This window comes from Paenibacillus sp. 32352 (genome assembly GCF_002042965.1).
Taxonomy (GTDB): domain Bacteria; phylum Bacillota; class Bacilli; order Paenibacillales; family NBRC-103111; genus Paenibacillus_S; species Paenibacillus_S vulneris.
Map to the genome: position 1 here is coordinate 519,045 of NZ_MZNT01000001.1, position 57,671 is coordinate 576,715.

The window sequence follows — 57,671 nt, forward strand, 5'->3', positions numbered from 1 at the left end:
CAAAATTACTTTTCTTGGAGCAGGCAGTACCGTATTTGCTAAAAACGTGCTTGGGGATTGCATGCTGACCCCATCGCTGCAGGGCTTTGAGCTCGCGTTGTTCGATATCGATCTGGAACGGTTAAAGGATTCGGAGAACATGCTGAACAACCTTAAGGCAACGACCGGCAGCACGTGTGTGGTGAAAGCGTATACGGACCGTAAAGAAGCTCTTCGCGGCGCCAAGTACGTCGTCAACGCCATTCAAGTCGGCGGATACGATCCGTGCACGATTACCGATTTTGAAATTCCGAAGAAATACGGCTTACGCCAGACGATTGCCGACACCGTCGGGATCGGCGGCATTTTCCGCAATCTGCGGACCATTCCGGTCATGCTTGATTTTGCCAAGGATATTCAAGAGGTATGTCCGGATGCCTGGTTCCTGAACTATACGAACCCGATGGCGGTTCTTACCAACGCTATGATTACGTACGGCGGGGTAAAGACCGTAGGCTTGTGTCACAGCGTTCAGGGATGCGTATCGCATCTGTTCAAAAACCTGGAGATGGATTCGACAGGCGTTCATTGGAAAATTGCGGGCATCAATCATATGGCATGGCTGTTGGAAGTCACGAAGGACGGTGTCGATCTGTATCCGGAAATCAAACGCCGCGCCCGCGAGAAGCAGAAGGAAACACACAAGGATATGGTTCGCTATGAGCTGATGTTCCGCTTTGGCTACTATGTGACGGAATCGTCCGAGCATAACGCCGAGTACCATCCGTATTTCATTAAACGCAATTATCCTGAGCTGATTGAGCGGTTCAACATTCCATTGGATGAGTATCCCCGCCGCTGCATTCGTCAAATCGATAAGTGGAAGACGATGCGTGACGAGATTGTCAATAACAAAAGCCTGGAGCATAAGCGCTCCAAAGAGTACGCCTCCTATATCTTCGATGCGATGGAAACGAACGTGCCGTTCAAAATCGGCGGCAACGTGATGAACACCGGCTTAATTACGAACCTGCCGAAAGAAGCCTGCGTCGAGGTTTCCTGCCTTGTGGATGCCGACGGCGTAACACCGACCTATGTAGGCGATCTTCCGCCGCAGCTGGCAGCGTTGAACCGTACGAACATCAACACGCAGCTGCTGACATTGGAAGCGGCGATAACCGGCAAGAAGGAGCATATTTATCATGCAGCTATGCTCGATCCTCATACGGCGGCGGAGCTGTCCATTGACGACATTGTCGCTATGTGCGACGATTTGATCGAGGCTCACGGTAACTGGCTTCCCAAGTTTGTCTAAATGAACCGATTGAACTCCCTTTTCAGCGCAATGCTGGAGGGAGTTTTTTTGCGTCCGAAGTGCGGTATTATCGGGCCATGCCTCTATTAGTATCAAGTCTGATGCAGCGGGTTTCTACATATATTTGCAGAAGATCATGTAGAGGAGGAGGCTATTATGTCCATTGTTTATGTGGCCAACTCACTGGATAACACGGTAGCTGTCGTCAGCACGGAATTCAATACCGTCACGGCATTTATTCCGGTTGATGTCAATCCGCAAATTCCAGTCGTTGCGCCTCATCTCGGTCCGCCTTCGGTCTATGTCACAAACGCAGGCTCGGGGACCGTTTCTGTTATTGACGTGAACGTGCAATTCGCATTTCAATCCATTCTGGTAGGCAGTAACCCTTCCGGGATTGCCATTTCTCCCGATGAGCAGACGGTGTATGCCCTGAATCGCGGAAATCCTTCGATTTCGGTCATCGGGACGTCGTCAAACTCTGTGATCGACACCATTCCTTTAAGCGGTTCGCCTAATCAGGGGGCTTTTGCGAACAACGGCAGCCGGGCTTACATTACGCTGGATAACGGCTTTGTAGCGGTCATCGATACGGCTTCGAATTCGGTCCTGACGTTGATTCCTGTGGGCAGTGCGCCGAACGGAGTTGCCGTCACGCCGGACAGCTCACGGGTGTATGTGGCAAATTCGGGGGACGGGACTGTTACGGTGATCGATGCGGTAACCGATACCGTGATCACAACGATTCCGGCCGGAACGACGCCTTTGTTTGCAGCGGTTTCTCCTGACGGCACGACGATCTATGTGACGGATGCCGGAGGTTCGAATGTTATTGTGATCGACACCTTCACCAATACGGTATCGGGATTCATCCCGCTCTCCGGGCCAACGGCGGGTGTGGTATTCGACCCTTTTCAAAGCCTGGCCTATGTGGTCGAGCCCAACAATCGCTTATTGACGGTTATCGATACCATAGGCCGATTCCCGATCCAAAGCATTCCCGTAGGGAATGGGCCTTACGGAGTCGCAGTTCTGCCGGATTTTTTTGTGACCTCCACCATTGAAATTATAAAAATCGATCGAAGCACCGGAAGACTGCTTTCAGACGCGATATTCGGAATCTTTAACGAACAGGGTCAAATCCTGCTTGAAGTGGTTACGGATTTCGAAGGAAGAGCGAAGCTTCAATTGCCGTCAGGAAGATATATCGTTAGGGAAATTGCGCCTCCGCCCGGTTTTTTTCCGGAATTTCATGAGCATTTTGTTGAATTGTTTCCGGGAAGCGTTACTTTCCTGGAGTTTTTCAATATACCGGAGATATCGGAGAACTTTATACAGAAGATCGATGCAGAAACGCAAACCCCCATACCGAACGTTCAATTCGACGTATTTGATAGTGCAGGCAATCTTGTTCAAAGCGTCATTACGGATGCCAACGGCATTGCCGTCATCCTGGTTCCCCCGGGAGAATATACCCTTAAGGAAATAACCCCTCCGGGCTTTGAACCAAACGAGCCATTGGTGCTGTTTCTGGAAGGCTATTCGTTCACTACGATTCCGAATCGCAGATCGCTAACGCCGAGCGTGCAAATAACCAAGCAAGTCGATAGGATTGAAGCGCTGCCGGGTGACGTGATTCATTATTCCATTACGGTAACGAATAATGGAGATGCTTTTTTACATAATGTGGTCATCACCGATGGGCTGCTTAGGATTCAGGAGCATATTGCGGAGCTTCCTCCAGGTGAGTCCGTCGTATTCCAAGTTCCTTTTGTCGTACCGCCGCTGCAGGGCGGAGAGACTCTTATCAACCTATCTGCCGTTACGACGGACGAAGGGGTGTCGGCGGAAGCCGAGGCTGTTGTGATTATTACCGCATTGCCCTCGATACAAATAGTGAAACTGCCGGATCGGGCGGCGGCGACGCCTTCTACGCCCATCGTGTATACCGTCGAAGTCACCAATACCGGCAATGTGCCGTTAACGAACGTTACTTTGCAGGATAATCTGGTTCCGATCTCCGAACCGCCTTTTACTTTGGGGATTGGCGAGACGAGAACGATCCAGTATGTACTGACGTTTGATCCGAGCTTTGTGCATAACGGCGTTATCGAGAATACGGTAACAGCTTCGACGAATGAAACTCCGCCTATCTCTGACAGCTCTACCGTGATCGTGCTGCCGGAGCCGGGAAGTCTCGGAATCAGGAAGAACGTATCCCCGGACATTGCAAGGCCGGGAGATGTGGTCGTGTACACCATTGAAGTGTTCAATAGCGGGCCTACGACATTAACTAACGTTGTCTTGACGGATGCAACGCTCCAGCTTCATCTATCTATTGGAGATATGAAGGCAGGAGATGCTTTCTTACTGGATATTCCAGTTTCGATTGACATCGCTCAGGCGGGTCAGACGATTGTCAATACTGCCGTTGCGGAATCGCTAACAAGCGGAGAACGGCTAACCGCAATGGATGCAGCCACCTTGACTATTGTTGCGGAGCCTTCAATAGGCTTTACGAAGACGGTCAATCATTCTCATATCCAGCAGGGAGGTACAGTCCTCTATACAATAAGCGTCGTCAACACCGGGCTCATTCCGTTAACGAATGTAAGGATTACCGATCCTGCGTTATCATTCCAAACCATTGTGCCGCTGCTGCAGCCGAACGAAGTACGAACCTTCGATATTTCGTTTACCGTCCCGCTGACCGTCCCGGCCGGTACCGTTATAACCAATACGGCTGTTGTTGTATCCGATCAAACGGAGCCGCTGGAGGCAGAGGCCACCATTTCCGTTCTTCCTACGTTCGGTGTCGAAATTTTCAAATCGGTGGAACCATCCAGCGCTTCCCCCGGCGAAGTGGTGTCTTATACGATCGTTGTCAGAAATACGGGCGGGGCCGATCTGACGAACCTGGTCATTATCGACCCTGATATCGGCTTGAACGAATCCATTGCCAAGCTTGTTCCCGGCGAAGCGGTCGACTTTAGAGCCTTCTTTACCATACCGGAGAACACGCCTGCCGGCGTTCAAATCCGCAACACGGCTACGGTAACTACGGCGGAAACGGAGCCAGCATCTGATGAGACGGCGGTCGTCGTCCTTGCTGCGCCTCTATTGACGATTGATAAGACGTCCGATATTGATCTTGTCCTCCCGGGAGGAACGATTCAGTATACGATTACCGTGCACAATGGCGGAAATATCCCGCTCACGAATATCACCATCGACGATCCGATTATCGGCTTCCATACGACCCTTCCGCTCCTTGCGGTTGGCGGGACTCAATCCTTCACCGTCCCATTTACGATTCCAGCCGGATCTCCTTCCCAGACCGTGCTGGTGAATACGGCTGTCGCCGTTTCCGATCAAACGCCGCCACAAGAAGCCACAGCAAGAGTGGCGATCGATCCTCCTGTTGGATTGACCATTGCCAAAACAGCGGATCGTACCCTTGCCGCACCGGGAGATGCCATTCAATATACCATTACTATCGTGAATGGAACCGGGGTGACCTTGACAGGCGTTACGGTGTCCGATCCGCTGATCGGTCTGGAGGTGCGGTTCGATGAGCTGGGATCTGGTGAAACACGGGTCCTCACCGGCACCTTCATCGTTCCTGCGACGGAGCTTGCGGGCAGCAGCATCGTCAATACAACGACCGTTATATCCGACCAAACGGAGACTCTGGAAGCCAGCGCCACGGTTACCGTGCTTGCCGACCCGCGGATCGATATTGATAAAACAACGAATGTGGCGAGCGCCTTCCCAGGGGAAACGGTCATCTACTCCGTGACGGTGACCAATGTCGGAAATACTCCGCTGACCGGGGTTCATATCACTGATACGCTGATCGGGCTCGATGCCACTCTGCCCTTTCTGGCTGTCGGAGCGACCGAAGTTATCAAGCAGCCCTTTACCATACCTTTAGATGCTCCTGCAGGAGCCGTTTTCGTAAATACGGTCACCGCCGAAACGGATCAGCTTGCCGCGGATCAGACCTCCGCTTCCGTCATTGTGGAACCGGGCTTTAGTCTATCGTTGGAGAAGAGCGTCGATAAACCTTCCGCCGTTCCCGGCGAGATCGTTCACTATACCGTCATGCTTCGCAACCAATCAAACGCCGATATCACGAATGTACGGTTTGTAGATTCGTTACTGGGAATATCCGAATGGGTCACGAGCATCCCGGCCGGCGCCTTCGTTGAACTGGTCATTGGCTTTGTGATTCCGTCTACGGCAGCAGCAGGCTCCATCATTCGTAACACGGTCACTGCGCTGTCGGATCAAACGCCGCCGCAGCAAGCGTCTGCATCGGTTACAGTTGGTGCGGCTCCCAAGCTGGGGCTAAGTAAAATCGCCGTACCGAACGAGGCTCGGCCGGGGCAAACCGTCACCTTCCTCATCCGAATCGCAAATGAAGGCAATGTTAGACTATCTCCAGTGACGATAGTGGACCCGCTGCTCGGTCTGAACAATCGGATTGATACATTACCGGAGAATGTCCGGGTTTTGGCTCAAGCCTCTGGAATTATTACCTCGCTGTTCACCATACCCGATACGGCTGCGGCAGGTTCTTTAATTACGAATACCGTCATAGCCCAGTCCGGGCAGACCGATCCGGTTGCCGCTTCGGCTTCGGTCACGGTACTGGAATCGCTGCTTCGTGTTACGAAGCATGCCAATGTGAGGGAAGTCACGGTAGGAGACAGTATAGAATACACCATAACCGTTCGGAACGTCGGCCCTATTGAAGCCAGGCAGATAAGGGTGTCGGATCTTTTACAGAGCGGCAGCACATTCATACGAGGGAGTGTCAAAGTCAACGGAACGATTCAGCCGGAGTTAACTCCTGAAGGGGGAATTCCACTTGGCACGTTACAGCCAGGGGATGAAGCCGTCGTCCAATTCCGGGTGGAAGCCGCTCATGCCAACAGGCATCTTGCAAACGACGCGGTAGCAGAATATGAATATACCGCAGAATCGGGGGCCGTGTTTAGGGCAGCAGCCCGATCTAACCGAACGGAAGTCGTTGTCGTGGAAGAGGAAGAATAGCTGACGACAAGCAAAAACGGAACAAAAATCAAGGTCATTTCGTTCCGTTTTTGGCTTTTTGCTTTTTTATCATGCGTCTTCCTTTGGTCATACCGGTTTTCTTATGGCGTAAAGATGACTTTGTCTTAGATGAGCTTCGCTTGTGAATGACAGGGGGCTGGGTATCGTTTAAAGAGGGGGCCTTCTCCAGGAGCTGGCCTGCATCAAGCTGTTGCCCGGATTCCGGCCGTTCCCGGCGGCGATTTGTTATTTGGATAGGCTCCTCCAGACTCCTCATAGCCATATCTTCGATTTCATCCACGGTAAGCGGCTGCTTTACCACTAGAAAATGGTACATAATTTCGTCGACGACGTTCGGTTGAATATGCCTTACAATTGTGCGTTCCTCCTCGTCGTACATGTTGGTCTTGAAGGGCATGGAATAGAAGAACTCCATCCTCAAGAGCTGAAAATCGTAGTTGGGAGGCTCCCGATCCATATCATGCGATGGGAATGCATAGGGGGTTATCAGCTCTCTCAAATAGGTTTCCCTTAGAAGGCGGCCGGTGAAATAGAAAGGACTGTATTCATTGAACCAGCTTTTGTAATGCGGATTAGCCGCATGAAAGTAGGTGTGCGCATAAGGAGCGACGATGCATACAATAGCTTTGTGCTTACATATCCGGTATATTTCCTTCATAGTATCCAGCAGAGGATCTATGTAGGGGAGCGAATGAACCGCAAATAAGCAATCCGCCGAGTCGTCCGGCAGAGGAATGCCCTGCAGGATATCACATACAATATCGACACCGGGTCCATCCTTCTTGTCAATTCCGATAAATCCGGGATTCTTCTGCGTCCCGCATCCAAGATCAATTTTCATTAGCAGCACCTTCCCGCTATGAACAATCCGATATGTTACATTATGTGGCTCGTCAGCCATCTGCTCTACACGATTGACATGCCCCTCCAGCCTAAATGCTGCTGTACAAGCTCATCTCATCCGGACAGCTTATCTGATATCATCGAAATTTCATTGTCACAAGTAGGTGTATTTGGTAAAATATACACGAACAAAAATTCGCATTGCTGTCTTTGCATAACTTTCGGGACAAGCAGTTGCCGATTGAATGTGTGATCATTTTACTTAAAGGGGACATCGATGATGATGAACAGCTCAAGGATAGGTGCTTTTGCAGTAATCTTTTGCCTCGTATGGACGACTTTGGCTTGTTCAAACCCTAACCCTACCTCTACCGCAGGGGAGAAGCCGATGCCGTCAGGCGAAGCATCCAGCCATACTCCTGCTACCCAGCCGACCCCGTCCGCAGGCTCGCAAGCCCCAGTCGCAGGGTCCTCCTCAGCGGCTGATGCCAAGGCAGAACCCGGCCCGACGGCTGCGCCGTCTGTTACTGCATCGCCTGAGCCGGTTAAGGAAGCCGCTGCTCCCAAACCGGAAACGGCTGTGTCGGCGACCTACCAATCGGGCACGGGAACCAAGTCTGCATCGGCTAACGATAAGAAGGCTCTTTCATGGTACTACATGAAGAAACCGAAGGGACAGGTTCCTTCATTTCCGAATGAAACGAAATCTTTTACCAAAGATATGAAAGCACTCTGGGTCGGCACAGGAAAAAAAGTATATTTGACGATCGACACGGGAGGTCCGATGGGAGATACGGAGCTGCTGCTCAAATCGTTGAAGGATAACGATGCGAAAGCTAACTTTTTCATTGCGGGCTATAACGTGAAGAAGGATCCAGATTTTGTTCGTCAGCTTGTAGCGGACGGGCACCTTGTCGCCAACCATACGATGACGCATACGGATATGAATAAGCAGACGGATGCACAGGTAAAAAAGGAAATACAGGATTACGAGAAGCTGTATAAAAAAGTAACCGGACAAGACATTCAGCCTTACTTCCGGTTTCCTTACGGGAGCTACAATATGCATTTGTTGAGCCTGGTTTCCGAGATGGGATATACTTCGGTATTCTGGTCTACGGCCATGAGGGATTGGGAGCCGAGGAAGAACGGGGCGGACGATCCTTACAACGATATCATGAATAATTTGCATGACGGCAACATTATTCTGATGCATCAAGGCTCGGAGGAGAATATTCAGGCTCTGGACCGCATAATTAAAGGCGTGCGTGAGGCAGGCTATGAATTTGCCCTTTTAAGCGATATACCGGCGTCAGCCAAATGATAGCTTTTCTTCAGCTTCGCATGATGGATGGGCCCGGTTTCCTTCTGGTATGATGAATTGGCGCTGGTCTCGCTTTGTTTGCTGGTACCTTTCTTCTTCTACCATCATACTCTATTAGAGGCATGCAGCGTATTATCAATTCACAGTCAAAGGAAGCGAACACTAGTGCAGCAAGCGATAGCCATTCTGGATTCCGGGGTAGGCGGGCTGACCGTAGTGAAGGAAGTCATGCGTCAGCTCCCGCAAGAGAAGATCATTTATTTTGGCGACACCGCTCGGGCACCGTACGGACCCAGAGCTCCACATGAAGTGGTTCAATATACGCATCAAATTGTTGATTATTTATTGCAGTTTCAGCCGAAAATGGTAGTTATCGCCTGCAATACCGCAACTGCTGTCGCATTAGACGAGATTCGCGCACGTTTGTCTATTCCTGTGGTCGGCGTTATCCACCCGGGCGCACGCGCTGCAATCAAGACAACGCGTAACGGTGTGATCGGCGTTATCGGAACGGAAGGGACTATCAAAAGCAACGCATATGAGTATGCTCTGCGCCAAATCTCGCCGTACGTTCGGGTGGTCAGTGAGCCTTGTCCCAAGCTCGCCTCATTGGTAGAATCGGGGCAGTTTTACACGGAGCATACCCGTTCGGTCGTAGAACAGTCGCTTCAGCGTCTGAAGAGCGAGCCGATGGATTGCCTGATCCTTGGCTGTACGCATTACCCGTTCTTATCCGATGCGATCTCGGATGTGATGGGACCCAATGTAACGCTGATCAGCTCGGCGGACGAGACAGCCAGAGAAATTAGCACCATCCTGTACCACAAAGGAATGCTGGCGACCTCCAATTCGATTCCGATTCATCAATTTTTGTGCAGCGGGGATCCTGTGCTGTTTAAGCAGATTGCACAATCTTGGCTGAATGAGCAGATTCGTGTATCTCCTGTTGTATGGCAAGTCCCGCATATCATTTGATTCCGAACAGGCAGGCTGGGAATGTCCCGGCTTGTCTGTCTTATTTTTATGGATAAAACGAGGGGGGATATGTCGCAGGGTGTTATCATCGGCAGCCTTTGCATGGCATACATATGTATTTGATATAGCTTCAGATGATAGCCAAGGGGGCGGACTATGAAGAGGTGTATCGTAGATACGAGCCAAGTATACGGCTATGAAGAGCTTTTGGCAGATATCGCGGAGCTTGAGCAGCGTTATTCCTTTCTTGAAGCGGGTCATGCAGGAAGAAGTGTTCTCGGCAAAAGCATACCCGTGCTTCGGATCGGAACGGGAGATTGTCCTATTCATGTCAATGCATCCTTTCATGCCAATGAATGGATTACGTCGCTATTGGCAATGAAATTCGTTGAAGATCTGGCCCAAGCGTGCGCAAATAAGGAGAGCCTGTATGGAATGGATGTTGATCAGCTGCTTGGGCAGACGACGCTTTGGGTCGTTCCTATGGTAAATCCCGACGGGGTTGAGCTAGTACACGGACGAATGGCTCCGGAGTCCCCGATATATGCCCAATTGCTGGATTGGAACCATGGCTCTGCAGATTTCTCCGGCTGGAAGGCGAATGCCAGGGGCGTCGATCTTAATGACCAGTTTCCTGCAGGCTGGGGGGAGGAAAAGGAACGCAGAGGGGTGACGGCGCCAGGACCCAGGGATTACGGAGGTGATCAGCCGCTCAGTGAGCCAGAAGCTTGTGCTATCGCAGAGCTTACGCGAAGCCGTGATTTTCGGATGGTTCTTGCGCTGCATACTCAAGGGGAAGAAATTTATTGGAATTATCGTGACTTGGAACCGCCTGAGTCGGAGGAGATGGCCTGCAGGCTCTCCCTCGTGAGCGGCTATATTCCTATTAAGCTAACGGATAGCGACGCAGGATATAAAGATTGGTTCATCCAGGAATTTCGGCGGCCGGGCTTTACGATCGAAGCGGGGCTTGGCGTAAATCCGTTGCCTCTTTCCCAGTTTCCCGCCATGTATGTGGCCGTTGCCCGAATGATTCTGGAAGCCATGGCCATGGGGAGTAGGGTGTAGGCCGTCCAACGGACGATTTGTTTGTTGAAAACCTGTTTTGCGTGAAGTTTGCTCCATATGGAGGTGGGGTATGCCTCGGAGGAGTTTACGTCCGCCTTTGAAACCCGTGAAAATTCCGCTAAATCTAATCCTATTCGCGGGTTTCAACAGCGGCTGGAGGGGTATACCCCACCGGAGTATACTGGCAATAGTTCAAGCCCTGCAGGCTTTTCAATAACATCGCCGTCCGATGGACGGCTTTTTGTTTTTAAAGAAAAGTTCGTTATACTATAGGGAAGTCGCACTTACAGGAGGAAGTACAGATGTGGAAACGACTGTTATCATTCAAATATTGGGGACATGTGTTTCGCCGCATAGGGCCGATCCTTACCTCTCCTAGAGTGCCCTTATCCGAAAAGCTGCTGTTTGCCGTCCCGGTTATCGTCTATTGGGTCATGCCCGACTTGATGCCATATCTGCCCATTGACGATATCGCGGTCACATTGTTTTTAATGAACCTGTTCACCGGCCGTGTGGAACGTAAATATTTATCCACGAAATAAGAAAGACCCGAATGGATGTTCGGGTCTTACTAGATAGTATAAAATTTATAAATTTCGGGGCTCCCCGCAAAGTACCTGAATCAGCTTCGAAGCCAATGCCCCACTTTGTGGGGTTATTTTGTCTAGACTGGGTACCGCACCGGATTATTCTCCCTCGGGCCAACGAATCCAGCGCTGCAGGTATCCCTGTTCGTAGAGCGCTTTGATCGTGATGATCAAAACCGGGGATAAGAGAAGCCCGGCGACTCCGAATAAGGATAGCGAAATAATCATGAAGGACAGCATGGTGAAGGCCGATACTCCGAGAGAGTCCCCCGTAATTTTGGGCTCCATAATTTGACGCACCAGGATGACAACCCCAAGCAGCGCGGTCAGCCATATGGCTAGCACGGTTTGTCCTACGACAAATAAGTAGATGATCCATGGAATGAACAACGTCGAAACGCCGAGCAGCGGAAGCACATCGAATATAGCTGACAGTAAGGCGATGGAAAAGGAGTTTTTCACCCCCAAAACAAGCAGGGCGACAAAAATGACGATGAAGGTCAGACTGATCAGCTTGGCCTGGGCTTTTATGTACCCGATAATGCCCTTCAATACATTTTCGCGCAAAAAGGTGAAGGCCGACTTGAACGTTTTGGGCGTCTTCTCCTTTGCGAGTTTTTTCCATGACTCTATCTCGATACTTAAAAAATAGGCCAAAATGATAGCAATAACAAAATTGACGACAAAGGTCGAAAAGCTGGTCAGCATGTTGAAGGTTCCGGTCAAGAACTGGCCGGCCAGCATGGTCAATTTTTGCGTAATTTGTGTGGAGTACTCCGTTATTTTTTGGGCTATATCATCAGGTAATGATGGCATGGTTTCAAGACGGCTCTGGAGAAGCTCTGTCTTAAGAATCAGCTGCTTTTGCAGGATCGATGAGTATTCCGGCAGCTTTTCTTTTAAATTCATGATTTGGCTTGTAAAAATGACGCCGACTCCCGTTAACGCACCCAGGATAACAAGAATGAACACGATCGTTGAAATAGCCGAGGCTATGCTCTTGCTTACCCCTTTCCTATTAAGAAAGCGGGCAAACGGCTCGATAATCAGAAAGATGATAAAGGCGAGGAAAATCGGTGTGGCTATGCCATACAAATAGCTGAACAGCAGCATAAACAAATATACTGTGAGCAGCAGTAAGGCAATATCAAAAACAGTTTTCCAATATTTCTTGTAAAACGCTATCATTCTACACCTCGTCAGCAGGGGATGTTAGGACCATTTGGCGGCCCACAGCTTCATTTCTTTCAGTATTTGATGAAGATCCTGCCCTTTGGGTGTTAGCGTGTATTCTACGGTGACGGGCACAGTCGGATAAGCGGTACGTTCAAGAACCCCTTGCTCCTCCAGATGGCGGAGTGTTTCGGTTAACGATTTGGGACTGATGGCCTTTATTTTCTTTTGCAGCTCGCCGAAGCGCTTGGTTCCGCCGAACAATTCCCGCAGGACTAGAAAGGACCATTTTCCCCCGATCGCATCTAACGTTTTTTCAATAGAGCATTCGATATGGGTAGGCTGCTTCGGGATGTAATTGTTCTTCTGAATGACCTGGTTCTTCTCCGTTTCTGGCATGGACATGGCCAACCATCCTTTCCCTTTATAGTTGATTACACCGGGGTAAGTTACTAGTTAATTGGTAATTATGTAATCAAAGAATCGCTACTATATTAATAGTAAAGAACAAAGAAAAAAATAGCAAGCCAGGCCTGCCATCTAAGGTACAGCTTCTTCCTAAGATTTTATTGGAAAAGATGGTTTGCGATTTATTCCTCCATTCGACGGCTTATCCATGTTTATTTTGATTTGTTTTGCCAGCCCAAATGACATAGCCCATCCCTACGTACGCCAGCCCCCAGAAGAAGGCGAAATATTTGTTGTCCTCCATAGGGAGCGCAATGGACATTAGCATAAGCACCAGCAGTAACGAAATCCAGCGTGGAAATACACGGGCACGATACGTAAGCACCGTAAATACAATTGTCCCCCCTGTGAAACCGATAAGTGCTATGGTTCTTGTAAGGTTAAACAACATTCCTTCCGGGTTTATTGCCGGATTGCCGAAAATCATGGAGGCCCATAGCATACACGTTGTCAGGATATTGCCTACGGTGATAGCAAGAACCGTAATAAATCCGGTAATTCCCGTCTCTTTTGCCTGAACCATATAGGTAACCATTGTACCGATAGACATCAGGATGCAGGCGACAAGCCCGAAAGCGAGCCCCTGCATGCTTTCCGACCCCCAGATCAAGGAGCTTGGCGTCATTCCCATACGTGTAATGCCAGCGAATAAACATATCATGCCTAACCATCGAACCATTTGCTTCTCATACATATCCGATGCATCCTCCCCAAAATTCATTCGTCATCATTTTCTTACATTATTGATTGTAGGAAAAAAAGCATCATGTGGAATAGAGGAGCGCATCACATTATGATAGGAAGGTAAATCGGGATTTTTCGGGACATTCAGGAAGTCTTTCGGGAAATTAAAACATCTTCATATTCAAGGTATAGGAGGGCCGCTATAATAGAGGTAGATTTTAACTATGGGAGCGGAGGGAAGTCCATGCCGCAGACGCAGCATTCAATCACAGGGACTGGCAGCACCCCGGTCAATTGGCTTCATAGGAAAGGAACCCTTCTCAGTCTCCAGCTGTTAGCGGGAATGTTCAGTCTTATTACAGTGGTACTATACACAGCACAGATCTCCACCTATTATCATTGGCTTGCCTCTACATGTATCGAGAATGGCTGCGGTACCTGGGTGCCGGCGATGCCTATCGAAGCCGAAGGACAGCTGCGCCTGTCGCTCGAGATGTATGCACTTATCTTTGTGCTAATTGATGTTATTTTTACATTTGTCTTTTATGCCGCGGCATTTCTTATCTATTGGAAAGGGTTTCGCGAGCCAATGGCTGTGCTCACTTCACTTGCCATGGTTTCGTTCGGCACCTCGTTTCCGTCGTTGACCTCGGTTGCTTCCCAGGATACCGTTTTTTTGCACGGATGGTTTTTACTTGTAGCTACCGTGGGATGGATCGGTTTATCGCTTTTGTTCCTTGTATTTCCGAATGGAGAATTTGTGCCCGGATGGACGTATGTTGTTATACTCCTCATTAGCGCGGTGGACGTAAGCAATTTGTTTTACGGCGGAAGCATTTGGAACGCCCTTGGTATTCCGCCTTTTTGGCAGTTTCTATGGTATGCTTCCTCGACGCTTATACTCATCTATTCTCAAGTGTACCGTTTTCGCAAAGTATCATCACCATCCCAGCGGCAGCAAACCAAATGGGTCGTATATGGGCTAGCCATCGGCATTGCGGGCTTTGTCGTGATGAGCGTGCTGTTCCAGCCGAGCTTGAATGACGGTACAGCCTTGACGTATGTGTACCTTAATGCCATCCTTAATTTCATCTTGTTGGCCATTCCCGTAACCTTGACGATGGCTGTGTTAAGACACCGGCTATGGGATATTGACCCGCTTGTCAACCGGACCCTGGTGTATGCCGCATTGTCCGTCAGCGTCGCCGCGATATATATATTTTCGGTGTATTACTTGAGCCGCCTCTTCGAGACGAAGGATAACCTGTTTATCTCGCTCATTGCGACGGCGGTTGTAGCGGTTGTATTCGCGCCGCTGAAAGAGAAGCTGCAGCGCCTCATTAACCGGATGATGAAAGGGCGTCACGATGATCCCTATGCGGTTCTGCTCGAGCTCGGGAATCAGCTTATTCAGCCCCTAGCACCGGAAGCAATGCTCACAGCAGTCGCCTCTACGATAAAAGCATCTTTGTGCTTGCCCTATGCCGGCATTGCGATAGGAGTGGGCGGTCAAGATACCTTGGCTGCTTCGGTCGGGAACCCGGTGCACGAGGTGCTGCCTTTTGCCATTATTCATCGAGGGGAGCAGCTCGGCACGTTGTACTTGTCCAGCCGTTCCCCCGGTGAGGCGTTTTCCTCTGAAGATAATAAGTTTCTGGACGTACTGCTTCGCCAGGCGGGACCGATTGTGGAAAATGTAAACATGACGCTCGGGATGAAGCTGCTTGCGAAGGATTTGCAGGAATCCAGGGAGAAGCTGGTGCTGGCGAGAGAAGAGGAGCGGAGGCAGATTCGTAAAAATTTGCACGACGATTTGGCCCCGCGTCTTGCTGCACTTGCTTTGAATGCGGCAACGGCGGAGAAGTATGTAGAAAAGCAGCCTGCCGTCGCGATCGAGATGCTGGCCGACTTACGCCAGGTGATTCGCTCGACGGTGGATGAAATTAGGACCTTGGTGCATGATTTACGTCCGCCTTCGCTAGATGAGCTTGGCTTGATTGGCGCCCTTCAAGAACGAATCCGCGAGCTGACCAAGCCGGCCCGGCTGTTGGCCGATGAGCAGGGAGCCGCTGCTTTGATCATCCGTTTAATAGAACCTCCGGAGCTTCCCGATTTGCCGGCGGCCGTAGAGGTGGCGGCTTACCGTATCGTTACGGAGTCATTGGTCAATGTCATTAAACACAGTCGGGCTACCGCCTGTACTGTCAAGCTGAACGTGTCCGACGCACAGCAGCTATTGGTTGACGTAACGGATAACGGTGCAGGCTTGCATCCATCTTATACGCAGCTGATTCCAGGTAAGGGAGGCATCGGTCTCGTCTCGATACGGGAACGAGCGGCGGAGCTGGGCGGACATTGTTCCATAGAACGATTGGAGCAGGGCGGCACCAGGGTGCTTGCCATACTGCCGATTTCATAAAAAAAGGGGTAACACTATATGAGAATCGTCATTGCAGAGGATCACCCGTTATTTCGCAGCGGCGTGCGCAACTTGCTTCGTACGACAGACGATCTGGAGGTGATTGGAGAGGCATCGTCAGGTGAGGAGGCGCTGGAGCTGGCAGGCCAGCTGCAGCCCGATCTGATTCTGATGGATATCCGCATGCCGGGTCTGAACGGCATTGAGGCGACTCGCCTGATCAAAGAACGATACCCGGCGGTTGAGGTTTTGATCCTGACGATGTTTAGGGATGATCAGTCGGTTTTTACGGCTATGCGTGTGGGAGCGAAAGGGTACGTACTGAAGGATGCCGATGAAGTAGAGCTGCTGCAATCCATCAGGATGGTGGGCAGCGGCGGCGCGGTGTTCAGCTCGGATATTGCCAGCCGAATGATGCACTACTTCTCGCAGCCCTCAGCGGTAGCTGTGGATGATCCTGCCTTTGCAGAGCTGACCAGACGCGAGCTGGAAATTTTGGAGCGGATCGCCGAGGGGGATACCAATGCCCAGATCGCTAACCGGCTGCATATCAGTAATAAAACGGTGGCGAACTATGTGTCCAATATTTTAAATAAACTTCAGGTTACGGACCGTAATGCTGCAAAACGTTTGGTTCAAAAATCGCGCGAGGAATAGGATGAGATGAGGTCAAAATATATGCTCTAAGCTGGGAATCAACACGAGGACGCAATTAGCGGCAAACATGCGGGCCGATTGAGATCAGCTGTTCAGGATAGTTAGGTACAGAAGCCCAATCCTCTTTGTAGAGGATGAGAGGCTTCTTTTTTTTCGCAATGTCTGAATCAAAGCTTTCATTTTAGCATAAGGGGGAACAGGTGCAGGTTGATTCCCGGAATATTCCCGGGCTTTTCCCGGCTATGTCTCATGTATCCCAGCTGCCCTTGCTGTAAGATGGATGAAGAAAGTCAAATTCAATGTATGGAGGTCATGATGATGAACGTTAAAAAAGGCTTGAAATGGATCTTAGGAGCGATGGTGATTGCAGCGCTTGCAGTTCCAATTGCTGTGAGTGCCAAACCGGAAGCAAAACCTGAGGTAGCAGCAAAACCGGAAGCTAAGCCTGAGATGCGGTATGCAGCTAAGCCGGAAGCAAAGCCGGAGGCGGGTTGACCTTCAAAGAAGCTTGGAACGGATATTCGGGATGACGTCCGCTAGGCCGATATAAGAATGCTGCAAGGTAGCTTCCAGATGGCTGTGCTCCTGTCCCGCTACAGATAAGAATACTTCTACACTCCTTCGTCAACCCACTTCAGGGTGAGTAGCTTAAGCAGGCTGACAACTCAAAAAGCCGTCCTTCTCTCAGGAGATGGGCGGCTTTTGGGTACTATGCAGCGGTTCACCTCATGACTTAGCGTTGAAGCGAACCGGAAATTGTTTTACGCCATAGACGAACGGGCTTTGAATAGTATCCAGCTCGGTGCCTTCGATAAATTGAATCTCATCGAGCCGTTCAAGCAAGTGCTGGATGACGATTCGCCCTTCCAGGCGGGCCAAGGGGGCGCCGAGGCAAAAATGGGTGCCGAAGCCGAAGGAGAGATGGGCATTCGGCTTGCGGTCTGCAATGAACTGATCGGGATTCGGAAAATGCGATTCATCCCGATTGGCCGACGCAACCCATGAAACAATTTGCTGGCCCGCTTGAATCGGTGTTCCGTGGATTTCAACATCTTGGGTAACTACGCGGCCGATAGCCTGGATAGGCGGGTAATAGCGCAGCACTTCCTCGATGAAGCCGGCTGTCTGTTCCGGCTGATTCCGAAGCTGTCTTTGCAGCTCTTGGTCCTCTGTCAATCGCCGTACGGCATTTGTGATCAGGTTCGTTGTGGTTTCGTTGCCGGCGGCCAATAAGAGGATACAGAAACCGAGAAGCTCCTCCTGCTCCAGCTTTTTTTCTTCGATTTCTGCAGCCAGCAGAAGCGTGATCAGGTCTTCCTGCGGCTGCCGTCGTCTATCCTCAACAATCGTAGCAAAATAAGCATTTAGCTCCTTCATGGCTTGCGCCTTTTCCGTCATCACGCGATGAAAGGCTTCATCCGTATTCACTTCCGGTCCTTTAACGAGAACATCGGACCATTCCTTGAACAGATGCCGGTCTTTGGGAGGAACCCCGAGCAGCTCGGCAATAACGATGACGGGAAGCGGAACTGCCAGATCATGAACCGTGTCCATCTGGCCGGAGCGGATAACCTTATCCAGCAATTCGTTAGTTATGGAAGCGATATGCGGAGCCAAATCGTTGACTACTTTGGGCGTAAAAGCTTTGTTGACGATAGCTCTCATCTGGGTATGCCGCGGCGGATCCGTCGTCAGAAGGGTTTCTCTCTCCGACAGCTTGCGAACAGAGGAGAAGGTAGCGGGATCCTTCAAGATCCTATGCACGTCCTCATAACGAAACACGTCCCAGCAGCTGCGGCTTTCATCATAACGGACCGGATGGCTTTCCCGAAGACGATTGTATACGGCAAAAGGGTTCAGTCTCTTCTCCTTCGTATCCAGCTCGGCCATGGGCAGAATATTGGCATAGCGTTCAGCTTTAGCGATATCCATTCTTGCTAGCTCCTCTCGATTATCCTATGCCTTTTTAACTTACCCACTTTACTGGGTTGAAAAACCTCCTTTGCCATTTTCCAACGCTTGCGAATTCCCAGGCATAGGTGACGGCGCTGCGGGACAGTACCGCCGAATCCGGCGCGTCATTATCACTCCCCATCCCTTTGAGGAAGCCTGGTTCTTGCACAATGGCTAGGTCAAAGGAACAAAGGGCATCCTTTGCTTCACAAAGGAACCAAAATGCTGAGCAGCCGGTGAAAGCTCCTCATTCGCTCTGCTGTACAATGCGATCGGATTGGTTAGCTGAACGCCCTCCACATGAACTCTCGCAACCGTACCATGACGGACATGCTCGCCGACTTCCATAGCGGATACCAGGATGGCGCCGTACCCGGACGAAACTGCACGGATCGTTTCCCCAAGGCCGTTGAACTGCAAGCCGACCTTCGGGGGCTCGATATTATGCAGCGAGCACAGCGCGAACAGCTTCTCCCGGGTAGAGCTGCCCTGCTCCCTCAGAATGAACGGCTCGCGGACGATTTCCTTGAGTTCAACGGTGGTGTTGGCCAGTCGATGACCGGAAGGCACGATGAACCAGAGCTCATCCTCCATCAGCTCCTCGCGTTCGATACCGGCAGGGGCCTCTTTACTGCCCCCGATGACGGCAAGATCGGCTTCGTAATGGAGTAGCTTGCTGAATACCGATTGGGAATTGGCCGTTGTTAATGTAAGGTCAACGTGCTCGTTCTGCTGCTTGAAAGCGGCCATGAGGGAAGGAAGAACAAAATTGGCAGGCAGGTACGTAGCGGCAATGGATAAAATACCGAGCTTTCCGCTGCGGTATTCGTTCAGTCGGGCATCCATTTCCTTCTCCAGCGCAAACAGCTTGGCTGCGTAACCGAAGAGCAGTTCCCCGGCTTCCGTCAGCTGGACTCCCCGGCCTTGGGAGGCCAGCAGCTGCAGGCTGAGCTCCTGCTCCAGATTACGAATTTGCGCCGTTACAGCCGGCTGGCTGATATGGAGAGCTTCTGCAGCCCTCGTGACCCCGCCGCGAACGGCCGTTTCGTAAAAAAGCTTTAGCGCATGCAAGTTCATAACCTAATCGCTTCTCCTTTAAAGCATCAATATAATTTATATTTTTATAAAAATCATATATTAGTTTTATGAATGAGTTTCTTTTATTGTAATGGGTAAGCGATAGAAAACTCAACTACCCGAAGGAAGGTGCTTATGGTGCGGTTTCAATGTATAGATTGCCAAGCGGAATTATCAATAGACGAGGCCAGGAACCCTTACATTTGCTCGTGCGGAGGTCTGCTCGATATCGTGCAGGATTTTCGGTCTGTCGATACGGAACGGTTGAAGCGGGAGTTCGATAACCGGTTGTCGGAACGCCTGTCACCTTATGCAAGCGGGGTATGGCGCTATAAGGAGCTCATTCATCCGCTGCTGCCGGATGCCTTCATGACGACGAAATATGAGGGGAACACAGGTCTTTACTCCTCTGGCGTCCTGGCCTCGTATGCGGGAGTACGGAATCTGATGCTGAAAGCGCAGAGCGAGAATCCCAGCGGCTCCTTCAAGGATAATGGGATGGCGGTAGCTGTCTCCCACGGACGTTCCGTCGGTTACACGAGGTTTACATGCACCTCCACGGGGAATACCTCTTCTTCATTAGCCATGTATGCGGCTCTTTCAGGCTGTTCTTCTTACGTATTTTTGCCGGACCGAGGCATCTCGATGAACAAAGTATTGCAAACCCTCGCTTACGGAGCTCATTTGATTTCATTCCCGGGAACCTACGACGACGGGATCCGGTTTAGCGAAATGTACAGCGAGGCGCTCGGCTTCTACGTATGCAATTCGGTCAATCCTTTCCGGATCGAGGGACAGAAGAGCATCCTATATGAAATTGCCCATCAGCTCCGCTGGCAGCTGCCGGATTGGATCGTGGTGCCAGGGGGTGCCTTAAGCAACGCAACGGCCTTGGGTAAAGGTCTCAAGGATCTGTATGAGCTCGGATTCATCCATAAGCTGCCGAACGTTGCCATAGTACAAGCGGACGGGGCAAGTCCGTTTCATGCGATGGTGGAGGGAGGCTTAAGCGAGCTTAAGCCGGAGCCGAATCCTGCCACAAGAGCTTCTGCGCTGAATATCGGAAACCCGCCAAGCTGGAAGAAAGCCCTTCAGTACACATTAAAGCCGACTCAAGGAATCACCGTGTCCGTTACGGATGAGGAAATTATGGACGCCAAGGCGCAGGTGGACCGAAGCGGTATTGGATGCGAGCCTGCTTCTGCGGCTTCGGTTGCGGGACTCCGCAAGCTGGCAGGTCAAGGTATAATAGATAAGGACTCTACAGCTGTCTGCATATTGACGGGGCATATACTGAAGGATACGGACGCAATAAGAGAATATCATCTGGAAGAGGAGACGAAAGGTAGATTCCCCAATTCAATCCATTATTCCAAGCTTGACGAAGCCAGTATTTCCCGATTCCTACAAACTGCCCGATAAATCGGCAGGATCAGGTTGCTTTCCCGGACAGGTTTCTTTACAATAAGGAGAAAACAATCAGTAGGAGATGTCATACAGATGAATTGCAAAATTTCGCGCAATGCCGCCAAAATGCTTTTAGCTGAGCTGGAAAAAGAAGAAAACAAGGATTTGAAGCTGCGTGTCTACATTACGCACAGCCATGGCGATCATGCCCATTATGGCATGAGCCTGGATACGCCTACTGATAAGGACGTAGTCGTAAGCACGGACAAGAACATCGATGTCATTCTGGAAAAAGACCAGCCGTTGTTGGATGGCGTGCGCATCGATTATTTCTATACGCCAGAAGAGGGCTTTGCTGTTACCAATCCTAGCAAGGGTAACCACGGAGACCACTAAGCCGTCTTCGGTTACGAAAGGATTGGGTTCACCATGGCGAATGATATTCGCGTTTGCGATAAGTGCAAACATATGAAGATGAAGACGGCGCTGCCCAAGCTGCAAAAACTGGCTCCGGACGCCGACATTAAAGTGGCGTGCAAATCGTACTGTGGTCCTTGCTCCAGATTTGCATTCATTTATATCAATGGCCGTTACGTTACAGGGGCTACAGAGGACGAAGCCATCGAGAAAGCCAGTAAATATGTCAAAAAAGGATAGTTGTACATTAAGGGAACGTTTAGCTGAAGCTAGGCGTTCTTTTTTCAATTCTGCAAAGTACCGGGCGGTTTCGACGTGAAGTCCTTGCTCTATGAGGTTGTCTTTACAAAATCTTCAAATGGCCTTCATATTCCATAAACAAATCGCTTCTATACTTGAAATCGTGAGTCTACGATGAAGAGTGCGGAGGGGTTCTATGAAAAAGTGGTTAAGAAAAAGAAAATGGTTGATCGCATCATTGGCCGTTTTTGCTTTAATGGGGACGCAGGCGGCCGGAGCGGCGCAAAATGTATTGGAGGCGATAGCGGTTAAGTTCAATATCGTATCCAACGGCAAGCCGGTTAAGCTGGATCAAGATGCAGTCGTCATCGACGGCAGTACCTATGTGCCGCTGCGTGCGCTCAGTGAAGCACTCGGCAAGCAGGTAGAGTGGAATGAAGCGACCCAGACGATTCAGCTAAAGGAGCAGCCTAAAGTAGAGGCCATCCATGAATGGAAAAACCCGTCCGAGCTTACGGCAGGAATTAAGGAAGGCGGCTTCTCCGGACTGCTTCACATGCCGAACGATCCGGCCGATGTGTTCTATACGCTGGCTGATCGCGGTCCGAACGGCGAATTCGGCAAGGACAAGCTGCGCACGTTCCCGGACGACAAGTACGTTCCGCGCATATATAAAATAAAAGCGGCGAACGGAACCATCGAAGTGCTGGAAACGATCAAGCTGCATTTACCGGAAGGCAAAACGGATGTCTATTCCAAGACCTCGGAATTGACCGGAATGCCGAACCTGGAAGGAAGAGACGAGGTACCATATGACGGCTCCGGCACGAAGAAGCTGGGCTACGATCCGGATGGTCTGGATCTGGAGGGCATCGCCTACAGCCCGAGCGACGATACCTTCTGGCTGTCCGATGAATACCGTCCGTCTATCCTTCAAGTGAAGAGAGATGGAACGGTCATCGGCCGCTATGTGCCGCAAGGCTCAAAGGACAAGCTTGTGGCTGCCGGCGCTCAGATGGAAATCTATGATACGCTGCCTGCAGTATACAATAACCGCATTGCCAATCGCGGCTTTGAGGGCGTAACCATTTCTCCGGACGGGAAGTATTTGTACACCTCCATTCAAAGTCCGATGGCGGTACCCGATAAAAAGACCGGCGAAGAATCCCGCCATCTGCGGATTTTAAAGATGGATCTGTCCACCAAGAAAATCATCGGCGAGTACGTCTATGTTGCTGAAAACGCAAGCACCTTCAAAAATGTCAAACAAAAGGATGTCGTCATCAGCGACTTGTCCGCGCTTAGCTCTGACGTAGTTCTGGTAGACGAGCGTGATAAAAACGCGGGAGAGGAAGCGCAGCTCAAGCGGATCTACAGAGCGGATTTTTCCAAAGCAACGAATCTGTTAGGCACTGAGGCCAGCAACGATCTGGAGAAGCTGACGATAGCGCAGTTGAAAGAGAAAGGAATCGTTCCTGTTACGAAGGAACTGGTTGTCGATGTCGCCAAGCTAGGCTATCCCCATGAAAAATTGGAAGGCTTGACGGTCATTGATAAAAATACGATTGCGGTTGTAAACGACAACGACTTTGGCGTGGACGGCTACGATGATCAGGGCAAATTGAAGCTGAACCAGAACCCGTCTCAAATGTACGTGATCAAGGTAAGTGAAGATTTAAAATAACATGTTTCCAGAGGGCTTTCCCATGAGGGAGGCTCTCTTTTTTTTGACTAAAGACAGGATGGAGGTTTTGAAGTATAATGAGTAAATCTTTTATTTACCAATGGTAAAAAACTAGAGTTGGCCGCAAAGGAGAACACTGCATGCAGCGATTAGCATCATTTTTTCGTGAATATCATCCCATTGTCCACGTTCTTCTTTTCGGAACCATATTAGCCCGCACAGCCTCCTCTATGAGTATGCCGTTTTTGGCTATCTACTTATCCAAGGATACGCAGCTCAGTCCCGTTCTCATAGGAATGATTATCGGATTAGGGCCGTTAGCCTCCACGGTAGGAGGATTCGTCGGCGGAGCGCTGTCGGACAGGCTGGGACGGAAAACCATCATGCTGGCGGCACTGTACGGATGGGTGCTCGTATTTTTTGGTTTTGCCTTGGTGAAGTCTCCGGTTGCATTCATGCTGCTCAATATGCTGAACGGACTTTGCCGTTCCTTATACGAACCGGTATCCCAGGCGTTAATGGCGGACGTGACGGTCAAGGAGAAACGGCTCAAGGTATTTTCCTTACGGTATATTGCCATTAATGTAGGCGTATCGGTGGGGCCGCTGCTCGGCGCTTTCTTCGGTACGATGGAAGTTTGGCTGCCATTTATGATTACGGGGTTATTTTATCTTCTGTATGCGGCAGGTCTGGGAGTGCTGCTGCGCAGGTTCGGCATCAAACGGATCGAGGGGGAGAAACGCAGCAGTGTAACGATATTATCCGCATGGAATATCGTACGAAAAGACAGGGTGTTCCGCTTTTATATCGGCGGCGCTATCATGGGAGCGATCGGATACTCCCAGATGACCGTGACCTTATCGCAATATATTGAACAAAATATTGCCGGCGGCGCCTCATTATTCGCGCTGCTTATGAGCCTGAATGCCGTTGTCGTCGTGCTGCTTCAAGTTCCGTTGTCAAGACTGTTCGAACGGTGGGGGCCGATGACAGCTATTGCAATCGGGAACGTGATGTTTGCCGTAGGGGATATCGGATTCGCTCTGTCGGCGGGCTGGATCAGCTTTATGCTATCCATGTTCTTCTTCACGCTGGGAGAAATTCTGAATTATCCGCAGGCAAACGTACTGGTAGACCGGCTGGCACCGGAAGGCATGAGGGGCACTTATTTCGGTGCGCAATCGTTCAATAATTTGGGACATTTCATAGGTCCGATGGTGGGGGGTGTCCTTCTTACGCATTGGGGCGGATCGGGACTATTTGTCACAATGGCTGTGATTACCTTGTTCGGAACCTTATTCTACCGCAGGGGAGAACAATTTTATAAATTAGGTCTAAAGTCCGTGGAAAATTCGCGAAATTAGGTATTAAAGAATATGTATTCCTTAGGGCCTATCTTATATGCTAGGAATGTCGTATTTTGTTGCGCGAATTGACAGATTTCGATCTCGAAAAGGCAAAGCAGGTGAAAGCTTGTGACGCAAAGCTACAGGGGCTACGAATCCTTGCAGAGGTTCTTGCCAGCCAGCTGCCGAAGGAACGGTGTTACGCATAGATAGCGGACTCCTGCCTAGGCTCAGAGGGGTCTTTTCGTCGTGTTTGGGTACGCAAAAGTTACAGTCAGGAGGGTCTCGCCATGTCGGGTGAAGAACGGGAGTTTATGACCAAGCAAGGCTTTTTTACAAAGCTCGGAAGCAATTTGATCGGCGTATATTTGTCTAATGAAGGACCCAAGATGTTTATTAACCAGGAAGTGTTCGAGCTGCAGCATCCCTGTTGGGACGTAGAGATGGTTATGGGTAAAAACAGCCATCTGCTGACCTTTTACTGGCGCGGGGAAGTGAAATTCTCGTTTCGGTGCGATTTCGTGAACGATTTGTTTTTGAGCCTGTACGATTATTTAAGCTGCAGACTCGAAGCAAGAAGGCTGGCTTAGCCGCCAAAAGGAATGCATTGCTGAAAGCAGCGGTGCATTCTTTTTTCATATGGCTATTGAAATTAAACTGTTGTTTTTCGATTAAATAGGAAACCGCCTAATAGAAAGGCGGCTGATTTAGCTATTACTACTTTGAAATGTCAATAATAAAAGTAGTAATTTCTTTAATTTTTGTTTTGTTCAAACTGCTATTGAAACGATAAATATTACAGAAAGCGTAGCTAATATTGCTTTGGAGATGCAGGGTGCCATGTAAAGAACCGGAATATCCGTGCGTTATGATATTGCTAATAACTAGCTCCGTTGGCTTCTTGTCCATCAATTTTCCAAGCATTCTGAACACTTGATCCTTGCCCTGTAATACATTGCTGCCGATAAAATTCCATTGGATATCTTCTATGATGGTATCCGTGATGAAGCCAATATCGTTACGTACAAAGGCAGCATTAAACGCTCTAAGTAATTCTTTTTTTGGTGCATTTCCACAATCTTCTGCACAAATAATGTTCACTTGATCGTATCCAATGTTGTCCTCTGACATACTTCACTATCCCCTCTCAACCAAAAGGAATCCTCTTCGTCCATAGTATTACACAAATGATAGAACGAATGCTCGGAAATATCAAATACCAACATAGCCATACTGAAAAAGATGTTTGTCGGAGTTTAGAATTGTTCATAAGAAGCTGCTTCCATCCGGCTATTGAGCGGCAGGTCCGTCCTTCAGACAAAGATCAAGCATCGTTGTAGCCGCAATCGATAACGGGACATCCTTCAAGGTCACGATACCGATATGACGGGGAGGAATTTCGGGCTCCAGCAGCACCGGGAACAGCTCGCCCGAAGCCAGCTCATCGCTGACGAACTGCTTGGTGACGCAGGAAATGCCTAATCCTGCCTTGGCGAACTGGATCAGCAGATCCATGCTTCCCAGCTCGAATTCCGGAGTGATTCTAACTTGCTGACCATTGAAAAAACGTTCCACATATTGACGAATGCTGCTATCCCGCTCGAGCATAATGAGCGGCTGCAGGGCAAGCTCGGCGGCTGTCACCGGCCTATTCATCAGCTCGGCATAGCTTGCTCCGGCAACGAAGATATCATGCAGCGGCTTCCAGCTTCGAATGGTTAGCTGATGATCCTGAATGGGTAGGTTCACGACCCCGAAATCGATCTTCCCTTCCTTTAACAGCTTGACGGTTTCCTGCGTCGTACGGTTCGTTACATGCATCTTCACTTGCGGATAGCTATTGTGGAACGATTCCAGGTAAGGCATCAGCACGTGCTTGCAAATGGTATCATTAGCTCCGATATGCACGACGCCGCCAAGCATCTGATGCATTTCCGTCAGCTTGCGCTCTCCTTCAGCCAGGAGCTGGAACGCTTGATCCACATAACGAAGCAGCATCTCGCCCTCTGCGGTCAGCTTAACGCCCCTGGAGGTTCGGAAGAACAGAGGACCTCCCAGCTGCTCCTCCAGCTGCTTGATCGAATGGCTGACCGCAGGCTGGGTAATAAACAATGCTTCGGATGCCTTCGAGAAGCTCCCGGCTTTGGCCACGGCCAAAAATACTTTTAATCCTTCCAGATTCGTCTCCATCCATTATCTCCATTTATAGTAGATATTCATATTATTCATTATTTTTATATCACAATAATCAATATAATGACAATGTGAGGCTAACAAAATCAAAAGGAGAGGATACTCTTTGAAAGGAACGGTAACGGCAGTCGTAGGAGCGAACTGGGGAGATGAAGGGAAAGGGAAGGTAACGGATTTACTGGCATCCGATGCGGATGTGGTGGTTCGATTTCAGGGAGGTAACAACGCGGGGCATACGATTATCAATGAATTCGGCAAGTTTGTGCTGCATATGCTTCCTTCCGGCGTTTTCCACGAACGGGTTATCAATGTCATAGGGCCCGGTGCGGCGCTCAATATAAGTGGATTCGTTCAGGAGTATGAGAAGCTTCTGGCAAGCCAAGTTCCGAAGCCTCAGCTTCGGATTTCGGATCGGTGCCAGGTCATTCTGCCCTATCATTTGCTGTTCGACGCGCTGGAGGAGGAACGGCTCGGAAGCAGACAATTCGGTTCTACGAAATCCGGGATAGCGCCTTTTTATGCGGATAAATATTTGAAAATCGGCATTCAGGTCGCTGATTTATACGATCGGCAGCGCCTGCTGAACCGGTTGGAGCAAGCGCTGGAATCGAAGAACATTATACTTGAGCATTTGTATCACAAAGATGCGCTTGCAGTGGAATCACTCATGGAGCAGCTGCTGCAGGAAGGCGAAGCCATTAAGCCGTTTGTGTGCGATACGACTTCGCTGCTGAATCGAATGCTGCATGAAGGTAAATCGGTGTTGATAGAGGGACAGCTCGGTGCTCTGCGCGACCCGGATCACGGGATATACCCCTATTCCACTTCCTCATCGACTTTGGCAGGCTTCGCTCCGGTAGGAGCGGGGATTCCCCCTTATGCTATCCGGCGCATTATTGCTGTCGCCAAGGCGTATTCCAGCTGCGTGGGAGCAGGGCCCTTCGTTACCGAGCTGCAGGGTGAGGAAGGGGACGAGCTTCGCCAACGCGGCGGTGATGGGGGCGAATTCGGCTCCAAGACAGGCAGACCCCGCCGTGTAGGTTGGTTCGACGCCGTTGCCACCCGTTATGGCTGCATGGTGCAGGGCGCTACGGAGGTCGCTCTTTCACTGCTCGACGTATTGAGCTATCTGGACCGCATCCCGGTCTGCACCGCTTATGAGATCAACGGGGAACGGACGAAGGAGTTTCCGACGACAGGGAGACTGGAGCAGGCCGTGCCTGTCTACGAATGGCTCCCCGGCTGGAAATGTGACATCACGGGAATCAAGACATTCGATGAGCTGCCGGAAGAAGCCAAGCAGTACGTCCGCTTTCTGGAGAAGCAGATCGGCGTTCCGATACGCTCGATATCGAACGGCCCTCGGCGGGAGCATTTTATATGGCGAGAGGAAGAAGTAGAGATATAGGAAGCCGGTCAACCAGCCATACCTGCACGGATGTAGAACCGTAGGAACAGAATGATCTTCTGCAAAAAAAGCCCCATCTGCCGCCCTGTTCTAGGGAGGAAGATAGGGCTTGCTGCTTTGCATGGCAGAGCTCCATACGGTGAACCGGAACTTACTTCGACGTATCGGGCTCCTTCTTTTCCTCTTTGCGCCAGCCATAGAGTCCGCCGGGAGCAAAGTATTGATAAAGGTTGCATTCGATCCGTCCGTTGAACAGCTTGCGCTTCTTATCGGCCGGCCGGCCCATGTACCGTTCCAGCTGCTTGCTTGGGCTCAGTATGAAGGTGGACCAGCTAGGCAGATGGGCGGTTACCCCGCCAAGCTGGCGAAGCACCTTCTCGACCTCGCTGCTGTCGCCAAGCCGTTCGCCGTACGGCGGATTCGTGATAATGCAGCCATAATCGCCGCGGGGATGCGCCTTGGCTACAGGCACCACCTGCAGGCTCAGCTCCTTCGCCAGCCCGGCCGCCTTGGCGGCGGCCAACGCCACATCGATCGCCTTGCTGTCGATGTCCGAGCCCGTGATCTCGAGCGGCACATCGTCCCGCACGAGATCGAAGGCTTCCTCCCGTGCCTCGGCCCACAGGGCCTCCGGCACGACAGGCCACGCCTCGGCGGCGAAGGTGCGCCTGAGGCCCGGCGCCAAGTTCCACCCGATCATCGCAGCCTCGATCGGAATGGTGCCCGACCCGCAGAACGGGTCGTACAGCGGGCGCTCCGCCTGCCAGCGGCTTAGCAGGATCATCGCTGCAGCCATCGTTTCCTTGAGCGGTGCTTCCGTCACGAGCTTGCGATAGCCCCGCTTATGCAGGCCGACGCCCGTAGTGTCGAGGGTCAGCGTCGCCACGTCGTTCAACAGCGCCACCTCAATGACGTACCGCGCTCCGGTTTCGCGGAACCATTCCGTTTGGTAGCGCTGCTTCATGCTCTCGACGATCGCCTTTTTAACAATCCCCTGACAGGCCGGAACGCTCGACAGCTGGGATTTATGGGAACGGCCTTCCACGGGAAATTCCGCATGCTCCGGTATCCAATCCGGCCAAGGCAGCGCTTTGGTTCCTTCGAACAGCTCGTCGAAGGTGACTGCCTTGAACTGTCCCATCTTGACCAGGATGCGGTCCGCGGTGCGCAGCCACAGATTGGCCCGGGCAATGGCAAGCTCATCCCCGACGAAGGTCACCCGTCCGTTCTCGACCGTGACCTGATCGTACCCGAGGTCGCGAACCTCCCTTGCTACAATAGCCTCCAAGCCCATAGGAGCCGTAGCAATCAAATGAATTTCTGACATATCAATTATTCACTCCGTAGTCTGTGATCAATCCCAAATTACCGCTTCATCTTCGGTTGAAGTCTTTTTGGAAAAGCCATACAATAGTCTAGTATAGGATAAACATGGCGTTTATACAAATGATTCGGGAGGAAAAATTGCATGGAGCAGCTGACGGCGGAGCAATACGTAGAATCTCTTTTGGAACAGGATGAGCAATTGGAAAAGGTAACGAAGAGCATTGCCGAAAGCGGCATGAGGGACATTTCGGTAGCCAAAGGCTACGGCAAGCTGCTGACGCTTCTTGTCAAAATGAACGGAGCACGCAATATACTGGAGATTGGGGCGCTCGGCGGCTACAGCGGCATCTGTCTGGCCCGCGGATTAGGGGAGCAGGGGAAGCTGTACTCGCTGGAGCTGAAGCGGGAATATGCCGACCTGGCCCATCGCAATCTTACGGAAGTGGGGCTTGGCGATAAGGTTGAGTATCGGGTAGGGGAGGCTTTGGACAATCTGGCCCAGCTGGAAGCGGAAGGTCACAGGTTCGACCTGTTCTTCATCGATGCGGACAAAGGCAATTATCCGAATTATTTGGAATGGGCGATCAAGCTGGCTAACCCGGGTGCCGTTATCGTCGGGGATAACACGCTTCTGCACGGGGATTCCATGAACCCGGAGGAGAACGGGAACCGGGTAATCAAGATGCGGGAGTTCAATGAGGGCATCACGCGCGATCCGCGTTTGGAAGGTGTTATCTTGCCGGCCTACGACGGATTGGCTATTGCCAGAGTCCGCTAAAGCCGCATACAACAAAGCCGCTGCATGCGTGCTCCCTGATCGGGCGCGGTGTCAGCGGCTTTTTTAAGATTTCCCCGAAAAGAACGGAATCGGCTTCAAGGCCCACTCCTTCTCTGCGGATTTATTATGTAATACCTGGCCCGCGTTGTTCCGCAGGATCCGTTCCTAAGAGGAGCTTGCCGATTTACGAAGCCTTCTGAAGTACGGTTTCGTTATCTTCCGGTTTCTGAGGTGCTTGCTTCTCATGATTGTTTTGATGGTAGACAACCTGCTTGTTGTGGTCATGGACATCCCACTGTGACCAATACCATATCATCAGCTCTGCACATACGATGACGAACAAAACCTTTTTTACACTCACTTTCATGTAAGCACCCCCGAAACTTCGTAAAATGATCCCCGTTATGAAGATGAATCCCCAGTACGGGGTTGAGACTTGAAGAGCGCTTTGCGTACCCATAATGCATTGGCGAACAGCAGCACGGCGGCCATAAGAAACAGCCCTTGAATATGAAGCCAGCCGGACAATACACCGCCTATAACCGGGCCCAGCATATTGCCGAGACTCAGGGCGCTGGTATTAAAGCTGTAAGCGCGGCTTTCCATTCCCTTGGGAGCAAAGCTGCTAATTAATGTTTGCACGGATGGCAGCATTCCGCCCATAAAGACCCCGAGCATGAAACGTGCGGCAAACAATTGCCAAATATTCGTGACAAAGGCTTGCGGGATGAAGGAGATAGCGGCGCCGATCAAACAGACGGCCAGGATTTTGACCGACCCGATTCTGTCGCTTAACCGTCCCAGAAGCGGTGAGGCGATCATGTTGGAGAAGCCGGTGACCGAACTGACGAGCCCTGAATAAAAGGCCAGCATTTCGCCTTTGCCGTGTAAATCCTGAACGAACAAGGGGATCAGCGTCATGGAGCTCAGCATGGAAAATTGAATGACGAAAGTAACCGCATAAAGAGCGGGCAGCTCTTTCGTTTTTTTAATTTCCTTGAAGCCCTCGATGGTGGAAATATTCGCTTTTTTCTTGGCTGCGGCGGCATCGAAGTTCTCCTTCACAAGGAACATGGCGAGCAGCGAAGCGAAGAATAGCAGCGGTCCGGTAATGTAGAAGATCGGTCGGAAGCCGACCCATTCGGCCATCAAGCCCCCGATGAACGGACCAAGGATCGAGCCAGCGACACCGCCGGACTGCAGTGTTCCCATTGCAAACCCCATTTTGTCCTTGGGCGTATTGGTGGACATTAAAGCGACGGCCGCCGGCATGAATCCGGAGATGACGCCGTTGATAATGCGGAGTCCGAGCAGTTGCCAGGGGCTTGTTGCGAAGCCCATCAGTGTCATGACAATAGCCATGCCGAAGCCGGAACGAAGCAGCATGACCTTGCGCCCGTAACGGTCGGAGAGTCCTCCCCAGATGGGCTGGAATAAAAATGAGGTGACGAAATTACCCGCGAAGATGAAGCCTGACCACATCGCGATTTGATGGGGATCCGACATGCCCATTTCCTGAATATACAGCGGCAAAAACGGAGTAATCATCGTCATGCCGCTCATCACTAGAAATTGTCCGATCCATAGGACGATTAAATTAATTTGCCATCTTGCCAAAACGGTTCTCCTCTTTTCCTGATGTCTATCCATATGCGTATTGAGTCGCGACCTGAGAATCGCCTAACCCGTCTAATCTCATTGTACCATATGCTTGGGAAATATTCACATTTTGCCCCTTCGACTAGTACCATGGCTTATTCTCCAACGAGTTATACAGGACTTTATAGGTGATTGGTTCCATGACCCGCTCGGGAAGATTTGGTATAATGGCAGAAGGTCTTCTTTTTCCCGTACGACGTCATTGAGCGGACGGCTGTCTTTCATGCAGCATTTTTAAAAAGGGGTAGATCATCATAGAAGAAACACGATCCGAAATCCAGCAGGAACTGATAGAAGCACCATCCGAAGAGCAAAAGGAATTGGTGGAATCACGCACCCAAAAACAGCTGGAGGAAAAGAAAAATATTCGCAAGACCTGGATCACTCTCGGCGTTCTGACCGTATTGACCATTGCCTCATTCAGTTATCTTATGAACTGGTTGAACAAGAAGGATAATCCGGAATTATCCGCACCTCCGGTTGAAGTATCTCCCAAGGGATCGAGCGGCGCCGCGCCGGGGAATAATCTCGTCAACGGCAGCACAGGGAATACCGATTCCGCGCTTAACGGAAATGCCAAAGATCCCGCTCCTGCCGCAGATGCAGCGGATAGCGGCAAACAGACCGTCAAGCTAAGCTTTGTAGGGGATGTCATGTTCGGGAGCAAGGTGGAGGACATCCTGAAGAAGAACGGTTGGGACTATCCATACCGTTATGTAAAGGACTACTTATCGAAGGCCGACATTACAGTAGCGAATCTGGAGACTCCCATTACGATGCGCGGAAGCGCCCAATCCAAGGATTATGTATACAGATCGTCTCCGCAAGCACTTCCTGCGCTGCAGGCAGCGGGTATCGATTTGGTGAACACCGCCAATAACCATATTCTGGATTATGGTCCGGAGGGCCTTCTCGATACGCTGGACGAGCTGGATAAGATAGGCATGAAGCGCGTCGGAACGGGGCGGAATAGTGATGAAGCCTATCAATCGGTTATTATGGAACGCAATGGAATCAAGATCGCATTTCTCGGATTCAGCCGGGTAGCGGAAAATACGGACTGGTACGCGGGCAAGAACAAGCCTGGTGTAGCGGAATCCTACAGCACGAAGCTCCCCCTGGAGGCGATCGCCAAAGCGAGAGCGGAAGCGGATTTGGTTGTCGTCATCGCTCACTGGGGCGTGGAACGCAAAGATCGTCCGGTTAAGGACCAGACGGATCTGGCACATAAATATATCGATCAGGGCGCTGATCTGGTCATTGCGAGCCATCCGCATGTCGTACAGGGCTTCGAGGTATACAAAGGCAAATGGATTGCGTACAGCCTGGGTAATTTTATATTCACGACGAATGAGGAGCCGGCCACATGGGAAAGCATGGTTCTTCATGCGGAATGTACAAAGGAAAGGACCTGCGAGCTGCAAATGGTCCCGATCCTGACGAAATGGGCCCAGCCGGTTCGAATGACGGATGAGGACGGAGCCAAGCTGTTTGACAAGCTTAGCAGCCTGTCCATTAACGCCAAGGTGGATAAGGAAGGGAATATAACAGAAGGACCTCCTCCGCCGCAGCCAACGCCTACTCCTACGCCTACACCTAAGTCGGCGACTCCAACGAAAAAGCCGGCAGCAACGGACACGAAGAAGGACCAGGGAGCCCCTTCGCAGAAATCGGGAATCACCTCCGATAACGGATCGACGAAGTCCTCCGGAAATAATACGGGTTCTGCTACTTCCAAACCGGGAGAACCGCAGCAGACGGTCAAACCTAAGGGAAGCACATCGCCAAAGCCGACACCGACACCTACGGCGACACCGAAACCGAAAACGTCGGCCAAGCCGAAACCAACACCGACTCCGGATTCGGATAACAAGGACCCATAATCATCGCTTAGGAGAGTGAAGGACATCTAGTCGGATGCCTTCACTTTTTTATTGCTTTTCGTAAAGACTATGGCTAATCAGGATAATAAATACTTTCAAAACCACTAGATATATAGCATGGAATGGTTTAGAATATAATTATATTTTGAAACTCGATTTCGCTAGTTGAAACAATCATGGCGTGCATGTCCTGCCATTGTTCGGGCATTGACCATGCGCAGCTGGCGGCTCTTAAAGGCTGTGAAGAGGCAGCCAGGCCAGCCATTGAGATTTCTTCTCCATTCGATTATGCTATTGGAAAGTAACTATTATGAGAAAAGGAATGACCTCTATGGAATCCATTCGCAATATCTACTGCGTCGGCCGCAATTACGGCCTTCATGCGGCTGAGCTCGGCAATGAAGTACCGGATGAGCCAATGATTTTTACGAAGCCGACCCATGCGCTTGCTGTCATCCAGGGCCAGCCGATTGCGCTTCCGGGAGATCGGGGGGAGCTTCATTTTGAGACGGAGCTGGTGCTTCACATAGGGACTGATTATCAACCGGGAATGACCGTGGATCAGCTGGTGGATACGATGGCTCTGGGCATTGATTTTACGCTGAGGGACGTGCAGTCGGTTATCAAGAAGAAGCGCCAGCCTTGGCTGCCGGCCAAAGGATTCCGGAACTCGGCTGCGGTTACAGCATTTCGTGCCTTCCCGGGATCGGATAAGGTGAAGCAAACGGAATTTTCTCTGCGGCGCAATGGAGCGGAGGCTCAGCGCGGCAACATCAATGACATGATCTTCAACCTTCAAGTCATTGTCGATTACATAGCGAAGCATTATGGTCTGGGTCGCGGGGATATTATTTACACCGGAACACCGGCGGGTGTGGCGGCTGTGTCCTCGGGCGACCGGATGGAGCTCCTGTGGGGAGAAGAAACCTGGGGAGAATTTACGGTACAATTGGTATAATTGGGGAAGGATACCGGATGGATTCCAGTATCCTTTTTTCAATAGAGGGATTTCAACATTTTGAACAGCATGGGGGCAAACGAACTTTGGAGCGGTATCCTTTTCAATATGATCATTCCCGGCCCTTTCTTCAACAGGTTGGGAATTGGGTCGCGGACGTATTTTACGATATTTTACCGGAATCGGGGTTTGAGGTCCGCGATGAGCAGATTTACATGGCGTTCCAGCTCGAGCGGGCCTTTGCGGAAAAGCAGACCATATTTGCCGAAGCGGGCGTTGGCACGGGCAAGACGCTGGTTTATTTGCTGTACGCGATCTGCTACGCAAGATATACGAGAAAACCGGCTGTCATAGCCTGTGCGGACGAATCGCTCATTGAGCAGCTGGTAAAGCCGGAAGGTGACATCGCCAAGCTGTCTCGCCACTTGAACATGGCTATCGACGCGAGATTAGGCAAATCGCCGGACCAATATGTGTGTCTGGTTAAGCTGGATGAAGCCAGACTGGGACACGTTGACGTAGACACCTACTCGGATGTGTATGAGCAGCTGCCCGAATTTGTCCATGCCAGAGATACGATGCAGGCATTTCATGCCTATGGTGACCGTAGGCAGTACCCTTCTCTCAATGATAATCAATGGGAGAACATCAATTGGGATGCCTTCCAAGACTGCTTCGTATGCGATCGAAGGCATCGCTGCGGACAGACGCTTTCCCGGGATCATTACCGGAGAGCAGCGGATTTGATCATATGCTCTCATGATTTTTATATGGAGCATGTGTGGTCCAGTGAGGGAAGAAAGCGGGAAGGGCAGCTGCCTTTGCTTCCTGAGCACTGTGCTGTCGTTTTCGATGAAGGGCACTTATTGGAATCGGCTGCCCAGAAGGCACTGACCTATAAGCTGAAGCATGTAGTGTTTGAGGAGCTTATCACCCGACTGCTCAAGGGAGAGGTTCGAGAATCGCTGGCTGTACGCATAGACGAAGCCATTATGCTGAGTGAAGCGATGTTTGAGGTGCTCGAATCCCAGAGCAGGACGATTGCCGGATCGGACCGGAAGCAGGTCATACTAAATGATCGGCTGCTGCAGGCCATTCAAGCATTTCAACATGTGCTGACTCAGATTGAGGAGGAGCTCGTATTCGAGAGTGAGTTGTTTACTTTGAACGAGTACCAGCTGCGGATTGTCGAAGAGCATCTGGAGATGATGCAGAAGGCGCTTGCGCTGTTCCATCAATCCGACAATGTGATTTGCTGGGTAACCGAAAGCATCAACGGGCTGTCGCTCGTCATCATGCCGAGAATGGTGAAGGAAGTACTTCGCGAGAGAGTATTCAGCACGCAGATGCCGGTCATATTCTCATCGGCTACTTTATCCGTCGAGGGCTCCTTCGATTACGTTGCGGAGAGCTTGGGCATCGATAAGTATTTATCGTTCTCGGTTGAGTCCTCCTACGATTATGAGCATCAAATGGAGGTCATCGTGCCCAAATGGTCCCATAAAGGAACGTTCTCGGAGAAAATGAAAACCGCCGTACGGCTATTGAAGCATACGGAAGGGAGAGCCTTGATCCTGTTCCCCGCGAAGGATGAGCTCCTGAGGTTCAAGAATGAGATTGTCAACTACCCGGAATGTGCCGATATGCGCTTCGGGTTTGAGGGGGAGCGGGAGATTAGCCATCTGATAGCGGCATTTCAGAATGACGAACCAAGCATTCTGTGTGCGGTCAGCTTATGGGAAGGCCTGGACGTGCCGGGGCCATCGCTCTCCAACGTCATTATTTGGTCGCTGCCGTTCCCGCCGCAGGATCCGGTCTTTATGGCCAAACGGCAGGCTTCGGCATCCCCCTTCGAAGAAGTCGATATGCCGTATATGCTGCTGCGTCTGAAGCAAGGGATGGGTCGATTGATCCGTTCGCGGGAGGACCGCGGGATCATATCGATCTTCAGTGAGGAGCGTCCGGAGTTCGAAGGTGTATGGGAGCATATTGCGAGGCTGATGCCGCCGGGAGTACATTGGAAGGAAGCGCTGGAGCCTTCGCTTACGACATGACAACAACAGCCATGCAACCGCATGGCTGTTACCTTTTCTAGGGGAAGCGTACCGTATCGGAATAGGCTTCCCGTACCTCCAGCAGCTTGGGCAGCTGCTCCATGAACGTATCAACGAGCGCTGGATCAAAATGGCTTCCGCGCTCTTCCTTGAACAGAGCCAATATTTGATCAAGCTCCCATGCCTTCTTGTATACGCGTTCGGTTCCCAATGCATCGAATACATCGGCTATCGCCGTAATTCTTCCGTAGATGTGGATATCCTCGCCCTTTAACCCCCGAGGATATCCGGTTCCGTTCCATTTCTCATGATGCTCGTGAGCAACGATAGCGGCGGCTTTCAATATACGTCGTTTGGAGTTTTTGAGCAGCGAGTACCCGATTTCACTGTGGGTTTTCATAACGGCGAACTCTTCGTCTGTCAGCTTGCCCGGCTTTTGCAGCAGCTCGTCCGGAATGGCGACCTTGCCGATATCATGCATAGGGGAAGCAATCCTTAACAGCTCTGCTTCCTCTTGACTCATTCCGTGGCCGAGAGCTAACAGATAGGAATATTCAGCAACGCGCTTGACGTGGTTACCGGTTTCCTTGGAGCGGCTTTCGCCGATCTCACCCATCATATAAATGATTTCTTTTTGGGTTTCCTCAATTTCGGCCGATAGTAAGGCGGATTCCAGCGACTTTGCTACGTAGGATGCAGCCAGGGATAAATATTCAACGTCCTTATCCGTAAACGCTTCATCCTCTGTAAGCTTATTGACCGCTTGATAGGCTCCCATGACTTCACCCTCATTGTTGTGGAACGGGATCACCATCAGCGACTTGGTGCGGTAGCCGGTCTTTTTGTCCATAGCGATGGCACCGCTTAGCAGCACTTCTCTATACTCCATATTGGTATACGCATCGTTAATAAAAATCGGCAGCCCCGTAGCGATGGACCGTCCGACCAGGCCGGCATCGGCAGACATTTTGAGCGGGGGAACGCCATGAGCGACCTTGGAGTAAAGCTCGTTCTTTTGTTTGTCCAGCAGCCAGACGGTGCAGCGGTCGGCAACGATCATTTCTCTTCCCATATCCGCCATCAGAAGCAGCAAATGATCCAGGCACCGTTCATTCGTTATTTTGGAGACATAATGAAAAATAATCCGAAGCAGCTGCTGCGGATCATGCTCCTGTTTCTTTCCGGGCGCATTCACAGGGAGATCACTCTTCACATTATTATCCTCCCGAAGGGACTCTATTTTTTCAGCTAAGAAAATCATATTATAATGACTAAAGATCTGTAAATCATTTGTTTATAAGAAAATATTCAGGAAACCGGAAGTTCCCCTGGAATTCGGAGGAGGGTTTATGTTGGATTGGGTCATTGGAATCGTGTGCAGCCTGGTCATAGCCGCGGCGGCTTATACCAAAAGATCACTATCAGCGTCAGGCGCGGCTGCGGCTGTTATCGTAGGAACCGTAATGTATGTGTTCGGCAGCCTGTCGTGGTTCGGGACGCTGATCGTATTTTTTATTACCTCATCGCTATTGTCCAAGTGGAAGCAGCGCCGCAAGGCTGCGGTAGAACAGCATTATGCCAAATCAGGCAGAAGGGATGCGGGACAAGTATTGGCGAACGGCGGGATCGGCATGCTTCTTTGTATCGGTCACAGCCTATGGGCGCACCCGTTCTGGTGGGCGGCTTTTATCGGGGTCATGGCAACGGTCAATGCAGATACGTGGGCAACGGAAATCGGCGGACTCAGCAGGTCGATGCCCAGGTCTATCGTCAACGGGCGCAAGGTCCCGGCCGGAACGTCAGGAGGAATTACATGGCTCGGGCTGGCAGCTTCCCTGGCCGGGGGCATCGTAATAGGCGTATCCGCATGGGCGCTGCTTCAGCTTCAGGGAGTACCTGAAGCCGGCCAAGCGAATGAAGGGTCCTTAACGGGTCTGGTACTCCTAGGCGCCCTGGGGGGAATGGCCGGCTCGCTTATCGATTCGTGGCTTGGGGCTGTATGCCAGGTCATGTACCGCTGTAAGGTATGCGGAAGGGAATTAGAGAAGAGCCGTCACTGCGATACGGCGGCAGAACGGATTCGGGGAGCCTCGGTGATGACGAACGATGCGGTGAATCTGTTGAGCTCATGCTTAGGAGGGGCTGTTTGCCTGATGGTGTACCGCTTGCTGTAACTCGTAAGAACAAGCGCAAGCAGGAGTCAACGGGAGGAAGCTCTCCTGAGATACCATATCGTTAGTCCGAGTACAGTGAACAAGATGATGAACGCTACGACCCAAATCATAGTTATAATCAATTCTGTTTCCTCCATTCTTGGATTGACTAAGAACAGAGCGGCTTGCTCCGACAACGCTCTGTTTAAAGTTTGCGCCATTTGAGGAAAAAGAAATCATAAGACGAAAACAGCCGCCTGTTCCGATTGAACCTGCGGCTAGTTTGAATTATTCGTCCCGGTGATAGAGTCTGACAACATTTCTGCCCTCCTGCTTTGCTTGATATAGTGCTTTATCAGCTCGGAGGAAAAGCTCGCTCGGGTCCATGTCGCGGGAAGGGATCATCGTTGCCGTACCGGAGCTGATGGTGATATAAGGAGAATGCTCGGATCGGGTATGGGGGATTTGGAGCAGCTCCACCTGCTGCCTGAGATGCTCGGCAACGGTTCTGGCCCCCGCAGCGTCGGTGGAAGGAAGCAGAACGACGAATTCTTCCCCGCCATAACGCGCAATAAAGTCTCCGGGCCGCTTGGCGGCTTTCCGCAATGACTCCGCTACACGTTGTAAGCATATATCTCCCTCGATGTGCCCATATGAATCATTGTATCGTTTGAAAAAATCAATGTCGACCAGGATAAGCGACAGCGGAGTGGACATTCGGCTGCCCTGCTTCCATTCCTTGAGCAGGCATTCGTCAAAGCCGCGGCGGTTTGCTACCCCTGTTAAAGCATCGACGGTTGAAATTCTCTGGAGCAGCTCGTTCGTCTCGCGAAGCTGATTCTCCACATGCTTGCGGGCGGTTATATCCCTGGAGACCGTTATAACTTCTTTATTCAGGCCGCGTTTGTCGAGAATGGGCCTTGCCGTCGTTTCAAACCAAATATAGGTCCCGTCTTTCTTTCGGATCCGATAAGCGGACAGATCGATACGCAGATCAGTCAAGCTGGGCTCTTTATGCCCATCCGTGAATTGAAGATCGTCCGGGTGCAGCATATCAAATACGCTGCTCCCTATCAAGGCATCCGGTTCGTAACCGAGCAGGGTTCTAGAGGCGGGAGAAACATATAGGAAAGTGCCGTTCATGGCAATTCTTGAAATCATATCCGTCGAGTTCTCGGTTATCATCCGAAACATCTCTTCACTCTCGCGAAGGGCAGCCTCGTTGTTTTTTTGCATCGTGATGTTGCGCAGATTAATGGTGAATAAATTCTTCCCCGGATAGGTTCGCACATCGAACCATTTGCCCAGCGGGGAGAACCACCATTCAAACGTTTGCGGAGTCTGTGTTGTCAACGCTGCCAGATAGTAGTCATAGAGAGGGGTACCGGCAGCATCAGGAAAGCATGTCCAAAACGAAGCGCCGAGCAGGTCGCTGCGGCTGCGCTCCAGTAAGTGTTCAGCGGCGCTGTTCAAATAGATGAAACGTCCATAGCTGTCCAGACTAAAAATACCGTCTGAAATATTCTCCAATATTTCCGATAGAAAGGGGGAGGATGTAGGGTTCATCTCGCTGATAGAATAGGACTGCTGCTCTTCGACTTCCTTCAACGGTTCTAGCATATGGAGGAATCCTTCCTGCATATTATGCAATAATTGGTAACATGGCATAGCTTTATTTTAATGAATGAAGCGGGAGAGTTCAATGGATAAATGGAAAAAAACGGGCGGATTTTAACCATTCTCCAATACACAACCTGCCCTTGCTTTGAATGTACAATGTTTAAGGCTCGGGATGGGGCGGGAGAGCTGTTTCCGAAGGCTCAACTACGGCCGGACTGGCTGTAGCAACGGAAGAGCCAGCTTGGAGCTCCTGAAGCTGCTTCTCCAGCTGCTTGATCGATTTGGTCAGCTTGTACTGGCGGAAGAGCCCGATCAATCCGACAATGAGGCCGCCTAATAATGTAGAGCCAAGAATAACTAGAATGAGCGGAATATCCGCTTGGGTGAACAGGAATTGTACCCGAACCGGTTCTACGTTAATAACAGCAAATATGGCGGTAATTAGTGCAAATAATAATGTGAATATAATCATCCATTGAGCCCTCATGAGCTTAACGCCTCCTGTCATGCTGCAGGGTTATTATGGGATAAAAGAAAGCAAGGCTGCAGCATCATCATGTCCGCAGCCTTGCAGTCCAACTTACTTGGCCAGCTCTTCCATTTGCTCGAGCAAATCCTTGAATACATCCATAGCCTGTTGAATAGGCTCCGGAGTCGACATATCCACACCTGCACGTTTCAAAATATTGATGGAATAATCGCTGCCTCCGCTTTTCAGGAAGCCAAGGTAACGGTCCACAGCCGGTTGGCCCTCGTCAAGAATTTGCTTGGCGAAGCTGGTAGCCGCCGAAAAGCCGGTAGCATACTTATACACGTAGAAGCTGTTATAGAAATGAGGGATTCGAGCCCATTCCATTTCGATGTCCTTGTCGACGACCATATCCTTGCCGTAATAAAGCACGTTAAGGTCATAATAAATTTTGCTGAAATCCTGAGGAGTCAGAGACTCGCCTTGCTCCGCCTTTTCATGAATGATTTTCTCGAATTCGGCAAACATCGTCTGACGGAACACCGTCGTTCTGAACTGATCCATGTAATAGGTCAGCAAATACATTTTTTCCTTCGGATCGGTCGATTTCTTGAGCAAATAATCCATAAGCAGCGCTTCGTTCAGGGTGGAAGCGACCTCTGCAAGGAAAATCGTATACTGCGCATAGCGGTATTCCTGGCTGGCATCGGACAAATACGAGTGAATGGCATGGCCCATCTCGTGCGTGAGCGTAAACATGCTGTTCAAATTATCCTTATGGTTCAGCAGAACATATGGATGCGTGCCGTAAGCGCCCCAGCTGTAGGCTCCGTTTCGCTTGCCCTCATTCTCGTAAATATCAATCCAGCCGTCAGTGAAGCCTTCCTGCAGGATGTTCAGGTAATTTTGGCCCAGCGGCTTCAAGCTCTCCTTCACGGTCGCCTGCGCCTGCTCGTATGTAATATCCATTTTATATTCGTCTACCAGAGGAGCGAATAAATCGTACATGTGCAGCTCGTCGACCTTCAGTAGCTTTCTGCGAAGCTCCATGTACCGGTACATTAACGGCAGCGACTGATGGATGGTGTCGATCAGGTTGGTGTACACTTCTTTTTTGATGTTGTCTCCGTACAGGGACATTTCCAGTGTGGATGGGTACTTGCGAACCTTGGAATAAAAAATATTTTTGGTCACATTCGCAGCCAGCGTTGCGCCGATCGTATTCTTATTCTTGGCATACGTAGCGTACATGGCCTCGAACGCATTTTTGCGGACTTCACGATTGCGGCTTTCAAGAAATTGTATGTAACGGCCGTGCGTCAGCTCGACTTCTTCGCCCTGCTCATTTTTCACTTTGGGGAATTTCATGTCCGCGTTATTCAGCATGCCGTATATCGTATTTGGCGCTTGTGACAAGTTGCCGACCTGAGCAAGCAGAGCCTCCTCCGATTTGGAGAGCACGTGCTGCTTTTCCCGGATCATTTCATCGAGCGTCCGCTTGTAGAAGCTGAGCTCAGGATTGCTTATTAGCTTCTGCAGCTCGTCATCGGATAAGCTTAATATTTCGGGAGAGATGAAGGATAAGGCCTCGCCGGTTTCTACGCTTAACCTTTTGGCTTTTTCGGATAATGCCTGGTATGTAGGATCGGCGGTATCCTCATGATGCTTCATGTTGGCATACACGTAGAGTCTTTCCATATGTAACGAGATAGAGTCTTCCAGCTCGAAGCATTGCTTGATGGCGGCGGGATCCTTCAGCTTTCCGTGAAATGCGCCAACCTTTTGCAGGGCTTCCTTGACCTCTTGGTACTCTTTGTCCCACGCTTCCTGGTTAGGGAACAAATCTTCGAGCTGCCAGCGATGCTCGGCAGGCACGTCACTTCTCTTAAGTACTTGATTCATGGGAGGCCTCCTTGTATTTTTGGATGGTTTGGTTACACCGTCTGCGGCTGTAGGCGCTGAGAGCACGGTTCCCGCAAACAGGATACCCGTCATCACTAACGGAAAAAAACGCATAGTGCATCATGCCCCCCTGCAATTTTTTTCCTAGTATGACCGGATTGTAGCTATATTATAAGAGAATCTGAATTCGAAGTAAAACAGATCCTTTTGTCTGCACGAAGAGAACTATCCACGGTTAATGCAGGCTGAAAAAGCTGTAGACGATCAAGGTAAAAGAGAAAGCCACCATTACAAGAGCCAGGATGGCGAGGGGGCGCTTGACGGAGCTTGGCAGCGAATCTTTCTTCATAATTAATACGAGCGCAAAGCAGAACGAAACGATAATAAACGTAAGAATGGAAGCGGAATTACTCATTAAAGTCACCTCATTACAGCAGATCGGTTGTAGTGTGTCCATTTCTGGCAATAGAATCCTATTATCACCAATTCGACACGCTGCCGTGAATTCCTTGTTTTCCGGATGATGAAGAGGAGGGGATCAGGTGCTCTCCAATCATTGTACGAACCGTGAAGGCAAAAGAGAACCGGCGATGCACCGATGCCCCATGATTTCATGCTGGCTGCCGATAGACGAACGAAAGCTCCCTTCATCGGTCATCCCGGTAATCTAGGGAAGATCGAAGAGGGAGCTTCAGTTGAAACCATTAACCGTTGGATTTGACGAGCACCAGACGGCCTTTTTCATCGCGTCTTGCCTGGAAGCTGTCATCCGGCTGGATGTCGGCTTCCTCTACCAGCTCTTGAGGAATGGTCAGATGTCCTTTGTCATTGATCGATACGAAGAAACCGAACAGCTTGGTCCACAATCCGGCCAGCAGCACTCCGGCGACAACGACAACGACCAGCAGCCATTTTATGACAGGATTTGCGTCGAACCAGCCGTGCACCAGAGGGTCCTCGGTCAGCATTTTACCGGCTGTTAAAGCAAGAATGCCTGCGCCGATATACATGATCCAAGGAAATTTCTCCATCCAGCGGATGAACAGCGTGCTGCCCCAGACCATGATCGGAACGCTGATAAGCAGGCCGATGATGACCAGCAGGAAGCTTCCGTGTGAAGCGCCTGCTACAGCCATCACATTGTCGAAGCCCATGACCGCATCGGCAACAATGATGGTTTGAATAGCGGGCCACAGGCTCGGCTTGGCTTGAATCTCGTGATCCTTCTTATCAACAAGAAGCTTATAGGCGATCCATACGAGGACGACGCCGCCGATAAGCAAGAGAGCCGGCATCTTAAGCAGCCAGACAACAACCAGTGTGGCGGCGGCACGAATGACGATGGCCCCGATAGTCCCCCATAAGATAGCTTTCTTCTGATGCTCTTTGGGTAAATTTCTTGCTGCGAGTCCGATAACGATGGCATTGTCTCCGGCAAGCACCAGATCAATCAAAATAATGCTTAGTAATGCCGTGAAAAATGTCGGGTCTAACCATTCCATGTCCATACCGCTCCTTTGTTAAATAGTTTACATAAAGAAGACCTCTACCGTACGCGGTAAAGGTCTTCAGTAAACACAAAAGACCTCTACCGTATAGGCAAAGGTCTTGCTAACAACGTTGCGTTGCCAATAAAGCCGGGGCTTGCACCCGAACTGACGACTTTATTGTGACAGCTACTCCCCTTTGGAGGACGTCCTATGTAATTAAGTTTATTATAGGGGGAGGACAAGCTTAAAGTCAAGCCCTCGGCTCCAAAAATTGGCTATACTTCTTTTAGCGCCTGCATGATGGCATTCCATTCTTCTTGCGAACCGTCGAATTTGTCTTTGGAGAAGCGGTCCTCCGCCCAATGCATCAAGGCCGGCCTGCTTAGAAAGGTATGGCACTCCTCGCCCCATTGATCGGAGATTTCACGCAAGATGATCGTTTTGCCATTGACCTCTACCGTCATCATATTCCACTTGTCGCGTTTATAAATTAAGTGCTTTTTAATCATTTGTCCGGCTCCATTTCTTTTCACAAGATATCGGCTGAATCATACCTCAATAGGGGGAGGAAATCAAGCGCAGCAGTAATTAGCGCATGCAAATAAGCCATTGCCAAAAAATGGGCCAGCATGGTAAAATTCCACTAAGCCGGCGCAGGCAGGCTTGCAGCTGCGGCATAGGGGTCGCAGTAAGCAAAGATGAGAACAGTACAGGACAGGAGAGATGAGTATGGTGAACAAGCATTACGAGCAGGCCGGCGTCGCCATGACGTGCCGCTCATTCACAGAGTATGAGCTTATGTTTGCGTTGGACAAGGAACAACTGCAGGAGGGCCCGATCCTTGACGTCGCGTCCGGAGCGTCATCCTTCTCGGCGGAGGCAGCAGCCAAGGGATACCGGTCGCAGGCAGCGGATCCATTGTATTCAATGGATGCGGAAGCCATTAGGGAGCACGGCGAACGGGAGATTGAGCTGTCCACAAGAAAGCTGGATGCTATCAAGGATGTATATGATTGGAGCTATTACGGGGATTTGGACCGTCATCGCGCCATGAGAGAGCAGTCGCTTCAACGTTTTATCGAGGACTTTAAGCGGCATGAAGGCTCGGACAAATACACGGCAGCCCGGCTACCCGAGCTTCCGTTCGATAACGATTCCTTCTCGCTGGTGCTGTGCAGCCATTTTTTATTTTTGTATCAGGAGCAATTTGACGAAGCATTCCATTTACAAGCCGTACGGGAGCTTCTTCGCGTATGCCGCCAAGGCGGTAGAGTCCTGATATACCCTCTGTATTCACTGCGTTGGGAGCGGTACCCGGCCCTGGATTCTATGCTTGCCGAATTAAGTTCTGAAGGGATTACAGTTGAGACGGGGGTATCGCGCCTTGCTTTTATTCCGGAATCTACGGAATTTTTAATTCTAAAAAAATCATCCTGACATAGAGCTTGATTCTCTTTTGAATATTGCTTTATAATGATTCTGATGGTATAATCAACGTATTCGCCCTTAGATGGCGATACTTCTAGGAGGTTGTTTTCATTGAAAGGTACAGTTAAATGGTTTAACGCAGAAAAAGGCTACGGATTTATCCAAGTTGAAGGCGGCGACGATGTATTCGTTCACTTCTCCGCAATCCAAGGCGAAGGCTTCAAAACTCTTGAAGAAGGCCAATCCGTTGAGTTCGAAATCACTCAAGGAAACCGTGGTCCTCAAGCAGCTAACGTCATTAAGCTATAAGATCTAAAAACGGCGGCGTGAGACTCGAATAACCCCATCCTTTTTGGGTGGACTTACATCTTGGTATTGCGTCGGTTTTTCTTATATATTAGTGCCATAGCATCCAAAAAGAAAGCATCTCTCTAAAACTTCGGTTTTGGAGCGGATGCTTTTTTTTGTTGATATTTTCGTATGTACACAATTCAGTGGAACAACGGTATTAGGGTGGAGCAACAAAATCCGCCCCTTCTAACAGAGGCGGATTGTCTATCATTTCTCTATAATGAAATTAGTTCACGATGCGCAAAATATCATCTACTTCCTTGCGGGGAAGCTTGCCGGGGCGCTCAGCCGGATATCCCAGCGAGATGACCATATTGATCTGGCAGTGCGCCGGAATTTCGAGATATTCACGCAGCTGCTCTGAAGCAAGCAGGACCGGACCGGTCATAGGGCATGTAGCCATGCCGCGGGCATGGGCGGCAAGCATCAGATTCTGTGCAGCGAGACAGCTGCTCTTGATGCCTTCCTCTTCCCAGACCGACTCGGGAACCAGCTTAACGGGCTCGAAGATGCGGTCTCTAAACTTGGACGTATATGGAGTCGCCAAGCATACGATAAGCACAGGCGCATCCGAGAAAGCGGTAGCGTAAGGACCAAAGGATTTGACGAGCAGGCGTCCTTCCTTGCTGAGTCCGCGCTCTTCGGCCTCGGCCGCTTTTTTATGAAGCTGCTCCCATGTGAGCTGCTCGATGTGCTTGATTTTTTCGCGATTGACAATGGCGATGAATTCCCAGGTCTGGGAGTTGGTATCGCTTGGCGCGTAACGTGCGCAGTCGATAAGTTCTTTTATATCTTCAATGGCAACTTCCTGATCGGTGTATTTGCGAACGCTTCTACGTTCGTGGAGGATCGTTTTGAATTCATCATAATGCATTGGTTATTCCATCCCTTCAAGCTCGCCTAAGCATGGTTTGTGACTTGGTACTATGAGCTACCGTTCAATTATATCGGGTTTATGTGGGAATGACAACCTATGGATTCGTTTTATTGAATAACAACCGTATCCCCTTCATTCAGCCCGCTGATAATTTCGGTCTTATCCGGCGTCTCAAGTCCGATCTTGACCTCGCGCTTTTCCAGGGCTCCCTGCCCGTTTTGCAGCATAACGTAGTATTGGTCTTTATCCCGCTGGATGGCCAGGGTGGAGACGACGAGAGCATTCGGTTTCTTATCCGTAACAATCGTCGCTGTCAAGCTCAAGTCCGCGATAAGCTGCTCGTTAGGCTCCAGGGAGATAACGACTTCAAACTGGGCAGCCGCCGTATTGACCGTATCGCTGCTGGAGCCGTTGTTTTTGGCAAATTTGGATATATTGCTGATTTCCCCCTTCAGCTTCGTATTTTTCAGCGCATCGACGCGCACCTCCACCGGCAACCCGACCTTCAGATGAAACAAATCATATTCACCGATATAGCAGATCAGCTGCAGCTTGGTCAGATCGACGATTTTTCCGATGCGTTCGTTTTCTTTAACGGATTGCGGCTGCTTCGTGCTGTCGAACAGAAAAATACCGGTTTCGGGAGCCGTATATTGGGCGGATTGGAGCTTGTCCGTTTTTTGCTTAAGCTGGGTCTTCATATGCTCCAGATTCAAGCGGGTAATCTCTTCCTGCACCTCCTTGCTCTTGGAATCGGCATAACGCTGCTTGGCGTCTTTTTCCGATAAGCCTTCGGCGTCAGCATTGATGGTTTGATTAGGCAGATCCTTCTGGAATTGGGCGAGCTGAAGCTCAAGCTCCTGCTTCTTCATATTCGCCTGAAGCGTGGCGATTTCGTCATTCAGCGAAGTGGCGTCCAGTTGGAACATGACATCCCCTTTGTTGACCTGGGCGCCGTCGTTGACAGACCAGGCTTTGACATCGGCTGAAAAGGGCGCATTGACGTAGGTCTCTTTTTGATAGGAGGTTTTACCCTTTACCTCAACGGAATTGGTCAAATCCTCACGGGTCACCTTGAAGCTCAATGCGGATACAGCTGTGCCCGCCGCCGGCTGCGGCGGAGCTTTATGGCTTTGGATGTATAGCGTTCCTGAAATGCCTATGACGAGAATACCGGCGATGGCCGAAATCCATGTTTTCTTTTTCATTGAATGACTCTCCTAGTCTCGTTTGATTGCAGTTAACGCGTCGGTGCGCGAGGCCTTAACGGCAGGATAGATGCCGGACAGGACGCCGGTCAGAACCGCAAAGAACAGCCCCACAGGCAGGATCCAGCCGCTGATGAACAGGATCTCCTGTTCCGATCCCGGTCGGGGAGGGGAGAAGCGCAGCACGGCGATATTGATTCCCCAAATGACCCAATAGGACAACAGGATCCCGCAGGCTCCCCCGATGACACCGAGCAGGGCGGATTCCACCATGAACATGTGGCGAATTTGTCTAAGGTTCGCGCCGAGCACCTTCATGATGCCGATCTGCCGGCGCCGCTGATAGGTAGACATGGTCATCGCGACGATAATGGAGATGGAGGCGACAAAAAGGATGAAGAGGCCGACTCCGCCGAAGACAAGCCGCAATATGACGAGCTCTCCTTGCATTTGCTCTTCCCGATGAAGGTTCGTTTCCGCCGTCAGCTTCAGCTTCTTGATCAGCTCCTCGAGCTCGCGGACATGAGAGCTGGAGTCGACCTTCATCTTCACCTCGTTAAACTCGGGCTCAACGGTAACGACGCTATTTGAGCTGCCGCCTGATTTTTTGCTGTCGTTCGCATTGGCGGCGTTCATGGCGTCGCGGAGCTTTTTCCCCATGGCCGGGGAGATAAATGCGGTCTTCATGTGCATGACGACATCATCAGGCATGCCTTCCGGCTTTTTCAGAATCCCCACCACGCGAAGCGGGAATTGCAGATTGGAGACCTCTATGCCGTCGGAACGGAATATTTGTGGCTTCAGCACGATTTGCTTCTGGTATAACGGATACGACACCAGCATCTGCCGTCTCCAATTATCGGAGGCTTCCCGGCTGTCAAGCTGATCCTGCAGCATCTGGCTGCGGGCTTTGGAGATTTGGGCATCGAACAAGCCCATCGTTGCACCGTAGCTTAATATGATCGTATTGTCGAGATCAGCCGCTCCGCCTTGCTGAAGCTCGAAGCCGAACGCCTCCAGCGTATCCAGCTCGGTAGCGTATAAATTGTTGATGTAGCCTTTCTTGCTGTCGACTTCAAATTGAAATTGATCGAATGTCTGGTACGTTGCAATAGATTTCACATGAGGCAGCGTACGCAGGATGTCAATCTTCGCTTTGCTCAGCTCATAGGGTTTATTGGCATTCGTGTCCGCAGGATCGATATTGGGAGCCGATCCGCTGCGGATCGTAATTTCATCGGATTTCATATAATAGCTCATTTGGGTGCGGCTGTAATGGTTGATGGATTCCCCGAACGACAACGCTACGATGATGGAGGCGGAGCCGATCGCAATCCCCATGGCACATAAGGCCGTTACGACCATTCGCCGACGGAGCTGCTCCCATCCTAAGCGCAAATAATCATAAGCCTTCATTCCTCATCACCAGCCCATTGCGCGTCTTCGATCAAATAACCGTCCCGCAGCTGAATGACCCGCCGGGTCCGCTTGGCCACTTCCAGCTCGTGGGTGACGATAACAAACGTAATCTGTAGCGTCTGATTGAGCTCAATCAGGAGGTCGATAATTTCCTTCTCGGTTTTGGTATCCAGATTCCCGGTAGGCTCATCTGCGAACACAATGGTAGGCTCGGTTACCAAAGAACGAGCGATACTAACGCGCTGCTGCTGTCCGCCGGACAGCTGAGAGGGGAACATTTCGGTCTTCTCGCCCAGTCCGACCTTGTTCAGCAAGGCCATCGATTTCTCCTTGCGGATTTTGGGCTTCACGCCCTGAAATATAAGCGGAAGCTCGACATTTTCCCGGACCGTCAGGTGAGGGATCAATTCATAGGATTGAAAAATAAATCCGATATGGATTCTGCGGAATTCCGCAAGCTGATTTTCCGTCATTTTCTCGATCGCTTGACCGCTGATCAGAATGCTGCCCTGGGTCGGCTTCATCAAGCCGGCCATCAAATTCAGCAGCGTCGATTTGCCGGAACCGGAGCTCCCGAGCAGCGCAACGATTTCCCCTTTGGCAACGGAAAAATCGATGTCATGCAGAACCGGTGTTTCTTCGTTTCCGTTGCGGAAACGGTGTGATAGATGTTCTACTGCAAGCACATAACCCCTCCGTCATCTTCATGGTACATAAGCATGGCAAGTCCGATAGAACCCAGAGCCTCTCTAATGCAGTCTTTTTAGTGAGCTTTGCTCTGCTCTTTGGCTAGTCTTAGCGCCATCGGGAAGGATCAAGACGACGAACCTGCTTTCGAGAATGGAACTTTCCGGTATAGTAAAAAAAGCCCTTGTTGCAGGCAATGCAGCAGGGCTTTGCTGGACTCACACCATGCCATCACCTATATAGACGTCAGGATCGGGCATTTTCTTGCACTTTTTGCAAAAAATTGTGAGAAATTATGAATAATTGATGAAAATTCGGGAAAAATGAAGGATTAATCTTCAGGATATACATAGTGCAGCACCAGAAATCCGGCGACGCCGAGTAAAGAGAGCAGGGATCCGATTCCATACATCCAGTGGGGACCGAAGTCGCGGAACAGCCAACCGCCGAGCGTACCGCTGACCAGGCCGGCCAGTCCCGACCAGCAGACAGCAAAAATCGCCTGACCGGTCGACCTGTATTCATCCGGTACGCTTCGTTGAATATATCGGATGACAGTGAAGAAGAAAATACCGAAGGATATGCTGTGCATTGCTTGAACGGCAATGACCCATAACGGATTATCGATCTGGCTCATCAAGAGAAAGCGTATGGCATAGACGATCCCGCACACGGCTAGCAGCGGCAGCTCCTTGTACTTATGCCCATATTTGCTAAGCAGGAAGAAGGTCGGTATTTCACTGGCTGCCGAAACCATCCAGGACCATCCGACGATCGTTTGGTCCGCTCCGAGCTGCTTCAGGAACAAAGCCAGAAAGCCGTCATTAAACCGGTGGGCAACGGAGACAATCGTAATCGCCAGCAAGAAAAACAAGAGTCTACGGGAGGCCACAATCTGCACCAGGCCGGCGAATTCCAGCTTTTTGCGGGAATGGCTCCGCGCATCCGTCAGCATGAGCGACAGCACAAGGGAGAGGCTGATAGTGCAGAGGCTTAGGACCGCGGTAAGGCTCGACCCCTGCTGCTTGAGCAGCATGCCGAATACAAGAGAGGCAACGGCAAAGCCGATAGAGCCCCAAATCCGGAAAGAGGCGTAGCTTTTGCTCGTGCCGCTGATACTGAGGAGCGTCAGGCTGTCGTTTAATGAGCTGGTAGGAGACTGAAAAAAGAAAAACAGGGCCATAAAGAACATAAGCAGACCGAAATGTCCGGTATGAAACACGATGAAGGCCATGATGAGTTGGCCCGCAAGGATGCATACCAAGATCTTTTTCACCGTTTGAAGCTTGTCGCTGATAATTCCCCAGAACAAATTGGATACGATGCCGATCATAGGCCCGATAGAGTACAGGAGACCGATCTGGATCGTCGAATAGCCTGCGGACTGGAAGTACAACGGGAAGTAGGACACGATAATAGCCATTGTCATATAAAAAGAAAACGTGAATCCGCGCTGGATTCCGAAGTTCGTTTGTTTTGCCTGCATGGTGCTTTCCACTTGCTTAATCACTCGATTCTATGATTTTAATGTCATTTGAAACGGCGGTTTGTCGCTTGACTTGAGCACCTGCCGCAGCACGAGCCATACGACCGACGCCTCTGCGGCGAGTCCGAGTGATTGAGCCAATGCTCCCACCATCCCGTTCCAGCCCGGCGTTAGCACGATAGTAAGCACCAGGGAGATAAGCGTGACGGACACGTTCGCAGCCTGGGACCAGACCATCACCTTTGTTTCACCGCGAAGCATAATCATGCCGTTTCCAAAGTCAAGCCAAGGAAACACAAGCGTCGTAATCATGAACACTCGAAGTGTGTCCAGGCTGGCGTGCATGAGCCGTTCGTTGACACCCATTACATTTTCCATAAACCACGGCCCTACAGGGGTATAAGATAACAGAGCAATGAGAATGCTCGGAATAAAGGCTAATACGAACGTAAACCGCATAACGGCTTTAGCGTCTTTGCGGTAAAAATTCAAAACGATTTGATGAATATAAGAGAAAAAGCTTTGCACCAGATTCGTCAAGCTGCCGGCTATAGCAAATGAAGCGATGGCCAGCTGAAAATCCGTCGTTTTGCCTAAAAACGCGTTGACAGCGGGCCCTACAATAACGGCAATAACTGAAGAATAAAGCAGCGGCCGGTAAAAATGGAAGATTTGCTTCGGCTTTTCAATCGGATGGTCCGGCTTTTTCTCGGGTATTTTCTTCAGCAGTGATCTGCCTTCCCAAATACTGACGGCTGCCTCGACCATCATCCCTGTCAAAAATAAAATGGCTCCGACCCGGCCGCTGTTAACTTGATCGGTATGGATGAAATACAATGACAGCAAGTACATGGCTACGAGCCGGATCACCATGCCGATGGTCAGCCATTTGGTCCGCATATTGAAGATGATAATCCCGTGATACAGGCACCGAAGACCGGAGAAGATGCTGACGAACATAAGAATCTGATACACCTCGACCATCGGCTGTATCATGGAAGGCTCCGCTCCGAAGAAATGCAAAAACACCCATTTGCCGATGGGAGTATAGCAGATCAATGCGCCTAGCAGCATAATGCAGGCTAATATGTACCAGCTGATAACCGACATCGCTCGGAACGATATCCGGTCGCGGACCAGGGCCGAGCAGGTTTGCCTCATCAATACGGCCGGTCTTTCGGTCAGACCCAGAATACTTAAAGGCAGAGCATAGCTTGCGATGATCACTTCCGGCTGTGCGGAGCGCGCAAGCGTACTGTTAATAATAACGTGGGAAATGGTAACCAGGCTTGCTGAAACGCCTAGCGGGATAAAGAAAGCAAGCAGCTGCCGAAACGTTACTTTCTGTTCTTGGGTGTTCATAGGTGCACTCCTACCTGGTAGTTTAACGTTAACAAAGCACGCTAAACAGTATAGCATATATTCCTTGATATGAGCGCGGAAAATTTCGATAACTACTGGCAGAGGGCCGCGGCTTCATGGTACAGTAATGGAGACAAAAACGAACGCTTAAACAAGAAAGGCGGAACCTCCATGACATGGACTTTTGTAACAGACGAACGCCTTGGTATCCCCCTTCCGCATTTGGAAAAGGACTGGGAGGATTATACGGAGGCGGAACGGTCGGAGATCCTGCTGCGCTGGGAAGAGATTCGCGGAACGATTCCGGATCAGGTGAAAAAGCTCGAGCGCATTATCATACGCAAGCAAAATCAGCTGGATGTCGAGGATAACTTTCAAGTATCCTGCGAGCTGAACAGCGAGATTGCCGAATTGGCGGGCACGATCAACGAGCTGCATCTCTGGTTTAGAGTCAATCAGGAAATTACGGATTCGGCGGCTCATCATTAAGCCTCGGCAGAGTTTTCTCATCATGATAGAAAGCATCACTTTACGGGTCAGCCAATGAAAATCATCCAGTGATTTAAGGTGGGCATTGTCCTTACTTTGTAATATAATAAAGGTTATGAGTTTGATAGGAAAAGAGGTGAGAAGCACCTTGGCATGGACGGAAGCGGTAACCCGGGTATGGAATATACTGAAGGATCACAAGCCGTCGCTCTATCCTATGGAAGAATGGGATGAGCTGCACGATATTCGAATAGCCAAGCTGCCGGCGGAAGGACTGGATCCGGGAAGTCAGCCCTACGCTTTGGCGACTAAAGCGGGCTTGCATTTATTAAACGAGAGTCTGGATAAATCCCATTCCCTATCCCAGGAGATCCATAATCCTACAGGCAGCTATTGGCACGGGATTATGCACAGGATGGAAGGGGACTACAGCAACGCAAAGTACTGGTTTCGCCAAGCCGGTGCGCATCCGGTTCATGAATCGCTGCTTGCAGCTGCTCAAGAAGCTTGCAGGAGCTATGACATCGACAGCATCAGCAGCGACTCGATGAAGAGCAGGCTGGCTGCGTTCATTTCCGGAACAGCATGGGATACAGCTATGTTCACGGATCTTGTTGAGCAGCAGGTCACCGTAGTGCAGGATGATACGGCGGACGAGCTGCTGATCGAGCTGCAGTGGCTCGAGATCCGATTGTTACTGCAGTATTCGTATCAAAGGAGCGGGGGGAACTCGCTTGAGCTTTGAGTCTCGTCATATTTCGCGCGTTCCTAACAATTCCTTGCATCTTATGCTGCGCGTTTATCGTTATGTGCTTCCGGAGGTTCGGGAGCAGTTGAATTACTGGCGGGAGATTGCGGAGCGCATTCCGGATCCGGAGCTGCGCAGCCAGGCCATTGCCAGCATGACCAGCAAGCAGTTTCACTGTCAAGGCGGGGCTGTCTATGCCGTCGCCAATTTGCCGATGCGTCATGTCTTGATTCCGCTCATAGTGGCTCTGCAAACGATCAGCGATTATTTGGATAACCTGTGTGACAGGAGCACCTCGCTGGATGCTGACGATTTCCGCATGCTGCATCAATCGATGCTGGATGCCGTTGATCCGGCGGAGCCTTTGCACGACTACTATGCCTACCGTACGGAGAAGGATGACGGGGAGTACTTGAACGGGCTGGTCAAAACCTGTCAGGCGAGTATCCGGCTGCTGCCTTCGTATCAGCTTGTGGGGGAGCATGTCAGACGGCTGGTGGGCTTATACTGCGATCTGCAAGTGTACAAGCATATACGCCATGATTTGCGGGAAGAAGCGCTTCAGACGTGGTGGAGCAAGCACGAATCGCAATATCCGGCCATAAGCTGGAATGAGTTCGCAGCCGCAACCGGATCGACATTAGGCATGTTCATGCTTTTCCTGGCCGCTTCCGACCCGGAATTACAATCCGAAACAGTGAATCATATTGATGCCGCTTATTTTCCTTACATATGCGGTCTGCATATCCTGCTTGATTACTTAATCGATCAGGAAGAGGACGAACTTGGCGGCGATTTAAACTTTTGCAGCTATTACGCTAACATGGATCAGACGATCGAGCGGATTGCTTTGATTGTCCGGGAAGCCCGGAGCAGGGCCGATCGGCTGGACCATCCGGCCTTTCACCGTATGATTATCGAGGGCCTGCTTGCGCTCTATCTCTCCGATCCGAAGGTGAAGGAGCAGAAGCAGGTTAAGCAAATATCGCGGGAATTGATGAAGGGGAGCCCGCTGACCCGACTCTTTTTCTTTATCAACAGTGTTTGGATTCGCAAAACATCATAATTTGCCAGCACGGAACGTGCATCATTTGGGAGGAACCATACATGTCTATTAAAAAAATAGCCGTCTTGACTAGCGGCGGAGATTCGCAAGGTATGAATGCAGCAGTGCGCGCGGTGGTGCGCAGCGGTTTGTTTCACGGACTTGAAGTGTTCGGCGTACAGCGTGGCTATGCAGGTCTGATCAATGACGATATTCGCGAGATGGACCTGCGCAGCGTAGGCGACATCATTCAACGCGGAGGAACGATTCTGCAAACCGCACGCTGTAAGGAGTTCACGACACCGGAAGGACAGCAGCTGGGTGCCGAAAACCTGCGCAAGAGAGGTATCGACGGACTGGTCGTTATCGGCGGCGACGGCTCTTATCAAGGTGCGAACAAGCTCAGCAAGCTGGGCATCAAAACTATGGGCTTGCCTGGCACCATTGACAACGACATTCCGTTCACCGACTATACGATTGGATTCGACACGGCTGTTAGCATCGTGGTGGATGCCATCAACAAGCTTCGTGATACGATGAGCTCCCATGAGCGTTCTTCCGTCGTGGAAGTCATGGGCAGACATTGCGGAGATATTGCATTGTATGCCGGACTTGCCAGCGGCGCCGAAACGATCCTTGTTCCGGAAGTACCTTACGACCTGGACGAAATGGCTCAGCGGATGAAAGTCAATTTCGGGCAAGGCAAGCGCCATAGTATCATCGTTGTAGCCGAAGGCGTCGGCAAGGGCGAGGATATCGCCAATGAAATTTCCAAGCGTAACGGCATTGAGCCTCGTGTGACGGTACTGGGACATATTCAGCGCGGAGGCACTCCGACGCATAACGACCGGATTCTGGCCAGCAAGCTGGGCGATTTTGCCGTGCGCAAGCTCATTGAAGGCGATTCGGGCAAATCCTGCGGTGTTATTAAGGGCGAGCTTGTAGCTACGGATATCGATCTGGTAGTCAATACGAAAAAAGAATTTAACATGGACTTATACGAGTTGACGAAGCGTTTGTCCCAATAATCGCATAGGTCTTCTAATGGAAAACCCGTTCGAGCTTCTCCTTGGGAGGAGAGGCTGCGACCGGGTTTTGTTGTGCACGTTGCTCTAATTAGTCGGCAAGAGCCGCCAAAATTTCCTTCGTTGGACGATTTCCCTTTCTGGCGTATACAATCTTTCCTTCCCGATTGATGACATATACGATGCGCTGCTGGCCAAGAAGGAAGACCTTGCCGACGTCGTACAGCTCCCGGATTCGTTCGTCCTTATCGGATACAAGGGGGAAATCGTAGGCATATTTTTGAGAAAAACGCTGATGCTCTTCCATCGTACCCGGGTTGATGCCGAGCACAAGGGCGTTAAACCGGGCGTACTGCGATTTGGAATCGCGAACGGCGCATAGCTGTTTGGTGCAAATGGGTGTTTCGTCCTTAGGGTAAAAGATAAGAACGATCGGCTGCTGCCCTAGTGAATCGTTTAATCGGACAGGCCCAAGAGTGCTTTCCGCTTCGAAAGCCGGAGCGGGTTGACCTATGGCAAGCATGGAGGCTCATCTCCTATCGGGGTCTATGATTAGTCCCATTGTAACGAAAAGCGGAAAACACATGCAAGCCGGTCCTGAATCTGTTACCATAAAGGACATAGCTTAATATCGTCCTTCAAGGAGAGAAGCCCTATGTATTTGTACAAGCTGGAAGTGGAATTACAGGAGCAGAAGGTGTATATGGCCGTGCTGGCAGAGAATGAAGCCCAGGCATTCGATTTCCTGGAAGAGCACCTGGTCCGCCATTTTGTCAGCAATCCGGAAGTGGTGGAAGCAAGCATTATTGAGAAAAAGCGGGCTGTGACAGGAGCGGGTTATATTATGGAGACTCATATGAAGTAAGAAAGGGCTGCAAATAGGAACTTCCTGTTATTGACTTGTTATACATATTATACTAAAATGTATGTAAAATAACGAACAGAAAAGGAGCTGCCC

Annotated in this window: 53 protein-coding genes and 1 riboswitch (1 of these 54 only partly in view); of the genes, 28 read left to right on the forward strand and 25 right to left on the reverse strand. The window is 50.6% G+C overall.

What is annotated here, in order from left to right; translation table 11 throughout:
- Positions 1-1,294 carry the 3' portion of an alpha-glucosidase/alpha-galactosidase gene (gene melA / locus B1728_RS02405; RefSeq protein ID WP_079908567.1) on the forward strand. The gene continues 5 nt to the left of window position 1, outside the view, so only the last 1,294 of its 1,299 coding nucleotides appear in the window; its start codon lies off the left edge, out of view; its stop codon occupies positions 1,292-1,294.
- 156 nt (positions 1,295-1,450) lie between these two features.
- Positions 1,451-6,352: a DUF7507 domain-containing protein gene (locus B1728_RS02410; RefSeq protein ID WP_079908568.1), complete on the forward strand. Its 4,902-nt coding sequence runs from the start codon at positions 1,451-1,453 to the stop codon at positions 6,350-6,352.
- Between the two features lie 34 nt (positions 6,353-6,386).
- Here B1728_RS02410 and B1728_RS02415 read toward each other — a convergent pair whose 3' ends face one another.
- Positions 6,387-7,214, reverse strand: coding sequence for a methyltransferase domain-containing protein (locus B1728_RS02415; RefSeq protein WP_179135848.1), 828 nt, complete (start codon positions 7,212-7,214; stop codon positions 6,387-6,389).
- A 390-nt stretch (positions 7,215-7,604) separates the two neighbouring features.
- Here B1728_RS02415 and B1728_RS02420 point away from each other — a divergent pair, with 390 nt between their 5' ends.
- From B1728_RS02420 to B1728_RS02435, 4 genes are all read left to right on the forward strand, one after another.
- Positions 7,605-8,540, forward strand: coding sequence for a delta-lactam-biosynthetic de-N-acetylase (locus B1728_RS02420; RefSeq protein WP_256865199.1), 936 nt, complete (start codon positions 7,605-7,607; stop codon positions 8,538-8,540).
- A gap of 165 nt (positions 8,541-8,705) precedes the next feature.
- Positions 8,706-9,515, forward strand: coding sequence for a glutamate racemase (gene racE / locus B1728_RS02425; protein WP_079908570.1), 810 nt, complete (start codon positions 8,706-8,708; stop codon positions 9,513-9,515).
- 156 nt (positions 9,516-9,671) lie between these two features.
- The gene (locus B1728_RS02430; RefSeq protein WP_079908571.1) at positions 9,672-10,583 is read left to right on the forward strand and encodes a M14 family metallopeptidase; all 912 of its coding nucleotides are present in this window, start codon (positions 9,672-9,674) and stop codon (positions 10,581-10,583) included.
- 302 nt (positions 10,584-10,885) lie between these two features.
- A complete protein-coding gene (locus tag B1728_RS02435; protein ID WP_079908572.1) occupies positions 10,886-11,125 on the forward strand; it encodes a hypothetical protein in 240 nt (79 codons plus the stop codon).
- Between the two features lie 144 nt (positions 11,126-11,269).
- On the opposite strand, the gene ytvI is transcribed toward B1728_RS02435, so the two are convergent.
- From ytvI to B1728_RS02450, 3 genes are all read right to left on the reverse strand, one after another.
- Positions 11,270-12,358: a sporulation integral membrane protein YtvI gene (gene ytvI, locus B1728_RS02440; RefSeq protein ID WP_079908573.1), complete on the reverse strand. Its 1,089-nt coding sequence runs from the start codon at positions 12,356-12,358 to the stop codon at positions 11,270-11,272.
- Between the two features lie 24 nt (positions 12,359-12,382).
- Positions 12,383-12,748, reverse strand: a complete 366-nt coding sequence (locus tag B1728_RS02445; protein ID WP_079908574.1) for a winged helix-turn-helix transcriptional regulator — start codon at positions 12,746-12,748, stop codon at positions 12,383-12,385.
- Positions 12,749-12,953: 205 nt separating this feature from the next.
- Positions 12,954-13,505 carry a hypothetical protein gene (locus B1728_RS02450; protein WP_079908575.1) on the reverse strand — a complete coding sequence of 184 codons (552 nt, stop codon included), beginning with the start codon at positions 13,503-13,505 and terminating at the stop codon, positions 12,954-12,956.
- 234 nt (positions 13,506-13,739) lie between these two features.
- Here B1728_RS02450 and B1728_RS02455 point away from each other — a divergent pair, with 234 nt between their 5' ends.
- The 3 genes from B1728_RS02455 to B1728_RS02465 all read left to right on the forward strand — a co-directional run bounded on the left by B1728_RS02455 (position 13,740) and on the right by B1728_RS02465 (position 17,066).
- The gene (locus B1728_RS02455; RefSeq protein WP_079908576.1) at positions 13,740-15,914 is read left to right on the forward strand and encodes a sensor histidine kinase; all 2,175 of its coding nucleotides are present in this window, start codon (positions 13,740-13,742) and stop codon (positions 15,912-15,914) included.
- Between the two features lie 18 nt (positions 15,915-15,932).
- On the forward strand, positions 15,933-16,571 hold the full coding sequence (locus tag B1728_RS02460; RefSeq protein WP_079908577.1) for a response regulator: 639 nt from the start codon (positions 15,933-15,935) through the stop codon (positions 16,569-16,571).
- A gap of 318 nt (positions 16,572-16,889) precedes the next feature.
- On the forward strand, positions 16,890-17,066 hold the full coding sequence (locus B1728_RS02465; protein WP_256865200.1) for a hypothetical protein: 177 nt from the start codon (positions 16,890-16,892) through the stop codon (positions 17,064-17,066).
- Between the two features lie 231 nt (positions 17,067-17,297).
- Here the strand turns inward: B1728_RS02465 and B1728_RS02470 are convergent, their stop codons facing one another.
- Together B1728_RS02470 and B1728_RS02475 are read right to left on the reverse strand one after the other, a co-directional pair.
- The gene (locus B1728_RS02470) at positions 17,298-18,503 is read right to left on the reverse strand and encodes a cytochrome P450 (protein WP_079908578.1); all 1,206 of its coding nucleotides are present in this window, start codon (positions 18,501-18,503) and stop codon (positions 17,298-17,300) included.
- Positions 18,504-18,698: 195 nt separating this feature from the next.
- A complete protein-coding gene (locus B1728_RS02475; RefSeq protein ID WP_079908579.1) occupies positions 18,699-19,601 on the reverse strand; it encodes a LysR substrate-binding domain-containing protein in 903 nt (300 codons plus the stop codon).
- Positions 19,602-19,739: 138 nt separating this feature from the next.
- On the opposite strand from B1728_RS02475, the gene thrC reads away from it, so the two are divergent.
- The 6 genes from thrC to B1728_RS02505 all read left to right on the forward strand — a co-directional run bounded on the left by thrC (position 19,740) and on the right by B1728_RS02505 (position 25,285).
- Entirely contained in the window at positions 19,740-21,023 is a 1,284-nt protein-coding gene (gene thrC / locus B1728_RS02480) for a threonine synthase (protein ID WP_079908966.1), read from the forward strand.
- Positions 21,024-21,101: 78 nt separating this feature from the next.
- Entirely contained in the window at positions 21,102-21,404 is a 303-nt protein-coding gene (locus B1728_RS02485; RefSeq protein ID WP_079908580.1) for a heme biosynthesis protein HemY, read from the forward strand.
- 33 nt (positions 21,405-21,437) lie between these two features.
- Positions 21,438-21,665 (forward strand): YuzB family protein, encoded by a 228-nt coding sequence (locus B1728_RS02490; RefSeq protein WP_079908581.1) that lies wholly within the window; start codon positions 21,438-21,440, stop codon positions 21,663-21,665.
- A 196-nt stretch (positions 21,666-21,861) separates the two neighbouring features.
- On the forward strand, positions 21,862-23,349 hold the full coding sequence (locus tag B1728_RS02495; protein WP_079908582.1) for an esterase-like activity of phytase family protein: 1,488 nt from the start codon (positions 21,862-21,864) through the stop codon (positions 23,347-23,349).
- Positions 23,350-23,489: 140 nt separating this feature from the next.
- The gene (locus tag B1728_RS02500; protein ID WP_079908583.1) at positions 23,490-24,713 is read left to right on the forward strand and encodes an MDR family MFS transporter; all 1,224 of its coding nucleotides are present in this window, start codon (positions 23,490-23,492) and stop codon (positions 24,711-24,713) included.
- 81 nt (positions 24,714-24,794) lie between these two features.
- Positions 24,795-24,885: riboswitch (cyclic di-GMP riboswitch) on the forward strand.
- Between the two features lie 100 nt (positions 24,886-24,985).
- On the forward strand, positions 24,986-25,285 hold the full coding sequence (locus tag B1728_RS02505; protein ID WP_079908584.1) for a hypothetical protein: 300 nt from the start codon (positions 24,986-24,988) through the stop codon (positions 25,283-25,285).
- Positions 25,286-25,412: 127 nt separating this feature from the next.
- Here the strand turns inward: B1728_RS02505 and B1728_RS02510 are convergent, their stop codons facing one another.
- Both B1728_RS02510 and B1728_RS02515 read right to left on the reverse strand, forming a co-directional pair.
- A complete protein-coding gene (locus B1728_RS02510) occupies positions 25,413-25,826 on the reverse strand; it encodes a nuclear transport factor 2 family protein (RefSeq protein ID WP_079908585.1) in 414 nt (137 codons plus the stop codon).
- A gap of 159 nt (positions 25,827-25,985) precedes the next feature.
- Entirely contained in the window at positions 25,986-26,885 is a 900-nt protein-coding gene (locus B1728_RS02515; protein WP_079908586.1) for a LysR family transcriptional regulator, read from the reverse strand.
- 109 nt (positions 26,886-26,994) lie between these two features.
- Here B1728_RS02515 and B1728_RS02520 point away from each other — a divergent pair, with 109 nt between their 5' ends.
- The gene (locus tag B1728_RS02520) at positions 26,995-28,296 is read left to right on the forward strand and encodes an adenylosuccinate synthase (protein ID WP_079908587.1); all 1,302 of its coding nucleotides are present in this window, start codon (positions 26,995-26,997) and stop codon (positions 28,294-28,296) included.
- 151 nt (positions 28,297-28,447) lie between these two features.
- On the opposite strand, the gene B1728_RS02525 is transcribed toward B1728_RS02520, so the two are convergent.
- On the reverse strand, positions 28,448-29,623 hold the full coding sequence (locus tag B1728_RS02525; RefSeq protein ID WP_079908588.1) for a THUMP domain-containing class I SAM-dependent RNA methyltransferase: 1,176 nt from the start codon (positions 29,621-29,623) through the stop codon (positions 28,448-28,450).
- Between the two features lie 141 nt (positions 29,624-29,764).
- Here B1728_RS02525 and B1728_RS02530 point away from each other — a divergent pair, with 141 nt between their 5' ends.
- On the forward strand, positions 29,765-30,400 hold the full coding sequence (locus B1728_RS02530) for an O-methyltransferase (RefSeq protein ID WP_079908589.1): 636 nt from the start codon (positions 29,765-29,767) through the stop codon (positions 30,398-30,400).
- A 184-nt stretch (positions 30,401-30,584) separates the two neighbouring features.
- Here the strand turns inward: B1728_RS02530 and B1728_RS02535 are convergent, their stop codons facing one another.
- Together B1728_RS02535 and B1728_RS02540 are read right to left on the reverse strand one after the other, a co-directional pair.
- Positions 30,585-30,767 (reverse strand): hypothetical protein, encoded by a 183-nt coding sequence (locus tag B1728_RS02535; protein ID WP_079908590.1) that lies wholly within the window; start codon positions 30,765-30,767, stop codon positions 30,585-30,587.
- Between the two features lie 35 nt (positions 30,768-30,802).
- Positions 30,803-32,017: an MFS transporter gene (locus B1728_RS02540; protein ID WP_144027733.1), complete on the reverse strand. Its 1,215-nt coding sequence runs from the start codon at positions 32,015-32,017 to the stop codon at positions 30,803-30,805.
- Between the two features lie 365 nt (positions 32,018-32,382).
- Between B1728_RS02540 and B1728_RS02545 the strand changes: the two genes are divergently transcribed.
- The 3 genes from B1728_RS02545 (at position 32,383) to B1728_RS02555 (ending at position 36,954) form a co-directional block, all read left to right on the forward strand.
- Positions 32,383-33,942, forward strand: a complete 1,560-nt coding sequence (locus B1728_RS02545; protein ID WP_256865223.1) for a CapA family protein — start codon at positions 32,383-32,385, stop codon at positions 33,940-33,942.
- A 331-nt stretch (positions 33,943-34,273) separates the two neighbouring features.
- A complete protein-coding gene (locus B1728_RS02550; protein WP_179135884.1) occupies positions 34,274-34,900 on the forward strand; it encodes a fumarylacetoacetate hydrolase family protein in 627 nt (208 codons plus the stop codon).
- Between the two features lie 86 nt (positions 34,901-34,986).
- On the forward strand, positions 34,987-36,954 hold the full coding sequence (locus B1728_RS02555; protein ID WP_079908969.1) for an ATP-dependent DNA helicase: 1,968 nt from the start codon (positions 34,987-34,989) through the stop codon (positions 36,952-36,954).
- Positions 36,955-36,991: 37 nt separating this feature from the next.
- Here B1728_RS02555 and B1728_RS02560 read toward each other — a convergent pair whose 3' ends face one another.
- Positions 36,992-38,167 (reverse strand): HD-GYP domain-containing protein, encoded by a 1,176-nt coding sequence (locus B1728_RS02560; protein ID WP_256865201.1) that lies wholly within the window; start codon positions 38,165-38,167, stop codon positions 36,992-36,994.
- Between the two features lie 136 nt (positions 38,168-38,303).
- Here B1728_RS02560 and B1728_RS02565 point away from each other — a divergent pair, with 136 nt between their 5' ends.
- Entirely contained in the window at positions 38,304-39,128 is an 825-nt protein-coding gene (locus tag B1728_RS02565) for a DUF92 domain-containing protein (RefSeq protein WP_079908593.1), read from the forward strand.
- A gap of 267 nt (positions 39,129-39,395) precedes the next feature.
- On the opposite strand, the gene B1728_RS02570 is transcribed toward B1728_RS02565, so the two are convergent.
- The 6 genes from B1728_RS02570 to B1728_RS02595 form a co-directional block, all read right to left on the reverse strand.
- Complete coding sequence (locus B1728_RS02570) at positions 39,396-40,727, reverse strand: sensor domain-containing diguanylate cyclase (protein WP_179135850.1); 1,332 nt, start codon at positions 40,725-40,727, stop codon at positions 39,396-39,398.
- Positions 40,728-40,887: 160 nt separating this feature from the next.
- A complete protein-coding gene (locus B1728_RS02575; RefSeq protein ID WP_079908595.1) occupies positions 40,888-41,214 on the reverse strand; it encodes a LapA family protein in 327 nt (108 codons plus the stop codon).
- 93 nt (positions 41,215-41,307) lie between these two features.
- Positions 41,308-43,098, reverse strand: coding sequence for an oligoendopeptidase F (gene pepF, locus B1728_RS02580; protein ID WP_144027734.1), 1,791 nt, complete (start codon positions 43,096-43,098; stop codon positions 41,308-41,310).
- A 235-nt stretch (positions 43,099-43,333) separates the two neighbouring features.
- Positions 43,334-43,513: a hypothetical protein gene (locus tag B1728_RS02585; protein WP_079908597.1), complete on the reverse strand. Its 180-nt coding sequence runs from the start codon at positions 43,511-43,513 to the stop codon at positions 43,334-43,336.
- A 289-nt stretch (positions 43,514-43,802) separates the two neighbouring features.
- Positions 43,803-44,600: a TerC family protein gene (locus B1728_RS02590; protein ID WP_079908598.1), complete on the reverse strand. Its 798-nt coding sequence runs from the start codon at positions 44,598-44,600 to the stop codon at positions 43,803-43,805.
- Between the two features lie 263 nt (positions 44,601-44,863).
- Entirely contained in the window at positions 44,864-45,097 is a 234-nt protein-coding gene (locus B1728_RS02595) for a hypothetical protein (RefSeq protein ID WP_079908599.1), read from the reverse strand.
- A gap of 220 nt (positions 45,098-45,317) precedes the next feature.
- Here B1728_RS02595 and B1728_RS02600 point away from each other — a divergent pair, with 220 nt between their 5' ends.
- Positions 45,318-46,025: a class I SAM-dependent methyltransferase gene (locus tag B1728_RS02600; RefSeq protein ID WP_079908600.1), complete on the forward strand. Its 708-nt coding sequence runs from the start codon at positions 45,318-45,320 to the stop codon at positions 46,023-46,025.
- A gap of 102 nt (positions 46,026-46,127) precedes the next feature.
- Positions 46,128-46,325, forward strand: a complete 198-nt coding sequence (locus tag B1728_RS02605) for a cold shock domain-containing protein (protein ID WP_079908601.1) — start codon at positions 46,128-46,130, stop codon at positions 46,323-46,325.
- A 268-nt stretch (positions 46,326-46,593) separates the two neighbouring features.
- On the opposite strand, the gene B1728_RS02610 is transcribed toward B1728_RS02605, so the two are convergent.
- The 6 genes from B1728_RS02610 to B1728_RS02635 form a co-directional block, all read right to left on the reverse strand.
- Positions 46,594-47,241, reverse strand: a complete 648-nt coding sequence (locus B1728_RS02610; protein WP_079908602.1) for a nitroreductase family protein — start codon at positions 47,239-47,241, stop codon at positions 46,594-46,596.
- 110 nt (positions 47,242-47,351) lie between these two features.
- The gene (locus tag B1728_RS02615) at positions 47,352-48,452 is read right to left on the reverse strand and encodes an efflux RND transporter periplasmic adaptor subunit (RefSeq protein WP_079908603.1); all 1,101 of its coding nucleotides are present in this window, start codon (positions 48,450-48,452) and stop codon (positions 47,352-47,354) included.
- 12 nt (positions 48,453-48,464) lie between these two features.
- The gene (locus tag B1728_RS02620; RefSeq protein ID WP_079908604.1) at positions 48,465-49,868 is read right to left on the reverse strand and encodes an ABC transporter permease; all 1,404 of its coding nucleotides are present in this window, start codon (positions 49,866-49,868) and stop codon (positions 48,465-48,467) included.
- Complete coding sequence (locus B1728_RS02625) at positions 49,865-50,557, reverse strand: ABC transporter ATP-binding protein (RefSeq protein WP_079908605.1); 693 nt, start codon at positions 50,555-50,557, stop codon at positions 49,865-49,867. The genes B1728_RS02620 and B1728_RS02625 overlap by 4 nt, the downstream gene beginning before the upstream one ends.
- Before the next feature lie 332 nt (positions 50,558-50,889).
- On the reverse strand, positions 50,890-52,044 hold the full coding sequence (locus tag B1728_RS02630) for an MFS transporter (protein WP_079908606.1): 1,155 nt from the start codon (positions 52,042-52,044) through the stop codon (positions 50,890-50,892).
- A 30-nt stretch (positions 52,045-52,074) separates the two neighbouring features.
- Positions 52,075-53,406: a multi antimicrobial extrusion protein MatE gene (locus B1728_RS02635; protein ID WP_079908607.1), complete on the reverse strand. Its 1,332-nt coding sequence runs from the start codon at positions 53,404-53,406 to the stop codon at positions 52,075-52,077.
- 171 nt (positions 53,407-53,577) lie between these two features.
- Here B1728_RS02635 and B1728_RS02640 point away from each other — a divergent pair, with 171 nt between their 5' ends.
- The 4 genes from B1728_RS02640 to pfkA all read left to right on the forward strand — a co-directional run bounded on the left by B1728_RS02640 (position 53,578) and on the right by pfkA (position 56,716).
- The gene (locus B1728_RS02640; RefSeq protein WP_079908608.1) at positions 53,578-53,895 is read left to right on the forward strand and encodes a hypothetical protein; all 318 of its coding nucleotides are present in this window, start codon (positions 53,578-53,580) and stop codon (positions 53,893-53,895) included.
- A 148-nt stretch (positions 53,896-54,043) separates the two neighbouring features.
- The gene (locus B1728_RS02645; RefSeq protein ID WP_079908971.1) at positions 54,044-54,640 is read left to right on the forward strand and encodes a hypothetical protein; all 597 of its coding nucleotides are present in this window, start codon (positions 54,044-54,046) and stop codon (positions 54,638-54,640) included.
- 43 nt (positions 54,641-54,683) lie between these two features.
- A complete protein-coding gene (locus B1728_RS02650; protein WP_079908970.1) occupies positions 54,684-55,709 on the forward strand; it encodes a tetraprenyl-beta-curcumene synthase family protein in 1,026 nt (341 codons plus the stop codon).
- A 41-nt stretch (positions 55,710-55,750) separates the two neighbouring features.
- Positions 55,751-56,716, forward strand: coding sequence for a 6-phosphofructokinase (gene pfkA, locus B1728_RS02655; RefSeq protein WP_079908609.1), 966 nt, complete (start codon positions 55,751-55,753; stop codon positions 56,714-56,716).
- Positions 56,717-56,804: 88 nt separating this feature from the next.
- Here pfkA and B1728_RS02660 read toward each other — a convergent pair whose 3' ends face one another.
- A complete protein-coding gene (locus B1728_RS02660; protein ID WP_079908610.1) occupies positions 56,805-57,236 on the reverse strand; it encodes a peroxiredoxin in 432 nt (143 codons plus the stop codon).
- A 132-nt stretch (positions 57,237-57,368) separates the two neighbouring features.
- Here B1728_RS02660 and B1728_RS02665 point away from each other — a divergent pair, with 132 nt between their 5' ends.
- Entirely contained in the window at positions 57,369-57,578 is a 210-nt protein-coding gene (locus B1728_RS02665; RefSeq protein WP_079908611.1) for a DUF3906 family protein, read from the forward strand.
- Positions 57,579-57,671 lie beyond the last annotated feature (93 nt).

Bases quoted from the DNA above. Each gene is read 5' to 3' on its own strand.
- B1728_RS02410 (WP_079908568.1), top strand. From the start codon at position 1,451: ATGTCCATTGTTTATGTGGCCAACTCACTGGATAACACGGTAGCTGTC.
- B1728_RS02415 (WP_179135848.1), bottom strand. From the start codon at position 7,214: ATGAAAATTGATCTTGGATGCGGGACGCAGAAGAATCCCGGATTTATC.
- B1728_RS02420 (WP_256865199.1), top strand. From the start codon at position 7,605: ATGCCGTCAGGCGAAGCATCCAGCCATACTCCTGCTACCCAGCCGACC.
- B1728_RS02430 (WP_079908571.1), top strand. From the start codon at position 9,672: ATGAAGAGGTGTATCGTAGATACGAGCCAAGTATACGGCTATGAAGAG.
- B1728_RS02435 (WP_079908572.1), top strand. From the start codon at position 10,886: ATGTGGAAACGACTGTTATCATTCAAATATTGGGGACATGTGTTTCGC.
- ytvI (WP_079908573.1), bottom strand. From the start codon at position 12,358: ATGATAGCGTTTTACAAGAAATATTGGAAAACTGTTTTTGATATTGCC.
- B1728_RS02445 (WP_079908574.1), bottom strand. From the start codon at position 12,748: ATGTCCATGCCAGAAACGGAGAAGAACCAGGTCATTCAGAAGAACAAT.
- B1728_RS02450 (WP_079908575.1), bottom strand. From the start codon at position 13,505: ATGTATGAGAAGCAAATGGTTCGATGGTTAGGCATGATATGTTTATTC.
- B1728_RS02455 (WP_079908576.1), top strand. From the start codon at position 13,740: ATGCCGCAGACGCAGCATTCAATCACAGGGACTGGCAGCACCCCGGTC.
- B1728_RS02460 (WP_079908577.1), top strand. From the start codon at position 15,933: ATGAGAATCGTCATTGCAGAGGATCACCCGTTATTTCGCAGCGGCGTG.
- B1728_RS02465 (WP_256865200.1), top strand. From the start codon at position 16,890: ATGAACGTTAAAAAAGGCTTGAAATGGATCTTAGGAGCGATGGTGATT.
- B1728_RS02470 (WP_079908578.1), bottom strand. From the start codon at position 18,503: ATGGATATCGCTAAAGCTGAACGCTATGCCAATATTCTGCCCATGGCC.
- B1728_RS02475 (WP_079908579.1), bottom strand. From the start codon at position 19,601: ATGAACTTGCATGCGCTAAAGCTTTTTTACGAAACGGCCGTTCGCGGC.
- B1728_RS02485 (WP_079908580.1), top strand. From the start codon at position 21,102: ATGAATTGCAAAATTTCGCGCAATGCCGCCAAAATGCTTTTAGCTGAG.
- B1728_RS02490 (WP_079908581.1), top strand. From the start codon at position 21,438: ATGGCGAATGATATTCGCGTTTGCGATAAGTGCAAACATATGAAGATG.
- B1728_RS02495 (WP_079908582.1), top strand. From the start codon at position 21,862: ATGAAAAAGTGGTTAAGAAAAAGAAAATGGTTGATCGCATCATTGGCC.
- B1728_RS02500 (WP_079908583.1), top strand. From the start codon at position 23,490: ATGCAGCGATTAGCATCATTTTTTCGTGAATATCATCCCATTGTCCAC.
- B1728_RS02505 (WP_079908584.1), top strand. From the start codon at position 24,986: ATGTCGGGTGAAGAACGGGAGTTTATGACCAAGCAAGGCTTTTTTACA.
- B1728_RS02510 (WP_079908585.1), bottom strand. From the start codon at position 25,826: ATGTCAGAGGACAACATTGGATACGATCAAGTGAACATTATTTGTGCA.
- B1728_RS02515 (WP_079908586.1), bottom strand. From the start codon at position 26,885: ATGGAGACGAATCTGGAAGGATTAAAAGTATTTTTGGCCGTGGCCAAA.
- B1728_RS02525 (WP_079908588.1), bottom strand. From the start codon at position 29,623: ATGTCAGAAATTCATTTGATTGCTACGGCTCCTATGGGCTTGGAGGCT.
- B1728_RS02530 (WP_079908589.1), top strand. From the start codon at position 29,765: ATGGAGCAGCTGACGGCGGAGCAATACGTAGAATCTCTTTTGGAACAG.
- B1728_RS02535 (WP_079908590.1), bottom strand. From the start codon at position 30,767: ATGAAAGTGAGTGTAAAAAAGGTTTTGTTCGTCATCGTATGTGCAGAG.
- B1728_RS02550 (WP_179135884.1), top strand. From the start codon at position 34,274: ATGGAATCCATTCGCAATATCTACTGCGTCGGCCGCAATTACGGCCTT.
- B1728_RS02565 (WP_079908593.1), top strand. From the start codon at position 38,304: ATGTTGGATTGGGTCATTGGAATCGTGTGCAGCCTGGTCATAGCCGCG.
- B1728_RS02570 (WP_179135850.1), bottom strand. From the start codon at position 40,727: ATGCTAGAACCGTTGAAGGAAGTCGAAGAGCAGCAGTCCTATTCTATC.
- B1728_RS02575 (WP_079908595.1), bottom strand. From the start codon at position 41,214: ATGAGGGCTCAATGGATGATTATATTCACATTATTATTTGCACTAATT.
- pepF (WP_144027734.1), bottom strand. From the start codon at position 43,098: ATGAATCAAGTACTTAAGAGAAGTGACGTGCCTGCCGAGCATCGCTGG.
- B1728_RS02585 (WP_079908597.1), bottom strand. From the start codon at position 43,513: ATGAGTAATTCCGCTTCCATTCTTACGTTTATTATCGTTTCGTTCTGC.
- B1728_RS02590 (WP_079908598.1), bottom strand. From the start codon at position 44,600: ATGGAATGGTTAGACCCGACATTTTTCACGGCATTACTAAGCATTATT.
- B1728_RS02595 (WP_079908599.1), bottom strand. From the start codon at position 45,097: ATGATTAAAAAGCACTTAATTTATAAACGCGACAAGTGGAATATGATG.
- B1728_RS02600 (WP_079908600.1), top strand. From the start codon at position 45,318: ATGGTGAACAAGCATTACGAGCAGGCCGGCGTCGCCATGACGTGCCGC.
- B1728_RS02610 (WP_079908602.1), bottom strand. From the start codon at position 47,241: ATGCATTATGATGAATTCAAAACGATCCTCCACGAACGTAGAAGCGTT.
- B1728_RS02615 (WP_079908603.1), bottom strand. From the start codon at position 48,452: ATGAAAAAGAAAACATGGATTTCGGCCATCGCCGGTATTCTCGTCATA.
- B1728_RS02620 (WP_079908604.1), bottom strand. From the start codon at position 49,868: ATGAAGGCTTATGATTATTTGCGCTTAGGATGGGAGCAGCTCCGTCGG.
- B1728_RS02630 (WP_079908606.1), bottom strand. From the start codon at position 52,044: ATGCAGGCAAAACAAACGAACTTCGGAATCCAGCGCGGATTCACGTTT.
- B1728_RS02635 (WP_079908607.1), bottom strand. From the start codon at position 53,406: ATGAACACCCAAGAACAGAAAGTAACGTTTCGGCAGCTGCTTGCTTTC.
- B1728_RS02640 (WP_079908608.1), top strand. From the start codon at position 53,578: ATGACATGGACTTTTGTAACAGACGAACGCCTTGGTATCCCCCTTCCG.
- B1728_RS02650 (WP_079908970.1), top strand. From the start codon at position 54,684: ATGCTGCGCGTTTATCGTTATGTGCTTCCGGAGGTTCGGGAGCAGTTG.
- pfkA (WP_079908609.1), top strand. From the start codon at position 55,751: ATGTCTATTAAAAAAATAGCCGTCTTGACTAGCGGCGGAGATTCGCAA.
- B1728_RS02660 (WP_079908610.1), bottom strand. From the start codon at position 57,236: ATGCTTGCCATAGGTCAACCCGCTCCGGCTTTCGAAGCGGAAAGCACT.
- B1728_RS02665 (WP_079908611.1), top strand. From the start codon at position 57,369: ATGTATTTGTACAAGCTGGAAGTGGAATTACAGGAGCAGAAGGTGTAT.